58 protein-coding genes (1 of these 58 cut by a window edge) are annotated in these 55,636 nt (G+C 71.7%); 37 read left to right on the forward strand and 21 right to left on the reverse strand.

All coding sequences use genetic code 11. The annotated features are described in order from the left end of the window. Positions 1-61: 61 nt before the first annotated feature. From ABZ624_RS34085 to ABZ624_RS34095, 3 genes are all read left to right on the forward strand, one after another. Positions 62-859, forward strand: a complete 798-nt coding sequence (locus ABZ624_RS34085; protein ID WP_360098107.1) for a hypothetical protein — start codon at positions 62-64, stop codon at positions 857-859. Continuing rightward, the gene (gene mycP / locus ABZ624_RS34090; RefSeq protein WP_360097926.1) at positions 856-2,043 is read left to right on the forward strand and encodes a type VII secretion-associated serine protease mycosin; all 1,188 of its coding nucleotides are present in this window, start codon (positions 856-858) and stop codon (positions 2,041-2,043) included. Before ABZ624_RS34085 ends, mycP begins: the two co-directional genes overlap by 4 nt. Before the next feature lie 414 nt (positions 2,044-2,457). Next, complete coding sequence (locus ABZ624_RS34095; RefSeq protein WP_360097929.1) at positions 2,458-3,237, forward strand: SseB family protein; 780 nt, start codon at positions 2,458-2,460, stop codon at positions 3,235-3,237. 1 nt (position 3,238) lies between these two features. On the opposite strand, the gene ABZ624_RS34100 is transcribed toward ABZ624_RS34095, so the two are convergent. Then, positions 3,239-3,595 (reverse strand): DUF1844 domain-containing protein, encoded by a 357-nt coding sequence (locus ABZ624_RS34100; RefSeq protein WP_360097932.1) that lies wholly within the window; start codon positions 3,593-3,595, stop codon positions 3,239-3,241. Positions 3,596-3,950: 355 nt separating this feature from the next. Between ABZ624_RS34100 and infC the strand changes: the two genes are divergently transcribed. From infC to ABZ624_RS34150, 10 genes are all read left to right on the forward strand, one after another. Continuing rightward, entirely contained in the window at positions 3,951-4,664 is a 714-nt protein-coding gene (gene infC, locus ABZ624_RS34105) for a translation initiation factor IF-3 (protein WP_360097935.1), read from the forward strand. 111 nt (positions 4,665-4,775) lie between these two features. After that, a complete protein-coding gene (gene rpmI, locus ABZ624_RS34110; RefSeq protein ID WP_360097938.1) occupies positions 4,776-4,970 on the forward strand; it encodes a 50S ribosomal protein L35 in 195 nt (64 codons plus the stop codon). Positions 4,971-5,068: 98 nt separating this feature from the next. Then, positions 5,069-5,452, forward strand: coding sequence for a 50S ribosomal protein L20 (rplT, locus tag ABZ624_RS34115; RefSeq protein ID WP_016642495.1), 384 nt, complete (start codon positions 5,069-5,071; stop codon positions 5,450-5,452). Positions 5,453-5,628: 176 nt separating this feature from the next. Next, on the forward strand, positions 5,629-6,489 hold the full coding sequence (locus tag ABZ624_RS34120; protein ID WP_360097941.1) for an RNA methyltransferase: 861 nt from the start codon (positions 5,629-5,631) through the stop codon (positions 6,487-6,489). Between the two features lie 50 nt (positions 6,490-6,539). Next, a complete protein-coding gene (locus ABZ624_RS34125; RefSeq protein ID WP_360097944.1) occupies positions 6,540-7,673 on the forward strand; it encodes an ATP-binding protein in 1,134 nt (377 codons plus the stop codon). A 166-nt stretch (positions 7,674-7,839) separates the two neighbouring features. Beyond that, entirely contained in the window at positions 7,840-8,961 is a 1,122-nt protein-coding gene (pheS, locus tag ABZ624_RS34130) for a phenylalanine--tRNA ligase subunit alpha (RefSeq protein WP_360097947.1), read from the forward strand. Beyond that, positions 8,961-11,483, forward strand: coding sequence for a phenylalanine--tRNA ligase subunit beta (gene pheT / locus ABZ624_RS34135; protein ID WP_360097950.1), 2,523 nt, complete (start codon positions 8,961-8,963; stop codon positions 11,481-11,483). The genes pheS and pheT overlap by 1 nt, the downstream gene beginning before the upstream one ends. Positions 11,484-11,740: 257 nt before the next feature. After that, positions 11,741-12,838, forward strand: a complete 1,098-nt coding sequence (locus ABZ624_RS34140; RefSeq protein WP_360097953.1) for a PP2C family protein-serine/threonine phosphatase — start codon at positions 11,741-11,743, stop codon at positions 12,836-12,838. Positions 12,839-13,049: 211 nt separating this feature from the next. Then, positions 13,050-14,390, forward strand: coding sequence for a transcriptional regulator (locus tag ABZ624_RS34145; RefSeq protein WP_360097956.1), 1,341 nt, complete (start codon positions 13,050-13,052; stop codon positions 14,388-14,390). Positions 14,391-14,455: 65 nt separating this feature from the next. Continuing rightward, complete coding sequence (locus ABZ624_RS34150; protein ID WP_360097959.1) at positions 14,456-14,992, forward strand: NUDIX hydrolase; 537 nt, start codon at positions 14,456-14,458, stop codon at positions 14,990-14,992. On the opposite strand, the gene ABZ624_RS34155 is transcribed toward ABZ624_RS34150, so the two are convergent. Together ABZ624_RS34155 and ABZ624_RS34160 are read right to left on the reverse strand one after the other, a co-directional pair. Next, complete coding sequence (locus ABZ624_RS34155; RefSeq protein WP_360097962.1) at positions 14,989-15,246, reverse strand: hypothetical protein; 258 nt, start codon at positions 15,244-15,246, stop codon at positions 14,989-14,991. The genes ABZ624_RS34150 and ABZ624_RS34155 overlap by 4 nt on opposite strands. Positions 15,247-15,439: 193 nt before the next feature. Continuing rightward, on the reverse strand, positions 15,440-16,312 hold the full coding sequence (locus ABZ624_RS34160; protein ID WP_360097965.1) for a 3-hydroxybutyryl-CoA dehydrogenase: 873 nt from the start codon (positions 16,310-16,312) through the stop codon (positions 15,440-15,442). Positions 16,313-16,487: 175 nt separating this feature from the next. Between ABZ624_RS34160 and ABZ624_RS34165 the strand changes: the two genes are divergently transcribed. After that, a complete protein-coding gene (locus ABZ624_RS34165; RefSeq protein WP_360097968.1) occupies positions 16,488-17,714 on the forward strand; it encodes a family 10 glycosylhydrolase in 1,227 nt (408 codons plus the stop codon). On the opposite strand, the gene ABZ624_RS34170 is transcribed toward ABZ624_RS34165, so the two are convergent. Both ABZ624_RS34170 and ABZ624_RS34175 read right to left on the reverse strand, forming a co-directional pair. Further along, positions 17,684-17,911: a DUF1918 domain-containing protein gene (locus ABZ624_RS34170; protein ID WP_360097971.1), complete on the reverse strand. Its 228-nt coding sequence runs from the start codon at positions 17,909-17,911 to the stop codon at positions 17,684-17,686. The two genes, ABZ624_RS34165 and ABZ624_RS34170, sit on opposite strands and share 31 nt — an antisense overlap. A 19-nt stretch (positions 17,912-17,930) precedes the next feature. Next, positions 17,931-18,842, reverse strand: a complete 912-nt coding sequence (locus ABZ624_RS34175; protein WP_360097974.1) for a DMT family transporter — start codon at positions 18,840-18,842, stop codon at positions 17,931-17,933. Here ABZ624_RS34175 and ABZ624_RS34180 point away from each other — a divergent pair. The 3 genes from ABZ624_RS34180 to ABZ624_RS34190 all read left to right on the forward strand — a co-directional run bounded on the left by ABZ624_RS34180 (position 18,841) and on the right by ABZ624_RS34190 (position 21,474). Further along, positions 18,841-20,322, forward strand: a complete 1,482-nt coding sequence (locus tag ABZ624_RS34180; protein ID WP_360097977.1) for a PLP-dependent aminotransferase family protein — start codon at positions 18,841-18,843, stop codon at positions 20,320-20,322. The genes ABZ624_RS34175 and ABZ624_RS34180 overlap by 2 nt on opposite strands. Before the next feature lie 10 nt (positions 20,323-20,332). After that, on the forward strand, positions 20,333-20,770 hold the full coding sequence (locus tag ABZ624_RS34185; RefSeq protein ID WP_360097980.1) for a GNAT family N-acetyltransferase: 438 nt from the start codon (positions 20,333-20,335) through the stop codon (positions 20,768-20,770). Between the two features lie 110 nt (positions 20,771-20,880). After that, positions 20,881-21,474 (forward strand): histidine phosphatase family protein, encoded by a 594-nt coding sequence (locus ABZ624_RS34190; RefSeq protein WP_360097983.1) that lies wholly within the window; start codon positions 20,881-20,883, stop codon positions 21,472-21,474. On the opposite strand, the gene ABZ624_RS34195 is transcribed toward ABZ624_RS34190, so the two are convergent. Together ABZ624_RS34195 and ABZ624_RS34200 are read right to left on the reverse strand one after the other, a co-directional pair. Beyond that, on the reverse strand, positions 21,456-21,902 hold the full coding sequence (locus tag ABZ624_RS34195) for a DUF6314 family protein (RefSeq protein ID WP_360097986.1): 447 nt from the start codon (positions 21,900-21,902) through the stop codon (positions 21,456-21,458). The genes ABZ624_RS34190 and ABZ624_RS34195 overlap by 19 nt on opposite strands. 109 nt (positions 21,903-22,011) lie before the next feature. Next, on the reverse strand, positions 22,012-23,244 hold the full coding sequence (locus tag ABZ624_RS34200; protein ID WP_360097989.1) for a cysteine desulfurase: 1,233 nt from the start codon (positions 23,242-23,244) through the stop codon (positions 22,012-22,014). A gap of 94 nt (positions 23,245-23,338) precedes the next feature. Here ABZ624_RS34200 and ABZ624_RS34205 point away from each other — a divergent pair, with 94 nt between their 5' ends. The 9 genes from ABZ624_RS34205 (at position 23,339) to ABZ624_RS34245 (ending at position 30,783) form a co-directional block, all read left to right on the forward strand. Beyond that, on the forward strand, positions 23,339-23,941 hold the full coding sequence (locus ABZ624_RS34205) for an ABATE domain-containing protein (RefSeq protein WP_360097992.1): 603 nt from the start codon (positions 23,339-23,341) through the stop codon (positions 23,939-23,941). Between the two features lie 125 nt (positions 23,942-24,066). Continuing rightward, entirely contained in the window at positions 24,067-24,438 is a 372-nt protein-coding gene (locus tag ABZ624_RS34210; protein WP_360097995.1) for a GtrA family protein, read from the forward strand. 56 nt (positions 24,439-24,494) lie between these two features. Further along, positions 24,495-25,523: an N-acetyl-gamma-glutamyl-phosphate reductase gene (argC, locus tag ABZ624_RS34215; RefSeq protein ID WP_360097998.1), complete on the forward strand. Its 1,029-nt coding sequence runs from the start codon at positions 24,495-24,497 to the stop codon at positions 25,521-25,523. Beyond that, positions 25,520-26,671, forward strand: a complete 1,152-nt coding sequence (gene argJ, locus ABZ624_RS34220; RefSeq protein WP_360098001.1) for a bifunctional glutamate N-acetyltransferase/amino-acid acetyltransferase ArgJ — start codon at positions 25,520-25,522, stop codon at positions 26,669-26,671. Before argC ends, argJ begins: the two co-directional genes overlap by 4 nt. Continuing rightward, positions 26,668-27,582, forward strand: a complete 915-nt coding sequence (argB, locus tag ABZ624_RS34225; protein ID WP_360098004.1) for an acetylglutamate kinase — start codon at positions 26,668-26,670, stop codon at positions 27,580-27,582. Before argJ ends, argB begins: the two co-directional genes overlap by 4 nt. Continuing rightward, positions 27,579-28,784, forward strand: coding sequence for an acetylornithine transaminase (locus tag ABZ624_RS34230; protein ID WP_360098007.1), 1,206 nt, complete (start codon positions 27,579-27,581; stop codon positions 28,782-28,784). The genes argB and ABZ624_RS34230 overlap by 4 nt, the downstream gene beginning before the upstream one ends. Positions 28,785-28,791: 7 nt before the next feature. Further along, positions 28,792-29,337: an arginine repressor gene (locus tag ABZ624_RS34235; protein WP_360098010.1), complete on the forward strand. Its 546-nt coding sequence runs from the start codon at positions 28,792-28,794 to the stop codon at positions 29,335-29,337. Between the two features lie 110 nt (positions 29,338-29,447). Further along, positions 29,448-30,035, forward strand: a complete 588-nt coding sequence (locus ABZ624_RS34240; RefSeq protein ID WP_360098013.1) for a sigma-70 family RNA polymerase sigma factor — start codon at positions 29,448-29,450, stop codon at positions 30,033-30,035. Continuing rightward, entirely contained in the window at positions 30,025-30,783 is a 759-nt protein-coding gene (locus ABZ624_RS34245; protein WP_360098016.1) for a hypothetical protein, read from the forward strand. Before ABZ624_RS34240 ends, ABZ624_RS34245 begins: the two co-directional genes overlap by 11 nt. Before the next feature lie 17 nt (positions 30,784-30,800). Here ABZ624_RS34245 and ABZ624_RS34250 read toward each other — a convergent pair whose 3' ends face one another. The 8 genes from ABZ624_RS34250 to ABZ624_RS34285 all read right to left on the reverse strand — a co-directional run bounded on the left by ABZ624_RS34250 (position 30,801) and on the right by ABZ624_RS34285 (position 38,701). Continuing rightward, positions 30,801-31,673 (reverse strand): serine/threonine-protein kinase, encoded by an 873-nt coding sequence (locus ABZ624_RS34250; RefSeq protein WP_360098019.1) that lies wholly within the window; start codon positions 31,671-31,673, stop codon positions 30,801-30,803. Beyond that, positions 31,670-33,484, reverse strand: coding sequence for an ABC transporter ATP-binding protein (locus ABZ624_RS34255; protein ID WP_360098022.1), 1,815 nt, complete (start codon positions 33,482-33,484; stop codon positions 31,670-31,672). Before ABZ624_RS34255 ends, ABZ624_RS34250 begins: the two co-directional genes overlap by 4 nt. Positions 33,485-33,558: 74 nt before the next feature. After that, complete coding sequence (locus ABZ624_RS34260) at positions 33,559-33,729, reverse strand: hypothetical protein (protein WP_360098025.1); 171 nt, start codon at positions 33,727-33,729, stop codon at positions 33,559-33,561. Between the two features lie 95 nt (positions 33,730-33,824). Next, complete coding sequence (locus ABZ624_RS34265; protein ID WP_360098028.1) at positions 33,825-34,628, reverse strand: FAD:protein FMN transferase; 804 nt, start codon at positions 34,626-34,628, stop codon at positions 33,825-33,827. Further along, positions 34,621-35,400: an FMN-binding protein gene (locus ABZ624_RS34270; RefSeq protein WP_360098031.1), complete on the reverse strand. Its 780-nt coding sequence runs from the start codon at positions 35,398-35,400 to the stop codon at positions 34,621-34,623. Before ABZ624_RS34270 ends, ABZ624_RS34265 begins: the two co-directional genes overlap by 8 nt. A gap of 17 nt (positions 35,401-35,417) precedes the next feature. Further along, positions 35,418-36,800 (reverse strand): ferredoxin reductase family protein, encoded by a 1,383-nt coding sequence (locus ABZ624_RS34275; protein ID WP_360098034.1) that lies wholly within the window; start codon positions 36,798-36,800, stop codon positions 35,418-35,420. Between the two features lie 73 nt (positions 36,801-36,873). Continuing rightward, a complete protein-coding gene (locus tag ABZ624_RS34280) occupies positions 36,874-37,338 on the reverse strand; it encodes an FMN-binding protein (protein WP_360098037.1) in 465 nt (154 codons plus the stop codon). Between the two features lie 10 nt (positions 37,339-37,348). Next, the gene (locus ABZ624_RS34285) at positions 37,349-38,701 is read right to left on the reverse strand and encodes a ferredoxin reductase family protein (RefSeq protein WP_360098040.1); all 1,353 of its coding nucleotides are present in this window, start codon (positions 38,699-38,701) and stop codon (positions 37,349-37,351) included. 225 nt (positions 38,702-38,926) lie between these two features. Here ABZ624_RS34285 and ABZ624_RS34290 point away from each other — a divergent pair, with 225 nt between their 5' ends. Together ABZ624_RS34290 and ABZ624_RS34295 are read left to right on the forward strand one after the other, a co-directional pair. Beyond that, a complete protein-coding gene (locus tag ABZ624_RS34290; protein WP_360098043.1) occupies positions 38,927-39,667 on the forward strand; it encodes a response regulator transcription factor in 741 nt (246 codons plus the stop codon). Continuing rightward, complete coding sequence (locus tag ABZ624_RS34295) at positions 39,664-41,145, forward strand: HAMP domain-containing sensor histidine kinase (protein ID WP_360098046.1); 1,482 nt, start codon at positions 39,664-39,666, stop codon at positions 41,143-41,145. Before ABZ624_RS34290 ends, ABZ624_RS34295 begins: the two co-directional genes overlap by 4 nt. Here the strand turns inward: ABZ624_RS34295 and ABZ624_RS34300 are convergent. Beyond that, positions 41,132-41,836, reverse strand: a complete 705-nt coding sequence (locus ABZ624_RS34300) for a L,D-transpeptidase family protein (protein WP_360098049.1) — start codon at positions 41,834-41,836, stop codon at positions 41,132-41,134. The genes ABZ624_RS34295 and ABZ624_RS34300 overlap by 14 nt on opposite strands. A 3-nt stretch (positions 41,837-41,839) precedes the next feature. Further along, positions 41,840-42,427, reverse strand: a complete 588-nt coding sequence (locus tag ABZ624_RS34305) for a pyridoxamine 5'-phosphate oxidase family protein (protein WP_360098052.1) — start codon at positions 42,425-42,427, stop codon at positions 41,840-41,842. A gap of 144 nt (positions 42,428-42,571) precedes the next feature. Between ABZ624_RS34305 and ABZ624_RS34310 the strand changes: the two genes are divergently transcribed. The 6 genes from ABZ624_RS34310 (at position 42,572) to ABZ624_RS34335 (ending at position 49,467) form a co-directional block, all read left to right on the forward strand. Further along, a complete protein-coding gene (locus ABZ624_RS34310; protein WP_360098055.1) occupies positions 42,572-43,765 on the forward strand; it encodes an argininosuccinate synthase in 1,194 nt (397 codons plus the stop codon). A gap of 37 nt (positions 43,766-43,802) precedes the next feature. After that, positions 43,803-45,233, forward strand: coding sequence for an argininosuccinate lyase (gene argH / locus ABZ624_RS34315; protein ID WP_360098058.1), 1,431 nt, complete (start codon positions 43,803-43,805; stop codon positions 45,231-45,233). A 214-nt stretch (positions 45,234-45,447) separates the two neighbouring features. Then, positions 45,448-46,275: an alpha/beta fold hydrolase gene (locus ABZ624_RS34320; protein ID WP_360098061.1), complete on the forward strand. Its 828-nt coding sequence runs from the start codon at positions 45,448-45,450 to the stop codon at positions 46,273-46,275. 65 nt (positions 46,276-46,340) lie between these two features. Beyond that, positions 46,341-47,312 carry an aldo/keto reductase gene (locus ABZ624_RS34325; RefSeq protein WP_360098064.1) on the forward strand — a complete coding sequence of 324 codons (972 nt, stop codon included), beginning with the start codon at positions 46,341-46,343 and terminating at the stop codon, positions 47,310-47,312. An 83-nt stretch (positions 47,313-47,395) separates the two neighbouring features. Further along, positions 47,396-47,947: a helix-turn-helix domain-containing protein gene (locus ABZ624_RS34330; protein WP_360098067.1), complete on the forward strand. Its 552-nt coding sequence runs from the start codon at positions 47,396-47,398 to the stop codon at positions 47,945-47,947. Next, positions 47,944-49,467 carry an MFS transporter gene (locus tag ABZ624_RS34335; RefSeq protein ID WP_360098069.1) on the forward strand — a complete coding sequence of 508 codons (1,524 nt, stop codon included), beginning with the start codon at positions 47,944-47,946 and terminating at the stop codon, positions 49,465-49,467. Before ABZ624_RS34330 ends, ABZ624_RS34335 begins: the two co-directional genes overlap by 4 nt. A gap of 25 nt (positions 49,468-49,492) precedes the next feature. Here the strand turns inward: ABZ624_RS34335 and ABZ624_RS34340 are convergent, their stop codons facing one another. Both ABZ624_RS34340 and ABZ624_RS34345 read right to left on the reverse strand, forming a co-directional pair. Further along, positions 49,493-51,106, reverse strand: a complete 1,614-nt coding sequence (locus ABZ624_RS34340) for a multicopper oxidase family protein (protein ID WP_360098072.1) — start codon at positions 51,104-51,106, stop codon at positions 49,493-49,495. 123 nt (positions 51,107-51,229) lie between these two features. Next, on the reverse strand, positions 51,230-51,850 hold the full coding sequence (locus ABZ624_RS34345) for a lysophospholipid acyltransferase family protein (protein WP_360098075.1): 621 nt from the start codon (positions 51,848-51,850) through the stop codon (positions 51,230-51,232). A gap of 705 nt (positions 51,851-52,555) precedes the next feature. Between ABZ624_RS34345 and ABZ624_RS34350 the strand changes: the two genes are divergently transcribed. The 3 genes from ABZ624_RS34350 to ABZ624_RS34360 all read left to right on the forward strand — a co-directional run bounded on the left by ABZ624_RS34350 (position 52,556) and on the right by ABZ624_RS34360 (position 54,870). After that, positions 52,556-53,731, forward strand: coding sequence for a glycerophosphodiester phosphodiesterase (locus ABZ624_RS34350; RefSeq protein WP_360098078.1), 1,176 nt, complete (start codon positions 52,556-52,558; stop codon positions 53,729-53,731). An 89-nt stretch (positions 53,732-53,820) separates the two neighbouring features. Next, complete coding sequence (locus ABZ624_RS34355; protein ID WP_360098081.1) at positions 53,821-54,327, forward strand: sigma-70 family RNA polymerase sigma factor; 507 nt, start codon at positions 53,821-53,823, stop codon at positions 54,325-54,327. A 45-nt stretch (positions 54,328-54,372) separates the two neighbouring features. Beyond that, positions 54,373-54,870: a GNAT family N-acetyltransferase gene (locus ABZ624_RS34360; RefSeq protein ID WP_360098109.1), complete on the forward strand. Its 498-nt coding sequence runs from the start codon at positions 54,373-54,375 to the stop codon at positions 54,868-54,870. On the opposite strand, the gene ABZ624_RS34365 is transcribed toward ABZ624_RS34360, so the two are convergent. Together ABZ624_RS34365 and ABZ624_RS34370 are read right to left on the reverse strand one after the other, a co-directional pair. Next, entirely contained in the window at positions 54,860-55,279 is a 420-nt protein-coding gene (locus tag ABZ624_RS34365) for a hypothetical protein (RefSeq protein WP_360098084.1), read from the reverse strand. The two genes, ABZ624_RS34360 and ABZ624_RS34365, sit on opposite strands and share 11 nt — an antisense overlap. 1 nt (position 55,280) lies before the next feature. After that, positions 55,281-55,636, reverse strand: the 3' portion of a protein-coding gene (locus ABZ624_RS34370; protein WP_360098087.1) for a hypothetical protein. 4 nt of this gene lie beyond the right edge of the window; the window shows 356 of its 360 coding nt (coding positions 5-360); the start codon falls outside the window, past its right edge; it ends in the stop codon at positions 55,281-55,283.

Consider the following 55,636-nt stretch of genomic DNA (forward strand, 5'->3'; position numbering starts at 1 on the left):
GGGCCCGGCCGGGCCCGACCCGGCGCTGGCCTGGAGCGCGCCTGCGGGCGCGCGGCCCGTCGTGTCGTTCGCGGAGCCCGAGGCGTTCGGCGAGCCCACCCGCCACCGGGTGGGCTCCCGCACCGTCGCCGCTGCCACCTGTCTCGTGCTCGGCCTCGGTCTCATCGGCGGTGCCGTGACCGGGAGTTGGCTCACCGACGACGACGGGGACAACGCCCCCGGCGACCACTTCGCCACCGCCGGGACGCTCTGGCACAACGTGCCCGTGGACCAGCTCTTCCCGCCCACCGTCCAGGGCACGGGCGCCGGACCCGGCGGCGCCGACCGCACCTGGACCAGGATCGCCGTGGCCCCGGACGGCGGCTGCGCCCACGCCTTCGACCCGCTGCTGCAGAAGGCCCTCGCCCCCGTCGGCTGCCAGCGGCTGCTGCGCGCCACCTACACCGACGCCACCCAGAGCTACGTCACCACCGTCGGCCTGCTGTTCACCAAGGCCGACCCCGCCGCCATGTCCGCGCTGGCCCACCGTTTCCGCACCGAGCGCCTGGACCGGCGCGCCGATCTGATGCCCCGTCCGTACCCGGCCGAGGGCACCCCCGCGGCCGGCTTCGGCCCCAAGCAGCGCGCCTCCTGGACCATCTCCGTCCTCACCGACGCCCCCGTCGTCGCCTACGCCGTCTCCGGCTGGGCCGACGGCCGCGGCGTCGACGCCCCGCAGCCCGCCGCCGACGCCCTCAGCGCCGGTGCGACCACCGCACCGGCTCAGGCCGGTCTCGGCAACGAGGCCCAGGGCCTGGCCGACCGCATCGAGCGGCGCCTGCGCCAGAGCATCGGAACGGCCACGGAGACACCTTCATGAGGCGTTCGATATGCGGCCACCGCCGCCCGGACCGCACGGGAGCGGCGGTGAGCCTGCTGCTCGCCGCCGCCTTCGCCCTGCTGCCGTCCACCGCCGCCCACGCCGACGGCATCCGCGCCCAGCAGTGGGCCCTGTCGGCGCTGAACCTGGACGAGGCCTGGCGCACCACCAAGGGCCGCGGCGTCACCGTCGCCGTCCTGGACACCGGCGTCGAGGCCGGCCACCCCGATCTCGCCGGCAACGTCCTGCCCGCCAAGGACATGATCGGCTTCGGCGCCCGGCAGGGCGACCGCACCTGGGCCCGGCACGGCACGGCCATGGCCGGCATCATCGCCGGGCACGGCCACGGGCCGGGCGGCACCGCCGGTGTCATGGGCGTCGCCCCCGAGGCGAAGATCCTGCCCGTGCGCGTGATCCTGGAGGACGGCGACCCCGCCCGCGCCAAGGCCCGTACCAGCCGTGGCAACGCCCTCGCCGACGGCATCCGCTGGGCCGCCGACCACGGTGCCGACGTCATCAACCTCTCCCTCGGCGACGACTCGAACTCCGCGCACCCCGAGCCGAGCGAGGACGAGGCCGTGCAGTACGCCCTGAAGAAGGGCGTGGTGGTCGTCGCCTCCGCGGGCAACGGCGGTGACAAGGGCGATCACGTCTCCTACCCGGCGGCCTACCCCGGTGTCATCGCCGCGACCGCCGTCGACCGCTTCGGCACCCGCGCCTCCTTCTCGACCCGCCGCTGGTACGCGGCGGTCAGCGCGCCCGGCGTCAACGTGGTCATCGCCGACCCCGACCACAAGTACTACGAGGGCTGGGGCACCTCGGCCGCCTCCGCCTTCGTCTCCGGCGCCGCGGCCCTGATCAAGGCCGCCCACCCGGACCTGAGCCCGGCCCAGATCAAGACGCTCCTGGAGGACACCGCCCAGGACGCGCCGGTCGGCGGCCGGGACGACTCCCGCGGCTTCGGCATGATCGACCCGGCGGCGGCGCTGAGGGCCGCCGGGAGGCTGAAGCCGCGGAGCCTGAGCGCGGCGTCGTACGGTGAGAAGTACTTCGGCGCCGGCCCGGACACCTCCAGGGCCACCTCCTCGGCCTCCGACTGGGCGGGCCCGCTGGCCGGCGGCGCCGGCGGGGTCCTGCTGGTGGCGGGCGGGGTGCTGTGGCGGGGCCGCAGACAGACGGCCTGAGGGCGTCCGCGGACCGCACGGCCGAAGACCGCAGCAGGCTCGCGGGCACCCGCGGCGCTATGGCCACGCCCCGGCGAACGCGCGGTGGCCGAAGTCCGTGAGCCGCAGACAGCGGCGTCGGTCGACTCAGGTGCTGCCAGAACGGGGCAGGGCGCGACCCGCGCGGGACCGGCCTCACGCGCAGCCGGCGCGGGACCGGCCTTCCGCGCAGCCCGCGCGGGAGCGGGCGCGGCTCGGCGTCGAGGGTGCGGCCCCGTTCCGCGCCGGGGGAGGACGGGGCCGCCGCCGACGATACGGCCGTCCTGCCCGCGTGCGCCCGCGCCGTCACCTGGGACGGGGATCAGGGGAACGCTGCGATTTCCGGTGAAGACTGCCGTGCAGCGGGCCGGTGAGGTGCCTATAGGGTCGGTGACCGTGGCGAACAAGAACATTCCCGACCCCGGTTTCTCCGACGACGACGGCTCCGCCGACCCCCGGCTGAGCGCCGCGCTCGCCGCCTGGGCCGAGGACCGTAGCGCCCTCGGGCCGGTGCTCGAGGCGCTGAAAGGCGCCCGGCTGCTCGTCCCCGTCGTCGCCGTGCTGGGCGAGGTCGAGGAGGACCATGAAGGGGGCCGCGAAGCGTCGAACAAGGGTGGTGGTGGGCGACGAGTGGGCGGGCTGCGCCGCGAGAAGACCAGCGACATGGCCGTACCCACCCTGAAGGCCGGCCACCGCACCGCCCTGCCCGCGTTCACCTCCACCGACTCCCTCGCCCGCTGGGACCCCGAGGCCCGCCCGGTCGCCGTGCCCCTGCACCAGGCGCTGCAGGCCGCAGCCCACGAGAAGGCCGACACGGTCGTGCTGGACCTCGCCGGGCCGGTGCCGTTCGAGCTGACCGGACCGGCGCTGCTCGCCCTCGCCGAGGGCCGCACCAGCACCGACCCGCTCGCCGACCCGGCCGTGATCGACGCCGTCCGCACGGCCGTCGCGGCGGAACCCGCCGTGCTGCGCGCCCACCTCGGCCCCGGACAGGCCGACGGCACCCTCGCCCTCGTCCTGGACCCGGCCGCGGCGCCCGCCGAGGCGGCCCGTGCGGTCGCCGGGCGCCTCGCCGCCGACGAAACGCTGAGGGCCCGCCTGGTGCGCGGCCTCGACCTGGCACTGCTGCCGGCCGGGACCACGCCTCCGGGCGAGCCCCTGTATGTGAAGGAGTAGGTCAGCTGTAGACGGGGCCGGTGTACTTCTCGCCCGGCCCCTGGCCCGGGTCGTCCGGGACGACCGACGCCTCGCGGAACGCCAGCTGCAGTGACTTCAGGCCGTCGCGCAGCGGGGCCGCGTGGAAGGAGCTGATCTCGGTCGTGCTCGCGTCCAGCAGACCGGCGAGCGCGGTGATCAGCTTGCGGGCCTCGTCCAGGTCCTTGTACTTATCGCCCTCCTCGCTCAGCCCGAGCTTCACGGCGGCGGCGCTCATCAGGTTGACGGCGACCGTCACGATCACCTCGACGGCGGGGACCTCGGCGATGTCCCGGGTCATCGCGTCGAAGTCGGGGTTCTCAGGAGGGGTCTCACTCATGCCCCACACGATAGGCGGTGCTCCGGCGAGGTCTTCGATTAGCCCTTCCCCGGCGGTCCTGCTAACCTTGTGTAACGACCGGCTGGACAGCCCTGCCAACCGCAGAGTGTCCGGCCCACAAGTGGAGGCTCCGATCTCCCACCCGACCGTCCTCCGGGACGGCGGGTCACCCGGTCAGGCGGCCACCATCGTTCCGTACGGACGATGGAGTCGCCCGAAGTGCGCCCCGCGGTCACCGCGGCGGTGCTCCGGTAGTCATTGGAGCCCCGCCTGTGATCGTCCGGGGCATTTTTTGTGCGTCGGCGCGGTTAGGTCTTACGAACAAAGACGTTACGCGGCTGTCCGCCAGACCGCCGTGTGGTGCTACCGAGGAGGATCCATCAGCGCCGAGCCCCGCATCAACGACCGGATTCGCGTTCCCGAGGTGCGACTTGTCGGTCCCAGTGGCGAGCAGGTGGGCATCGTCCCGCTGGCGAAGGCACTGGAGCTTGCGCAGGAGTACGACCTGGACCTGGTCGAGGTCGCGGCGAACGCCCGTCCGCCCGTGTGCAAGCTCATGGACTACGGGAAGTTCAAGTACGAGTCGGCCATGAAGGCCCGTGAGGCGCGCAAGAACCAGGCGCACACGGTCATCAAGGAGATGAAGCTCCGGCCGAAGATCGACCCGCACGACTATGACACCAAGAAGGGTCACGTCGTCCGGTTCCTCAAGCAGGGCGACAAGGTCAAGATCACGATCATGTTCCGTGGTCGCGAGCAGTCCCGGCCCGAGCTGGGCTACCGACTGCTGCAGCGCCTCGCGGAGGACGTCCAGGACCTCGGTTTCGTCGAGTCGAACCCGAAGCAGGACGGCCGCAACATGATCATGGTCCTCGGTCCGCACAAGAAGAAGACCGAGGCCATGGCCGAGGCCCGTCAGGCGCAGGAGGCCCGCAAGGCCGAGGCGAAGGCGAACCCCGGTAAGTCGCAGAACGCCGCGGACCCGGACGCTGTGAACGCCGAGGCGCACGACGAGGTCCACGACGAGGTCCACGACGAGGCCCCTGCCGAGGCTTCCGCCGAGGCGTGATCCCGGGGGACTCACGTCCCCGAGGATGTAACCGATACAAGAGCGACGCTCCACCGTGCCCGGTTTCACGACCGGGCACCGGAGCGCCACCGACGAGGAGAGAACGGCGCTATGCCGAAGAACAAGTCGCACAGCGGTGCCAGCAAGCGCTTCAAGGTCACCGGCTCCGGCAAGGTGCTCCGCGAGCGCGCCGGCAAGCGCCACCTGCTCGAGAGGAAGTCGTCCCGCATCACGCGTCGCCTCACCGGCAACGCCGAGATGGCCCCGGGCGACGCCGCGAAGATCAAGAAGCTTCTCGGCAAGTGACGCGACGGCGCTCCTGAGCGCCGAGCGTCTGGACCGGGACCGAATCGATTCCGGGTCGTGTGAGTACCCCCCACGACCCCGCTACAAGGAGTTAACAAGTGGCACGCGTCAAGCGGGCAGTCAACGCCCACAAGAAGCGCCGGGCGATCCTCGAGCAGGCCTCCGGCTACCGCGGTCAGCGCTCTCGCCTGTACCGCAAGGCCAAGGAGCAGGTCACCCACTCGCTGGTCTACAACTACAACGACCGCAAGAAGCGCAAGGGCGACTTCCGTCAGCTGTGGATCCAGCGCATCAACGCCGCTGCCCGCGCCAACGGCATCACCTACAACCGCTTCATCCAGGGTCTGAAGGCCGCGAACATCGAGGTCGACCGCAAGATCCTGGCCGAGCTGGCCGTGAACGACGCGAACGCGTTCGCCGCGCTCGTCGAGGTCGCGCAGAAGGCGCTGCCGAGCGACGTCAACGCTCCGAAGGCTGCGTGACGCCGCGCTGGCTCTGAGCCGACGTTCACTGCAGGACCCGCAGGCTTTATGGCTTGCGGGTCCTGTTGTTGAGGTCCTGGGTGCCGGCACAGCCCCCACGCCCCCTGGGCCGGCTGCAGTCCCGCAGCCCAGGAAGTGCCGCACACACCGAGATTCTCCTGAAGGTGAAGAAGAGGATGCCCCCCGCCACCCCCGAGCTGATCTCCCCCCGGTCCGCCCGAGTCAGCGCAGCGCGGCGCCTCGCCAAGCGGAACTTCCGGGGCAAGGACCGGCTGTTTCTCGCGGAGGGGCCGCAGGCCGTCAGGGAGGCGGCCGGGCACCGGGCCGACGGCGCCCCCACCCTCGTCGAGCTGTTCGCCACGGTCGAGGCCGCGGAGCGGTACGCCGACATCATCGGCTCGGCCCGCGACGCCGGCGCCCGTGTGCACCTGGCCTCCGAGGAGGTCATCGCCGACATCTCGACCACCGTCACCCCGCAGGGCCTGGTCGGGGTCTGCCGGTTCCTGGACACGCCGTTCGAGGAGATCCTCGCCGCCCGGCCGAAGCTGGTCGCCGTGCTCGCCCATGTGCGCGACCCCGGCAACGCCGGCACCGTGCTGCGCTGCGCCGATGCCGCCGGCGCCGAGGCCGTGATCCTCACCGACGCCTCCGTCGACCTGTACAACCCCAAGGCCGTACGCGCCTCCGTGGGCTCCCACTTCCATCTGCCCGTCGCCGTGGGTGTCCCCGTCGAGCGGGCCGTGGCCGGGCTGAAGGGCGCCGGCGTACGGATCCTCGCCGCCGACGGCGCCGGAACCGACGATCTCGACGCCGAACTCGACAAGGGCAGCATGGGCGGCCCCACCGCCTGGGTGTTCGGCAACGAGGCCTGGGGACTCCCGGAGGAGACCCGCGCGCTCGCCGACGCCGTCGTCCGCGTCCCCATCCACGGAAGGGCCGAGAGCCTGAACCTCGCCACGGCCGCCGCCGTATGTCTCTACGCGTCAGCCCGTGCACAGCGCGCCTCCGGAGGGTGCCGCTCCGTCACCGACAGCTAGTAGGGTGACCAGCTCGGGGCCCTGCGCCGTCTGAGAGGTGGGCTACGGGGATGAGTGTGGCCGGCACGAGCACAGCGCCGGGAGGACGGGACGCGCAGCGCACAGCTGTGCCCCGGCAGGGCGATCCCGAGGGCCTCGACCCCGACCAGCTGCCCGACGGCCTCGTCGTCGCCGACGAGCACGGCCGCGTGGTCTGCTTCAACGCCGCCGCCGCCCGCATCACCGCCCGGCGGGCCGCCGACGCCCTCGGCCGGCCCCTGGAGAAGGCGCTGCCGCTGGAGGATCTGGAAGGCCGCCGCTGGTGGCAGCTCATCGACCCCTACGGCGGGCTCGCGATCCGGACGCGGCAGCCGGAGCGCAATCTGCTGCTGCCCGGGGGGCGTGAGGTGCTGGTCTCCGCCCGGTATGTGCGCGACGAGCCCCTCGGGCCCGTCCAGCGGGTCGTCGTCTCCCTGCGGGACACCGAGGCCCGCCGCCGCACCGAGCGCAGCCACGCCGAGCTGATCGCGACGGTCGCCCATGAACTGCGCTCGCCCCTGACCTCCGTGAAGGGCTTCACCGCCACGCTCCTCGCCAAGTGGGAACGCTTCACCGACGACCAGAAGCGGCTGATGCTGGAGACCGTCGACGCCGACGCCGACCGCGTCACCCGGCTCATCGCCGAGCTGCTCGACATCTCGCGGATCGACTCCGGGCGCCTGGAGGTGCGCCGGCAGCCCGTCGACATCGGGGCCGCCGTCTCCCGGCACATCCAGGCATACGTGGCCGCCGGCCAGCCCGCCGGCCGCTTCCTGCTGCGCATCGAACAGCCGCTGCCCGCCCTGTGGGCCGACCCCGACAAGGTCGACCAGGTGCTCAGCAACCTCATCGAAAATGCCGTGCGGCACGGCGAGGGAACCGTCACCATTGACGTCACGCCCTGCGCATCACCACGCGAGGGCGAGGAAACCGGCACGTCGGTCACCGTGAGCGACGAGGGTCCCGGCATCCCGGAGGAGTCCATGAACCGCGTCTTCACCCGCTTCTGGCGGGGCAGCAAACGCGGAGGCACGGGCCTCGGGCTGTACATCGTCAAGGGCATCGTCGAGGCCCACGGCGGCACGATCACGGTCGGCCGCGCCACCCGCGGCGGCGCCGAGTTCCGGTTTACCTTGCCCGTGAGCGCACCGGCGTACCTCGCCTGAGAACGCCTGAGCAGCCCGCGGGCGCATTCGTCTGCCTCCACCCCGTTAGACTCGGCCTTTGGCACCTTTGTGTCCTTCACGCGGCCCTCGCGAGTCGGTGACGGGACGATCCGCCTGGGGGCACCTCCCAGCGTCAGCTGGGGGACAATCGGAAGCACGGGAAGAGATGTCGGCACCGAATAAGTCGTACGACCCTGTAGAGGTCGAGGCGTTGAAACCTGAAGAGATCGAGCGCATGCGGGACGAGGCGCTCGCCGCCTTCGCCGCCGCGGACTCCCTCGACGCGCTCCACGAGGCCAAGGTCGCCCACACCGGCCCCACCTCCCCGCTGGCCCTCGCCAACCGCGAGATCGGCGCCCTGCCGCCGCACGCCAAGGCCGAGGCCGGCAAGCGCGTCGGCATGGCCCGCGGCGCCGTGAACAAGGCCCTCGCCGCCCGCCAGACCGAGCTGGAGGCCGAGCGGGACGCCCGCGTGCTGGTGGAGGAGGACGCCGACGTCACGCTGCCGTACGAGCGCGTACCGGCCGGCGCCCGCCACCCGCTGACCACGCTCTCGGACCGCATCGAGGACATCTTCGTGGCCATGGGCTACGAGGTCGCCGAGGGCCCGCAGGTCGAGGCGGAGTGGTTCAACTTCGACGCCCTCAACATCGGCCCGGACCACCCGGCCCGCGGTGAGGCCGACACCTTCTTCGTCCAGGGCCCGGACGGCGGCGCCGAGTCCGGTGTCGTGCTGCGCACCCACACCTCCCCGGTGCAGATCCGCTCCCTGCTCGAGCGTGAGCTGCCGGTCTACGTGATCTGTCCCGGCCGCGTGTACCGCACGGACGAGCTGGACGCCACGCACACGCCCGTCTTCCACCAGGTCGAGCTGCTCGCCGTGGACGAGGGCCTGACCATGGCCGACCTCAAGGGCACCCTGGACCACATGGTCCAGTCCCTGTTCGGCGAGGGCATGAAGACCCGGCTACGGCCGAACTTCTTCCCCTTCACCGAGCCGAGCGCCGAGATGGACATGCTCTGCTACGTCTGCAAGGGCGAGTCCGTCGGCAACCCCGACCGTCCCTGCCGCACCTGCTCCAGCGAGGGCTGGATCGAGCTCGGCGGCTGCGGCATGGTCAACCCGCGGGTGCTCACCGCCTGCGGCGTCGACCCGGAGAAGTACAGCGGCTTCGCCTTCGGGTTCGGCATCGAGCGGATGCTGATGTTCCGCCACAACGTCGAGGACATGCGAGACATGGTCGAGGGTGACGTCCGGTTCACCCGGCCGTTCGGGATGGAGATCTGATGCGGGTCCCGCTTTCTTGGCTGCGGGAGTACGTCGACCTGCCGGCGACGGAAACCGGCCGCGACGTCCAGGAGAAGCTCGTCTCGGCCGGTCTGGAGGTCGAGACCGTCGAACAGCTCGGCGCCGACCTCAAGGGCCCGCTGGTCGTCGGCCAGGTGCTGACCATCGAGGAGCTGGACGGGTTCAAGAAGCCGATCCGCTTCTGCACCGTCGACGTCGGCCAGGCCAACGGCACCGGCGAGCCCCAGGAGATCGTCTGCGGCGCCCGTAACTTCGCGGTCGGCGACAAGGTCGTGGTCGTCCTTCCCGGCGCCACCCTTCCCGGCGGCTTCTCCATCGCCGCCCGCAAGACCTACGGCAAGACGTCCCACGGCATGATCTGCTCCGGCGACGAGCTCGGCATGGGCGACGACGGCAGCCACGGCATCATCGTGCTGCCGCCGGAGACCGAGGTCGGCAAGAACGCCATCGAGCTGCTGGAGCTGGTCGACGAGGTGCTGGACATCGCCGTCACCGCCAACCGCGGCGACTGCCTGTCCATCCGCGGTGTCGCCCGCGAGACCGCCATCGCCTACGGCCTGCCGCTGCGCGACCCGGCGCTGATCGACGTACCGGCCCCGAACGCCTTCGGCTACCCGGTCCAGGTCTCCGAGCCGTTCGGCTGCGACCGCTTCACCGCCCGCACGGTCACCGGCCTGCACCCCGAGGCCCGCTCCCCGATCTGGCTGCAGCGCCGGCTGCAGAAGGTCGGCATGCGCCCGATCTCGCTCGCCGTCGACGTCACCAACTACGTGATGATGGAGCTGGGCCAGCCGCTGCACGCCTACGACCGGTCCCTGGTCCAGGGCACCATCGGCGTGCGCCGGGCCCAGGAGGGCGAGAAGCTCGTCACCCTCGACGGCGTCGAGCGCACGCTGCACGCCGAGGACCTGGTCATCACCGACGACCGCGGCCCCATCGGCCTGGCCGGCGTGATGGGCGGCGCCAACACGGAGATCGCCGACCACGAGGCCACCGAGGACGGCGTCAACGGCACCACCGACGTGGTCATCGAGGCGGCCCACTTCGACGCCGTCTCCATCGCCCGTACGGCACGCCGCCACAAGCTGCTGTCCGAGGCGTCCCGCCGCTTCGAGCGCGGCGTCGACCCGCAGGCCGCCGCGGCCGCCGCGCAGCGCACCGTGGACCTGCTGGTGCTGCTCGCGGGCGGCACGGCCGAGGCCGGTGTCACCGAGGTCATCGCGCCCTCGGCCCCGCACACCATCACCGTCCCGGCCGACCACCCGGACAAGGTGGCGGGTGTGGTGTACGGCCGTGAGACGGTCGTCCGCCGCCTGCAGGAGGTCGGCTGCGACGTGTACGGGCAGGACGAGCTGATCGTCACCGTCCCGTCCTGGCGGCCCGACCTCGCGGACCCGAACGACCTGGCCGAAGAGGTCATCCGCCTGGAGGGCTACGAGAACCTGCCCTCCACGCTGCCCAAGCTCCCTTCGGGCCGCGGTCTGACCCACCGCCAGCGGCTGCACCGCCGGGTCGGCCGCGCGCTGGCCGGAGCGGGCTACGTCGAGGCGCCGAACTACCCCTTCGTCAGCGAGCAGGTCTTCGACCAGCTCGGCCTGGAGTCCGACGACCCGGCCCGCCGCGTCGTCAGGCTGGTCAACCCGCTCAGCGACGAGGAGCCCGCACTGCGCACGACGCTGCTGCCGGGTCTGCTGGGTGCCCTGCGGCGCAATGACGGCCGGGGATCTCACGATCTGGCCCTGTTCGAGACCGGGCTGGTGTTCCACCCCGCCCAGGAGCAGCGTGTCGCCGGGCATCTGCCCGCCGACCGGCGCCCCACCGACGACGAGATCGCCGCGCTGAACGCCGCGCTGCCCGAGCAGCCGCGGCACGTCGCCGTGGTCCTCACCGGCGCCCGCGAGCAGGCCGGCTGGTGGGGCAAGGGCCGCCCGGCCGGGTGGGCCGACGCGGTCGAGGCGGCGCGGGTGGTCGCCCGCGAGGCCGGCGCCGAGCTGGTCGTGCGCAAGGGCCGGTACGGCCCCTGGCACCCCGGCCGCTGCGCCGACCTGGTGGTCCGTGCCGACGGTACGGAGAAGGTCGTGGGCCACGCGGGAGAACTGCACCCGCGGGTTCTCAAGGCCCTGGGTCTGCCCGAGCGCACCTGTGCGATGGAGCTCGACCTGGACGCCCTGGAAGCGGTGGCTGACGGTGTCCCGCAGGCGCCGGGCATCTCCACGTTCCCGGTCGCCACCCAGGATGTCGCCCTCGTGGTCGACCTGCCCGTGCCGGCCGCGGAGGTCGAGGCGGCGCTGCGGGAAGGTGCGGGGGAACTTCTTGAGTCCATCCGGCTGTTCGACGTGTACGAGAACGCCGAGCAGCTGGGGGACGGGAGGAAGTCGCTGGCGTATGCGTTGCGCTTCCGCGCGGGTGACCGGACGCTGACCGTGGATGAGGCTTCGGCTGCTCGGGATGCTGCGGTTGCCCTTGCGGGCGAGCGGACCGGGGCGGTTCTGAGGAGCTAGTGCGCCCAAGGGGCGGGGAGCTGCTCCTGTTCGGCGGCCTCGGGCGATTCGTGGCTTGTCGCGCAGTTCCCCGCGCCCCTGGGCCGGCTGCCCCTCCGTCAGCCGCATAAATGCAGGTTGGCTCGGGGATTCTCACTCGTTCGGGTGGGAATGGGAGGTGATCTGGTCCTTCCGGAGCCCTGGCGTGGACAGAATCGGACCGGCCTTTCGGGGTCGGTTTGTCTGCTCTGTCAGGGCCCACTTGGGGGACCAGAGGCATGAACCGCATCAAGGCACGGGCGCCCACCGCGCGTGGAGTCGCACTGACCATGGCCTGGGGAGCCGTGGCGGTCGGCTACAAGTGGGGCTGTCCGATCGCCCGGCAGGAGGGGTTCGGAGCGCGCGTCGTCACCAGCGCGGTGTTCTTCGCCGTCGGTGCCGGGCTGATGTTCCATGTCCGCCGCACGCTGCTGCGTGAGTTGCGGCAGGCCCGCCGGGTGGCCCGGGCCGCGCAGAGCGTCGTCCTGCGTCCGCTGCCGCCCCGCCTCGACGGGCTGGTTCTCGCCGCCGCGCAGCTGTCCGCGGAGCGGGGCGCGTGCGTCGGCGGTGACCTGTACGAGGCGATCGCCACCGAGCACGGGGTGCGGGTGGTGATGGGGGACGTACGAGGGCACGGTCTGACCGCCCTCGGTACCGTCGCCGCCGTCCTCGGCAGCTTCCGCGAGGCGGCCCACGACGAGCCCGACCTCGGCGGCGTCCTGCGTCGGCTGGAGCGCGCCCTCGCCCGGCACCTGCGCGAACGCGCCCGCGCCGAACACCCCGCGCACGGCGGCCCGGACCCCGACCACCCGGTCGCCGAGGAGTTCGTCACCCTGCTGCTCCTGGAGATCGACGAGGAGGGTGCACTGCTCGCCCTCAACTGCGGTCATCCGTGGCCGTATCGGATCAGCGATGCGCGGGTCGAGCCGTTGAGCCGGGCGGACCCCCTTCCGCCGCTGGGCCCCTTCCCGCTTCCGGTCGAGCTGGAGACCCACTCCTGTGGCCCTTTGCTTCCCTGCGAGTCCTTGGTCCTCTTCACGGACGGTGTGGAGGACGCGCGGGACAGCCGGGGGCGGTTCTTCTCGCTGTCGGGGACACTGCGTGAGGCCGTACGGGACGCCCCCGTCTCGCCCCAGACGATCCTGCGCGCTCTCTTCACGGCGCTCTTGCACCACACGGGCGGCAAACCATCGGACGACATAGCTCTGCTGGTCCTGCGGAACGACCGCACGAGGGGCAAGCTGTCCTGCCCGGGGGCGCGGGACAGTGACACATGCGGCTCCGGGGCGGGGGCGCGACAGGCGCCCACGGACCCGCAGCCGACAACGCACCGCTAGCCGCCCCCCATAGCCGCCCCCATAGCCGCGCGACCGGCCAAGCCACCGCTTTTTCGAGGGGGAGCCGGCGGCTTGGCCGGATCCCCAGTCAACCCGGCGGAACACGCTGAGCGACACCGCGTGTACAGCGCGGATGCGAGCACTCCGTTCACACCCCGTGTGAAGGCGGAGCCACTACGCTGACCGCACCAGGCCACTCGGGGGGCATCCCATGCAGCCCAACACTCTGCTCGACGCGATCCTGGACGAGGCGGGGATCTCGCACGCCGGTCTCGCCGCCCATGTCAACCAGGCGGGCCGGAGACGGGGCCTCGCGCTCCGGTACGAACACACCGCCGTGGCGCGCTGGTTGAAGGGCCAGCGGCCGCGCGGCCAGGTGCCCGACCTGATCTGCGAAGTGCTGGCCGCGCGCCTGCACCGGCCGGTCACCCTGGACGACATCGGCCTCGGAGTGCCGGGTGAGCCGAGCGCACCGCACGCCGGTTCGCTGGGCGGGTTCGTCGAGCGCGCCACCGCCCTGTGGCGTTCCGACGAACAACAGCGGCCGCATGTACTGGGCGCTCCCGCCGTCACCGGAACCCCGGCCGTCATGCCGGTGTGGGAGTGGGAGAACCCGCCCGAGGACGTCGATGTCTCGCGCGGCGGCCGGCACCGGGTCACCGCGGCCGACATCGAGACGCTGCGGGCGGCGCGGACGCACTACGAGCAGATGTACCGCAAGACCGGCGGCGTCGCGACCCGGACGCGGATCGTCGGCTTTCTGAACGCGGAGGCGGCGCCGCTGCTGCGCGGCAGCTACACCGACGCCACCGGGCGCCAACTGCACCGGGCCACCGGCGGGTTGGTGGCCATCGCGGGCATCTGCGCCTACGACTCCGACGCGCACGGACTCGCCCAGCGCTACTTCCACCAGGCCCTCAGACTCGCGAAGGCCAGCGGAGACCGGGGACTCGGCGCCTATGTCATAGCGCTGCTGGTCAACCAGTCGCTGTTCATGCGGGAGTACCGGCAGGCCGTCGCCTTCGCCGAGGCCGCCCTGCGGGCCGCCGGCAAGCACATCACCCCGGCGCTGGCCTCGGACCTGTACGCGATGCAGGCCAAGGCGTACGCCCACCTCGGCGACTCCGGCAGCGCCCTGTCCTGCATCCGGCGCGCGGAGCAGGCCGCCGACCGGATCCGGCGCGGTCATGAGCCCGACGAGACGGGGTACGTCCAGCCGGGCCTGGTCAATGTGCAGGTGGCCGAGGCGCTGCTGAGCCTCGGTGAGCTGGCCGCCGCCCGGGAGCATGCCGCGGCGGCGGTCGACAACCCCGCCCACGACCGGGGGCGGGTGCACCGGCTCGCCATGCTCAGCACCATCGAGCTGCGCCAGGGCAACGCCGACAAGGCGGTGGCCACCGCCGTGCAGATGGCCGAGCAGGCCCGCGGGATGGAGTCCCAGCGGCTGCGCGACCGACTCCGCGCGGTACGCGAACACCTGGTGCGCTGTGGCTCGGCCGGGACCGCCGAGGCCGCCGAACTCATCGACGGGGCACTGCGCGTACCGCTGTAGGCCCACTGTAGGTGCACAGTCCCTGCTGCGATATTGCCACTTACTCGGCGGAAGGTGGCAGAACCGTGCAGTGGACGAAACAGAACGAACAAACTGTGTATGCGAACCGCTGGTTCAGCGTCAATCTCGCAGATGTCGAGCTGCCGGACGGCCGGCACCTCGACCACTTCCTGATCCGGCTGCGGCCCGTGGCCGTGGCGACGGTGGTCAACGACGCCAACGAGGTGCTGCTGCTGTGGCGGCACCGGTTCATCACCGACAGCTGGGGCTGGGAACTGGCCGCGGGTGTCGTGGAGGACGGCGAGGACATCGCGAGCGCCGCTGCCAGGGAACTGGAGGAGGAGACCGGCTGGCGGCCGGGGCCCCTGCACCACCTCATGAGCGTGGAGCCGTCCAACGGCCTCACCGACGCCCGGCACCACATCTACTGGTCCGACCGGGGCGAGTACCTCGGGCATCCCGTGGACGACTTCGAGTCGGACCGCCGGGAATGGGTTCCCCTCAAACTCGTCCCCGACCTGATCGCCCGTGGGGAGGTCCCGGCCGCCAACATGGCGGCCGCGTTACTCCTGCTGTACCACCTCAGGCGCGCCGAGGGCTAGCGGGCCAGTGCCTGCCAGACCGTCACGACGAGCGCTCCGAGCGCGGTGAGCGCGGCGAGTGAGGGCAGCGGCCAGCGTGCGTGTTCCAGCGAGACCATGCGGGAGTTCAGCTCGTCCAGGTCCTTGGCGGTCTCCTCGGTGCGATGACTGAGCAGCGCAAGTCCTCCCTCGACTCGGGCGTAGGCCACGTCGAGGCGGCGCCGTAACTCTGCGAGTTCTCCGTGGACCACGGGATGCTCCGGATCGGCGGTCACGGGTCGCTCCTTCCGGTAGTCGGTATGGATGGTTCCGCATCCCTTGCATGCGCATGGCGAGTCAACTCGCCTGGTGGGCACGTGGGGAGCGTGTGCGACGGGCATATGCGTGCCCGGCGCGCACACGGTGTGTGAAACGGATGGGCCCGGCACCGAATTCGGTGCCGGGCCCATAGGGCGTAGCTCTGTGTGATCAGCCGTAGGTGTAGAAGCCCGAGCCGGTCTTCCGGCCCAGCCGGCCCGCCTCGACCATGCGCTGGAGCAGCGGCGGAGCGGCGTACAGCGGCTCCTTGTACTCGGCGTACATCGAGTTGGCGATGGAGACGATGGTGTCCAGGCCGATCAGATCGGACAGTTTCAGCGGGCCCATCGGGTGGGCGCAGCCCATCTCCATGCCGTTGTCGATGTCCTCACGGCTGGCGATGCCCGACTCGAACATCCGGATCGCGGAGAGCAGGTAGGGCACGAGCAGCGCGTTCACCACGAAGCCCGAGCGGTCCTGGGCGCGGATGGCGTGCTTGCCGAGCGCCTTCTCGGCGAAGACCTGGGCGCGGCTGAGGGTGCCCTCGGAGGTCGTGAGCGCCGGGATCAGTTCGACCAGCTGCTGCACCGGGGCCGGGTTGAAGAAGTGGATGCCGACGACGTGGTCGGGGCGGGAGGTGGCGACCGCCAGCTTCACCAGCGGGATCGAGGAGGTGTTGGAGGCGAGGATCGCGTCCGGCCGGGTCACCACCTGGTCGAGCACCTGGAAGATCTCCGTCTTCACCTGCTCGTTCTCCACGACGGCCTCGATCACGAGGTCGCGGTCGGCGAACTCGCCCAGGTCCGTGGTGAAGCTGAGGCGCGCCAGGGTGGCGTCCCGCTCCTCCTCGGTGATCTTGCCGCGCTCGGCGGCCTTGGTCAGAGAGTTGAGCAGCCGGGTACGGCCGATCTCCAGGGCCTCGCCGGTGGTCTCGGCGACCTTCACCTCCAGCCCCGCGCGGGCGCACACCTCGGCGATGCCCGCGCCCATCTGGCCGCAGCCCACGACTCCGACCCGCGCAATGTCTCCCGATGGGAAGCCCACTACATCGTCCCCTTCGCTGGTGTTCCGGCTCTCGCTGGCAGACCTCCGGGTTCGGCGCCTGCTCCGATCGTGCACGTTACCGCCAAGTATCGATGATCGATCGCTCGGGTGGGTGCATCCTGGGGCGCGGAACGATCCGTGACGGAGCGGATCCGTAGCGTACGGGGGTGTGCGGATGAGGCGGCCGGCACGGCGGGCTTTCCTCCTGGCGTCGCTGTCCTCGCTGGTCACGGCGCCGTTGGCGGTCGCGGCACCGGCTCGTCGGCACCGCTCGGCCCCCGAGATGCGGGGCGTGTGGATCGCGACGGTGTCCAACCGGGACTGGCCCTCCCGGCCCGGCCTCACCGCGGCCGCGCAGCGCGGCGAGCTGACCGCCCATCTCGACAGGGCGGCCCGCGACCGGCTCAACACGGTGATCCTGCAGGTACGGCCCACCGCCGACGCCCTGTGGCCGTCACCGTACGAGCCCTGGTCCGCCTACCTCACCGGCACCCAGGGCGGCGACCCCGGCTGGGACCCGCTGGGCACCGCGGTGCGGGAGGCGCACGCCCGGGGGCTGGAGCTGCACGCCTGGTTCAATCCGTACCGGATCGCCCACCACGCCGATCCCGGCCGGCTCGCCGCCTCGCACCCGGCCCGTGAGCACCCCGACTGGGTGGTGCGGTACGGCGGGAAGCTGTACTACAACCCCGGCCTGCCGGAGGTCCGCGCCTTCGTCCAGCAGGCGATGCTCGACGCCGTCGCCACGTACCCGGTCGACGCCGTCCACTTCGACGACTACTTCTACCCCTACCCGGTCGCAGGCCAGACCTTCGACGACGATGACGCCTACGACCGGTACGGCGACGAGTTCTCCAGTCGGGCCGCCTGGCGGCGGGACAACGTCGACACGCTGGTGAAGGAGATGGCCGCGGGCATCCAACGGGTCCGGCCCGGCACCCGGTTCGGGATCAGCCCGTTCGGGGTCTGGCGCAACGCCTCGACCGACCCGCGCGGCTCGGACACCCGGGCGGGCGTGCAGACGTACGACGACCTGTACGCGGACACCCGTACCTGGGTGCGCGAGCAGTGGATCGACTACATCGCCCCGCAGCTCTACTGGAACATCGGCTTCGCCGACGCGGACTACGCGAAACTGGCCGACTGGTGGGCGTCGGTCGCGCAGGGCACCGGCACACACCTCTACCTCGGCGAGGCCCTGTACAAGACCGGGGCCGCCGGGCAGCCCTCGGCCTGGCAGGACCCGGTCGAGCTGTCCCGGCACCTCACCCTCGCCGCTCGCTACCCGCAGGTGCGCGGGCATGTGTTCTTCGCCGCCAAGGACGTGGCGGCAGACCCGGTCGGGGCGATGTCACGCGTGATCGCCGACCACTACGGGCGATCGGCGAAGCCGCCCCGTTGATCCATCGCCTGCTCGTCCCGGTGCTTGACCTGGCAGTCGGGTCCGGGGGACATGATCGCCTCGTGCCCGTCCTCGAACCGGACGCGGTACGGCGGGTTGCCCTCCGAACCCAGCACTTCGACTACTTCAGTGACCTGGTCGTGTTGGCCGACCACCCTGCCGTGCTGGACAAGACGGTCGCCCTTGGATGCACGCATCTGCAGGCCCTCCTCATGATCACGACCGCTGTGTGACGGCGATGCACACGAGCACGGCGACGGCGGTCACCGGGGCGGCCGCCGTGAAGTGCTCACCCAGCAGCAGCGCCGACCACACCAGTGTGAGCAGGGGCTGAGCCAACTGCAACTGGCTGGCCCGCGGGATGCCGATGGCCGCCATGCCGCGATACCAGACGACCAGACCGAGGAACTGCGAGCCGAGCGCCACCCACAGCAGACCGGCGATGCCGTGCCCGGTCAGGTGCACGGACTCGTACGACAGCGCCACCGCGGCGGCGGGCACGCTCAGCGGCAGGCACAGCACCAGCGCCCAGCCGATCACCTGCCAGCCCGGCATGACCCGGGCCAGCCGGCCGCCCTCGGTGTAGCCGGCCGCGCACACCAGCAGGGCCGCGAAGAGAAAGCCGTCGGCGGCCGTGAGCGCGCCGCCGCTCTGCGCCACGGTGAAGGCGACCACGGCCGCGGCCCCCGCCAGCGCGGCCAGCCAGAACCGGCGCGAGGGCCGGCTGCCGGTGCGCAGGGCGGAGAACACGGCGGTGGTCAAGGGCAGCAGGCCCACCACGACGGCGGCGTGCGCGGTCGTGGAGGTCTGCAGGGCGAGCGTGGTCAGCATCGGGAAGCCGAGCACCACCCCGGCGGCGACCACGGCGAGACCCGGCAGATGCCGGCGCTCGGGCAGCCGGACCCGGAGGGCGAGGAGACAACCGCCCGCGACGAGCGCGGCGAGGACGCTGCGCACGGCCACAAGAGACCAGGGGCCGAAGCTCTCCAGGCCCCAGGCGGTGGCCGGGAAGGTCAGCGAGAAGGAGGCGACGCCGAGCGCGGCGAGGCCGGTGCCGAGGCCGCGCCGCTCGCGGGGAGCGGTGACCGCTATCGAGCTCCGGACAGTAGCGCTACTCTGTGTACTCATGAACCAGCGTAGCAGTGTCAGTGAACTGGCAGAAGAGCTTCGACGGGACCTCGACCGCTACTCGCCAGGTGGAAAGCTGCCGTCGAGTCGGGCGCTGGTCGAGCGGTTCCGCGTGAGTCCGGTGACCGTCTCGCGCGCCCTCGCCCAGCTGGCCGCCGAGGGGCTGGTCGTCACCCGGCCCGGAGCCGGCGCGTTCCGGGCCGGTCCGCGCACCGCGGAAACGCCCGCCGGGGACACCTCCTGGCAGGAGGTCGCGCTGAGCGCCGACGGCGCCGCCGAGCTCGTACCGCGCACGGTCGACGCCTCCGGGGTCACCGTGTCACTGGCCGCGCCGCCGCCCGGCGTGCTGGAGTTCAACGGCGGCTATCCGCATCCCTCCCTGCAGCCGGAGCGGGCCATGGCGGCGGCCCTGGCCCGGGCCGGGCGGCGGCCGGGCGCCTGGGGAAGGCCGCCGCTGGAGGGACTGCCGGAACTGCGGGAGTGGTTCGCGCGCGGCATCGGCGGCGCCGTCACGGCCGCCGAGGTGCTGATCGCGGCCGGCGGCCAGTCCGCCCTGGCCACCGCCCTGCGCGCGCTCGCCCAGCCCGGCGCCCCGGTCCTCGTCGAGTCACCCACCTACCCCGGCATGCTGGCCCTCGCCCGCGCCGCCGGACTGCGCCCCGTCCCGGTACCCGTGGACCCCGACGGCGTACGCCCCGACCTGCTCGCCGACGCCTTCCGGGCCAGCGGCGCCCGGGTGTTCGTCTGCCAGCCGCTGTTCCAGAACCCGACCGGTGCCGTCCTGGCCCCGGCCCGGCGCGCCGAGGTGCTGCGCATCGCCCGCGAGGCCGGCGCGTTCGTCGTCGAGGACGACTTCGTCCGGCGTCTGGTGCACGCCGACGCGGGCCCGCTGCCCCGCCCGCTGGCCGCCGACGACCCGGACGGGGTGGTCGTGCACGTCGGCTCGCTCACCAAGGCCACCTCGCCCAGCTTCCGGGTGAGCGCACTGGCCGCGCGCGGGCCGGTGCTGGAACGGCTGCGCGCCATCCAGGTCGTGGACAGCTTCTTCGTCCCCCGGCCGCTGCAGGAAGCGGCCCTGGAACTGGTCGGCTCCCCGGCCTGGCCCCGCCATCTGCGGTCCCTGTCCGCCGAGTTGAAGACCCGCCGCGACGCCATGACGGCCGCACTCGCGGCGCACCTGCCCGAGGTCGCCCTGCCGCACATCCCGTCCGGCGGCTACCACCTCTGGCTCCGGCTCCCCGACGGCACCGACGAGTCCGCCCTCACCTCGGCCGCGCTCCGCGCCGGCGTCGCCCTCACTCCCGGCCGCCCCTACTTCAGCGCCGAACCCCCCGCCGCCCACCTCCGCCTGAGCTTCGCGGCGGTCGCCGGGACCGGCGAGATCACCGAAGGGGTACGGCGCCTGCGGACGGCCTGCGACGAGGTGTTCCAGGGCGCGGTGCGGACGAATCCGGTCGACGCCCGTGCCCTCGGCCTGTGAGGATCCCGGTATGAGTGACGCACCCGCCCTCCCCGACGGCTATGAGTTCTCCGCCGACACCGCCCGCGTCGACGTCGACCGCGTCCACGGATGGCTGTCGGCCGACGCCTACTGGGCGATCGGCCGGACCCGCGAGAAGCACGAGCGGGCCATGGCGTCCTCGCTGAACTTCGGGGTGTACGACCGGGCCTCGGGGGAGCAGGTGGCCTACGCGCGCGTGGTGACCGACCAGGCGCTGTTCGCCTGGCTCGCCGATGTGTACGTGGACCGCTCGGTGCGCGGCAAGGGCCTCGGCACCGCCCTCGTCGGCCGTATCCGCGACCACCTGGGCCCGTACGGCCTGCGCCGCATGCTGCTCGCCACACAGGACGCCCAAGGGGTGTACGAGAAGGTGGGCTTCCGGCCGCTGGACCGCCCCGACCAGTGGATGGTCCACCCCTTCCAGTAGGGGTCCGTTCCTTCGCCTGGGCAGCCCGTTGCGGTGAGCTGCCGTACACCCACCGTAACTTCCCGGCGACAGCCCTTGACCTGCACTCACCCTGGGCTCACCATCACCGCATGCCACTGAGGGTGACGTTCGTCGCCGCCGCACGCAGCGCCCCGCTCCTCGCGGAGCGCTTCGAGGACGACCGGCCGCTGGACCAGGCCGGCTGGGACGAGGTCCAGCGCGCCGCCGGGGACCTGCTGCCGCTGGCGGCGGCCGAGCTGCGCTACTGCTCGCCGACCCCGCGCAGCCGGGCCACCGGCGACGCGCTCGGGTATGCCCCGCTGGTCCAACTGGCCCTGCGGGAGTGCGACATGGGCCGCTGGCGCGGGATGACCCTGGGCGAGGCGATGGCCCGGGAGCCGGAGGCGGTGGACGCCTGGCTCGCCGATCCGCGCGCCACCCCGCACGGCGGCGAGTCCCTGCTGGCCTTCATCTCCCGGGTCGGCGGCTGGCTGGACACCCGGCCGGCGGACGACGCCGGCCGGATCGTCGCCGTGGCCGAGCCCGCCGTGATCCGCGCGGCCCTGGTCTACGCCCTGAAGGCGCCGCCCGCGACCTACTGGAACATCGACGTGCGCCCGCTGTCCGCGTCCACCGTCACCGGCGGCGCGGGCCGCTGGAACCTCCGCCTGGACACTGTCCGCGCTCAGCCCTCGCGCACATAGTCCGTGGTCAGCACCAGATCCTTCGCCGGACCGCCGACCCGCCACACCGTGCGCCAGTGGTCGGCGTCCTGGACGGTGAACTCACCCCGGTAGAGGTCGGCCGCGCACGGGTGGTCGGCGACATACCGGCCCGTGGTCAGGTCCAGCCGGTGGAAGGGCCGCCCGTCCGCGAACCGCACGTCGGCCGTGCCCGGCGTGGGCCCCGGCAGGAACCGCAGCGTCCGGGTCGCCGGGCGCGTCACGCCCTGCCAGGTGAAGGTGCCGGACTCCTCGTGCAGCAGGCCCGGGCCGGTCAGCGGGGTGAAGTGGACGACACCCTCGAAGCGGCCCTCGTCCCCGCCCGCAAGATCCCGCACGCCCCGCTCGACGCGCCAGCGGCCGGTGAGGTGCGCCAGCACGTCGGCCACCGGCCAGAACCCGTCGTTCACCTCAGTGCCTTTCCGTTCCCCGCCCCCTTCGGACGCGATCGAGCTTAAAGCGTGACCGTGTGGCGGTGCAGGTGCCGGATCGTCGCCCGCAGCACCAGGGCGGCGCAGGTCAACTGCCGAAGTACTCCTGGGCCGCCCGGACCCCCTCCACCAGCGCGTCCACCTCGTCCAGGGTGTTGTAGACGTAGAAGCTCGCCCGGGTGGTCGCCGGGATGCCGTACCGCCTGACGATCGGCCGGGCGCAGTGGTGGCCCACGCGGACCGCCACGCCCCGCTCGTCCAGCACCTGACCCACGTCGTGCGGGTGGATGCCGTCGACGGTGAAGGAGACCGCCGAGCCACGGTCGGTGAGGTCGCGCGGGCCGACGATCCGCACGCCGGGGACCTCGCCGAGCAGCTCCAGGGCGCGGGCGGTGAGGGTGTCCTCGTACGCCGCCACCTCCGCCATGCCCAGCCGCTCCAGGTACTCCACCGCCGCCGCGAGCCCCACCGCCTGCGAGGTCATCGGCACGCCCGCCTCGAAGCGCTGCGGCGGCGGCAGGAAGGTGGTGCGGTCCATCTCGACGAGCTCGATCATCGAGCCGCCGGTGAGGAACGGCGGCAGGCCGGCGAGCAGGTCCGCGCGTCCCCACAGCACGCCGACGCCGTTCGGGCCGAGCATCTTGTGCCCGGAGAAGGCGAGGAAGTCCGCGCCCAGGTCCGTCACGTCGACCGGGCGGTGCGGCACCGACTGGGCGCCGTCCACGACCACCAGGGTGCCGAACGCATGGGCGCGGTCGGCGAGTTCGCGGACCGGGTTGAGCGTGCCGAGCACATTGGACTGGTGGGTGAGGGCGAGCACCTTGGTGTGCTCGTCCAGCAGCTCGTCGGCCCGGGACAGGTCGAGCCGGCCGTCGTCGGTGAGCCCGAACCAGTCGAGCCGGGCCCCGGTCCGCTCGGCGAGCTGCTGCCAGGGGACCAGGTTCGCGTGGTGCTCCATCTCGGTCACCACGATCCGGTCGCCGGGGCCGAGCCGGCCCGCGTTGCCGAGCGCGTAGGCGACGAGGTTGATGCCCTCGGTGGTGTTCCGGGTGAAGACCACCTCGTCGGCGGCGGCGCCGATGAACCGGGCGACCGTCCGCCGGGACTGCTCGTACGCCTCCGTCGCCTCGCCCGCGAGCTGGTGCGCGCCGCGGTGCACGGCCGCGTTGCGGTTCAGGTAGAAGTCCCGCTCGGCGTCGAGGACCTGCAGCGGTTTCTGGGTGGTGGCCCCGGAGTCCAGGTAGACGAGCGGGGCGCCGCTGTCCAGGGTCCGCTCCAGGATCGGGAAGTCCTTGCGCAGCGCGTGCACGTCGAAGGCCACGACGGCTCACCTCTCAGGGTCTGTCTCACGGTTTCGGCGGGTGTTCTCCGTGAGGCACGCTAAGCCTTCCTCACGGAGAAGCGCAAGGATTATCATGAGGGCCGTGGATCACGAGGCCCCCGTCCATCTGCGCCAGCTCCCGGTTCCGGGCGAGGACCGGTATGTCTCGCTGGCGCTGGTCAACACACGCTTCACCGTCAGCCACGGCGAGGTCGACCTGCTCGACGACACCGAGGCAGCGCATCTCTGGCTGGTCCGGCACGAGCTGCTGCCCGACCGGGTGGACCTGAACGGCAGACAGTCCGGGCGGCTGCGCGCCCTGCGCGAGGCGATGCGCGCCCTCTTCGAGGCCCGCGGCACCGTGGGCGATCCACCGGCCGGCGCCCTCGATGCCCTCAACGCCGCCCTCGCCGCCGCGCCCGCCACCCCCCGGCTCGCCTGGACCCCCGACGGCCCCCGGCGCGCCGACCTCCCCGACACCGGAAACCCGGCCGCCGCCGCGCTCTCGCTGCTCGCCGAGGATGCCGCCGACCTGCTCACCGGCGCGGACGCCGGCCAGCTCACCGAGTGTGCCGCCCAGGGCTGCGCCCGCTGGTTCCTGCGCTCCCACGGCGCCCGCCGCTGGTGCACGACCAAGTGCGGCAACCGGGTCCGGGCCGCCCGCGCCTATGCGGCCCGCAAGGCGGGTTCACCGTAACTCCTGGAATCTGTGCGGCCCGGAGTGATCCGGGAGGACACCGGCCGCATCTACCACGAGGTGAAGGGTCGTCCGCACTTTCCGGTGAAGGCGACCGACGTGGAACGGACGAAAGACCTCACTCCTTGAAGCGACAGATCCTCACCTTCGCCCTGGTCGGCGTCATCAACACCGCCGCCTATTACTGTCTCTACCTGGTGTTCCTCACGTGGCTGCCCTACCTGGCCGCGCATGTTCTCGCTTTTGCGCTCAGCATGGTCGGATCCTTCTTCCTGAACGCCCGCTTCACCTACCGGACGCGGCCCACCTGGCGGAAGTTCCTGCTGTTCCCCCTGACCAATGTGACCAACTTCCTCATCACCACGGTCGGCGTGTATGTGATCGTCGACGTCCTGCACGCCGGCAGCCGTTTCGCCCCGCTGCTCGCCTCCGCCGCGGCGATCCCGGTCACCTTCGTCGTCTCCCGCTGGGTGATGCTCCCCAGGCCGATCGCATAGTCGTTGCATAAAAGTGCAGCGCTACGTATAGTCATGCCATCACGAGGAGGATGGACATGGCGGTACGTGCGGCGGTGGCCGGAGCGAGCGGATACGCGGGCGGAGAGCTCCTGCGCCTGCTCCTCGCACACCCCGAGGTCGAGATCGGTGCCCTGACCGGGAACTCCAACGCCGGCCAGCGGCTCGGCGCGCTCCAGCCCCATCTGCTGCCGCTGGCCGACCGTGTGCTCGCCCCGACCACGGCCGAGGCGCTCGCCGGGCACGATGTGGTCTTCCTCGCGCTGCCGCACGGACAGTCCGCCGCCGTCGCCGAGCAGCTCGGCCCGGACGTCCTCGTGGTCGACATGGGCGCCGACTTCCGGCTGAGGGACCCGGCCGACTGGGAGACCTTCTACGGCTCCGAGCACGCCGGTACCTGGCCCTACGGCCTCCCCGAACTTCCGGGTGCCCGCGCCGCGCTGGAGGGGTCCAAGCGCATCGCGGTGCCCGGTTGCTACCCCACCGCCGTGTCCCTGGCCCTGTTCCCGGCCTACGCCGCAGGACTGGCCGAGCCCGAGGCGGTGATCGTCGCCGCGTCCGGCACCTCCGGCGCGGGCAAGGCACCCAAGCCGCATCTGCTCGGCAGCGAGGTCATGGGCTCCATGTCGCCGTACGGCGTCGGCGGCGGCCACCGGCACACCCCCGAGATGATCCAGAACCTCAGCGGGGTCGCCGGCCGGTCCGTGAAGGTCTCCTTCACGCCGATGCTCGCGCCGATGCCGCGCGGAATCCTCGCCACGTGCAGCGCGTCCGCTGTCGACGGGGTGACGGAGGAGTCCCTGCGGGCCGCCTACGAGAAGGCCTACGCCGACGAGCCCTTCGTCCATCTGCTCCCCGGGGGCCGGTGGCCCGCGACAGCGTCCGTCCACGGTTCCAACGCCGTTCAGGTCCAGGTCGCGTACGACGAGTCCGTGGGCCGCATCATCGCGATCAGCGCCATCGACAACCTGACCAAGGGCACCGCGGGCGGTGCCGTCCAGAGCATGAACATCGCCCTGGGTCTCCCTGAGACGACGGGGCTTTCCACGATCGGAGTCGCACCGTGAGCGTCACGGCAGCCAAGGGATTCACGGCGGCGGGCATCGCCGCCGGGATCAAGGAGAACGGCAACCCCGACCTGGCCCTCGTGGTCAACAACGGGCCCCGCCGTGCCGCCGCGGGCGTCTTCACCTCCAACCGTGTGAAGGCCGCGCCGGTGCTGTGGTCCGAGCAGGTCATGAAGGGCGGCCAGGTCTCCGCCGTCGTCCTCAACTCCGGTGGCGCCAACGCCTGTACGGGCCCGAAGGGCTTCCAGGACACCCACGCCACCGCCGAGAAGGCAGCCGAGGCGCTCGGCCGGGGCGCCATCGAGGTCGCCGTCTGCTCCACCGGCCTCATCGGCGTCCTGCTGCCCATGGACAAGCTGCTCCCCGGTGTGGAGACGGCCGCCGCCCAGCTGTCCGAGTACGGCGGTGAGAAGGCCGCCATCGCCATCAAGACCACCGACACCGTCCACAAGACCTCAGTGGTCACCAAGGACGGCTGGACGGTCGGCGGCATGGCGAAGGGCGCGGGCATGCTCGCCCCCGGCCTCGCCACCATGCTCGTCGTCCTCACCACCGACGCCGACCTGGACAACGAGACCCTGGACAAGGCCCTGCGCGCCGCCACCAGGGTCACCTTCGACCGGGTCGACTCCGACGGCTGCATGTCCACCAACGACACCGTCCTGCTGCTCGCCTCCGGCGCCTCGGGCATCACCCCCGAGTACGAGGAGTTCGCCGCAGCCGTGACGCAGGTCTGCGACGACCTCGGCCGGCAGCTCATCGGTGACGCCGAGGGCGCCAGCAAGGACATCAAGGTCGAGGTGGTCAACGCGGCCAGCGAGGCGGACGCCGTCGAGGTGGGCCGCTCCATCGCCCGCAACAACCTCCTCAAGTGCGCGATCCACGGCGAGGACCCCAACTGGGGCCGCGTGCTCTCCGCGATCGGCACCACGCAGGCCGCCTTCGAACCGGACCAGCTCAACGTCGCCATCAACGGAGTGTGGGTCTGCAAGAACGGTTCCGTCGGTGAGGACCGCGAGAAGGTCGACATGCGGTACCGCGAGGTGCACATCGTCGCCGACCTGGCCGCCGGTACCGAGACCGCGACCATCTGGACCAACGACCTCACCGCCGACTACGTCCACGAGAACAGCGCCTACTCCTCATGACCACGACGCGCAAGCACACGGCACTGCCCAAGGCCCAGATCCTGATCGAGGCGCTGCCCTGGCTGACCCGGCACCACGGCAAGATCGTCGTCATCAAGTTCGGCGGCAACGCCATGGTGAACGAGGAACTGAAGGCCGCCTTCGCCCAGGACGTCGTCTTCCTCAGGCACGCCGGCCTCAAGCCGGTCGTCGTCCACGGCGGCGGCCCGCAGATCAGCGCGGCCCTCGACCGGCACGGCATCGTCAGCGAGTTCAAGGCGGGCCTGCGCGTCACCACCGAGGACGCCATGGACGTCGTACGGATGGTGCTCGCGGGCCAGGTGCAGCGCGAGCTGGTCGGTCTGCTCAACCAGCACGGGCCGTTCGCCATCGGCCTGACCGGCGAGGACGCGCACACCATCACCGCCATCAAGCACCAGCCGGAGATCGACGGCGCACTGGTCGACATCGGACGGGTCGGCGAGATCACCGCGATCGACACGGGCGCCATCGAGGCGCTGCTCGCCGACGGCCGTATCCCGGTCGTCTCCTCGATCGCCCGCAGTCAGGACGACGGACATGTCTACAACGTCAATGCTGATACGGCGGCTGCGGCACTCGCTGCGGCACTGGGCGCCGAAACCCTCATGGTCCTCACCGACGTCGAGGGCCTCTACGAGGACTGGCCGAACTCCGACGAGGTGATCAGCCGTCTCACCGCTTCCCAACTGGAGAAGCTGCTGCCGGAGTTGAGCTCCGGCATGGTGCCGAAGATGGAGGGCTGTCTGCACGCCGTGCGCAACGGCGTGCACACCGCCCGGGTCATCGACGGCCGGGTCCAGCACTCGATCCTGCTGGAGATCTTCACCGACGAAGGCATCGGCACGATGGTCGTGCCCGACGACATTCCGGTCGAACAGGGGGAGTCATGAGTAACCAGGAGCTGACCCAGCGCTGGCAGGGCGCGCTCATGAACAACTACGGCACCCCGCGGCTGCCTCTCGTGCGCGGCGAGGGCGTGAAGGTGTGGGACGCCGAGGGCCGGGAGTACCACGACTTCGTCGGGGGCATCGCGACCAACGCCCTCGGCCACGCCCACCCGGCGATCGTCGAGGCCGTCAGCAGGCAGATCGGGCAGCTCGGCCACATCTCCAACTTCTTCATGGCCGAGCCCACCGTCGCCCTCGCCGAACGGCTTCTCCAGCTCTTCGGCCGGGAGGGCCGGGTCTTCTTCTGCAACTCCGGCGCCGAGGCCAACGAGGCCGCCTTCAAGATCGGCCGGCTCACCGGGCGCACCCACATGGTCGCCACCAGCGGCGGCTTCCACGGCCGTACGACGGGCGCGCTCGCGCTCACCGGCCAGCCCGCCAAGCAGGATCCCTTCCGGCCGCTGCCCGGCGACGTCACCCATGTCCCCTACGGCGACGCCCAGGCGCTCGCCGCCGCGGTCACCGAGGAGACGGCGCTGGTCATCATCGAGCCGATCCAGGGCGAGAACGGTGTCGTGGTCCCGCCGGCCGGCTACCTCAAGGCCGCCCGCGCCATCACCGCGGCCACCGGCGCCCTGCTGGTCCTGGACGAGGTGCAGACCGGCATCGGCCGTACCGGCACCTGGTTCGAGTACCAGGCCCACGAGGGTGTGCTGCCCGATGTCGTCACCCTCGCCAAGCAGCTCGGCGGCGGACTGCCGCTCGGCGCCACCGTGGCCTTCGGCCGGGCCGCCGAACTGCTCCACCCCGGCCACCACGGCACCACCTTCGGCGGCAACCCGGTCGCCTGTGCCGCCGGACTCGCCGTGCTCGACACCGTGGCGAACGACGGACTGCTGGAGAACGTCAAGCGGCAGAGCGAGAAGCTGCGCGAGGGAATCGAGGGACTGGGCCACCCGTTGATCGATTATGTGCGGGGTGCGGGCCTGCTCCTGGGTATCGTGCTCACCGGGCCGCGCGCGCAGCAGGTGCAGCAGACGGCCCAGGAGGCCGGGTTCCTGGTGAACGCGCCCGCCCCCGACGTCGTACGGCTCATGCCGCCGCTGAACCTCTCCGACGCCGAGGCGGGTGCCTTCCTCCAGGCGCTGCCCGGAATCCTCGACGCAGCGAACCCAGTGAATGGGGACGGACGATCCGGAGAATAGGACGACGATGAGCCAGGCGCAGGATCACGAGCAGGCGGCGGGTGCCGGACCGGCCGTCCCGCAGACCCGTACCGCGCGGCACCGCCGGATCGTGGACATCCTCAACCGGCAGCCGGTGCGTTCGCAGAGCCAGCTGGCGAAGCTGCTCGCCGACGACGGGCTGAGCGTCACCCAGGCGACGCTCTCCCGGGACCTCGACGAGCTGAACGCGGTGAAGATCCGCAACACCGACGGCGAGCTGATCTACGCGGTGCCGAGCGAGGGCGGGTTCCGCACCCCGCGCGCGCCGCTCGGGGAGTCGGCGAAGGAGGAGCGGATGCGGCGCCTGTCCCAGGAGCTGCTGATCTCCGCGGAGGCCTCCGCCAACCTCGTGGTCCTGCGCACCCCGCCGGGTGCCGCGCAGTTCCTGGCCTCGGCCATCGACCAGGCCGAACTGCACGACATCCTGGGCACGATCGCCGGCGACGACACGCTGCTGCTGATCAGCCGGGAGCCGACCGGGGGACAGGCCCTGGCGGACCATCTGCTGCGGCTGGCGCAGAACGGTCACTGACCCCGCATGCGGCGGCCTGCCGGGCGGAGCAGAATGGGAATGTGATCTTCCGCGGCGGGCGGGCGACCTTGCGGGCAATCCCGTGGAGGCCCTCGACCGTATACAGAAGTGTGTCGGGATTCCGGTTTCCCGTGAGCCGCCTCCCGGACGAGGCTCTGCTGTCCGGGCTGGCCACCGGTGATCCGGAACTCGCCGAAGTCTTCGTGCGAAGGTTCCAGCACCGGGTGTTCGGAGTCGCCATGGCGGTCACGCGTGATCAGCAAGTCGCTGAGGACGTCGCCCAGCTGACGTTCGAGCGGGCGTGGCAGCATGCCCAGATCTACGACTCCCGGCGGGGCTCGGTCGCCACCTGGCTGACGACCATCGCGCACAACCTGGCCGTCGACGCCGTCCGCGCACGCCGGACCGAGCCGATGGCGTCGGAGGAACTCGACGCCCTCCTCGATGCCGTCACCGAGACCCCCGAGCAGTGGGCCCTGGCCGACGAGGCCTCCTCCCAGCTCCGGGCCGCCTTGGCGCGGCTGCCGCGGGGACAGGCCCGGGCGCTGGTGATGGCGGGCATCTACGGGCTGACGGCCCAGCAGATCGCCGACCGGGAGGGGATCCCGCTGGGCACCGCCAAGACGCGGGTCAGGGCCGCGATGGCGAAACTGCGCACCACCCTCGTGTCTTCGCAACGAGGCGACCATGTCCAGTGACCGTAGCTGCGACACGCTGCGCGAGATCGGCGCCGAGCTCGCACTGGGTGTGCTGTGCGGCAGCGAGCGGGCCGAGGCGGTCGCCCACCTGGACCGGTGCGCGCACTGCCGGGAGCACGTCCGGCAACTCACCCTGATCGGCGACCGGCTGATCGGCCTGTTGCCGGACAGCGACCCGCCGCCCGGCTTCGAGGGCCGGGTAGCGCGCAGTCTGGTCCAGCAGGCGACCGGGCCGGAGGGCGCGCGCGCGTCCAGTCGCATGCCCCGGCCACTCCGCGGCCATGTGCGCCGGGCCCGGCTGCGGCTCGCGGCGGTCGCCACCACGCTCGCGGTCGCCATCGGGTTCGCCGGCTGGGCGCTCGGCACCGCGGTGCAGGAGGTCACGGCGGCCGCACCCGCCACCATTTCCGAGCCCATGCTGGTGGGCGACATGATCGCGGCCAGCGGCCGGTCGGTCGGCGAGTTCTACGCCCACCCGGGCAGCCCCGCCTGGATCTTCATGTCCGTCGATCTCTCCGGGGCCCACGCCGCCTACAGTGGAACGGTCACCTGTCTTCTCGAGCGTTCGGACGGCAGCCTGCTCCGCATCGGGGACTTCCCCGTGCGCGGCGGCCGCGGCGACTGGGGCATCGGGGCTCACGGCGACCTGTCGGCCGTCTCCCGCGCCCGGCTGACGTCGCCGGACGGCACCGTCTTCGCCACAGCCGATCTGCAAAAGGGCCAGGTGGTCGAGCCGGCGGAGGCCTGAGACGCAGCCGGTCCGGCTCACGGACGGCGCGTCAGGGGCAGCGCCGACTCCAGGGCTGCGGCGAGTTCGGCGACCGTGGGCCGGGACGCCGGGTCGATCCGCAGGCAGCTGTCGACGGCGGCGGCGAGCGCGGGCGGCAGCCGCCGCCGGGAGGCGATCGGCGGGGCGGTCCGCTCCGCCTGCGGGCACCGGCTGTCCGGGCCGCCGGGGGTGTCGTCCTGCGCCGCGGCCCCGTTCCGGGACCCGGTCTCCCCGTGGCCGAACGGCACGTCACCGCACGCCACCTCGAACAGCGTGACGCCGATGCCCCATACGTCGGCGGCGGCCGTGAGCACACCGCCGCGGGCCTGCTCCGGGGCCAGGTAGCAGAGCGTGCCCAGTCCGGCGGGCGCCGGCCCGGGCGGCCGCGCGACGCTCAGGTCCAGCACCTTCGCATGGCCGCGCTCCACCACCACGTTGGACGGCTTGAGGTCCAGGTGCAGCAGACCCCGGCCGTGCAGATAGTGGACCGCGGAACACAACTGCCCGCCGAGCAGCGCCACGTCCGCCGCGGCCGGCCGGCGCCGCAACCGGCCCACGAGGTACGACAGCGTCTCGCCGGTCAGCGTCTCCAGGACCACGAGCGGTTCCGGCGACGCGAAGCTGTCATAGCACCGGACCAGGTGCGGATGGCTGAACTCCCGCAGCCAACGGCCCTCCCGCAACAGCCGCTCGCGCACCCGCTCCTCCTCCCGGCGGTCCGGACGCAGCGCCTTGATCACGCACCGGCAGGCCCGTTCCTCGCTCCAGGCGTCGTAGACGTCGAGCCAGCCGGTGCGGGTCAGATGGGCCAGGATCTCGTACCCGGGAGCCGGTTTCGTGCCCGGCGGGAGGGGGGCGGGGCCGCTCATGACAGCACCGCGCCCGCGCTCAGCCGGTGCAGCCGGGCATACGTGCCGCCGCGCCCCAGCAGATCGTCGTGGGCGCCGTGCTCGACGATGCGCCCGTGGTCGAGCACCACGATGCGCGTGGCGTCCCGGACAGTGAGCAGGTTGTGGGAGATGACCACGGTCGTCCGCCCGGCCATCAGCCGGCGCAGCGGGTCCATGATCCGCCGGCCCGACCGGACGTCGAGCCCGGTGGTCGGCTCGTCCAGGAGCAGCACGGGAGCGTCCCTGAGCATCGCCCGGGCGATCGCCAGCCGCTGGCACTGCCCGCCGGACAGCGTCCGGCCGCGCTGGCCGACCGGGGTGTCGTACCCCTCGGGGAGCAGCTCGACGAACTCGTGGGCGTCCGCCGCACGCGCCGCCGCGAGGATCTCCTCGTCCGTGGCCTCCGGCCGGCCGTAGGCGATGTTCTCCCGCACGGTGCCGTGGAAGACCAGCGTCTCCTGGAGCACCACGGCGACGTTCTCCCGCACGTCGGCCAGACGCAGGTCCCGCAGGTCGACGCCGTCCAGGCGGACCGCTCCCCGGTCGGGGTCGTAGAAGCGCAGCTGGAGCTTGGCGAGCGTCGACTTGCCGGCTCCGCTGGCCCCGACCAGCGCCAGGGTCTCCCCGGGCGCCACATGGAAGGACACGTCCGACAGCGCCCACGAGGAGGCGCCGGGATAGCGGAACCAGACTCCGTCGAACTCCACCGCGCCCCGCGCGCGGCCGATCCGGCGGGCGCCCGGGGCCTCGACCACTTGCGGCCGCTGGTCCAGCAGCTCGACGATCCGTTCGGCCGAGGCGGAAGCCGCGTAGAAGGTGTTGCCGAGGCGGGACAGGCCGCGGACCGGGGTGTAGAGCTTGCCGATCAGCGCCAGGAAGACCAGCAGCCCGCCCAGCGTGAGCTGTCCCTGCGCCAGCTTCCACGTGCCGAGGCCCATCACCGCGAGGCCGCCGACCACCTCGATGATCTCGACGAGGGGCCGGTAGACGCCCCGGATCCGCGCCGACACCATCGCCGCCCTGAACCTGCCGACGCTCTCCCGCTCGAACCGGCTCTCCTCCCACCCCTGCCGGTTGTACGCCTGGACCAGGGCGACGTTGCCGAGCGCCTCTTCGGCGACGGCGCTGAGCGAGCCGCTGCGCCGCCTGCGCTCCCGTGACGCCGTCTTGATCAGCCGCGAGAAGTGCCGGGCGGCGGCCCAGAACAGTGGCACGATGGCCAGGGCGAGCAGCGTGAGGTCCCACCGCAGGTAGAACAGCAGGCTCAGGAAGACACCCAGCTGGATCACGTAGTAGAGGGCATCCGCCACGCCCGAGAGCAGAAACGTCTCGACCGCGTCGACGTCCCCCGTGATGCGGGAGAGCACGTCCCCGAGCCGCCGGCGTTCGAAGAAGCCGAGCGAGAGCCCTTGGACGTGCCGGAACACATCGGCGCGGAGCGAGAGCAGAAAACGTTCGCCGACCCAGGTGGACGTCACGCCGTCGGCGAAGTCCAGGATGCCGGAGCACACCATGAGCCCCAGATAGGCCGGCGCGATCCAGAGCAGCGGCCGCAGGTCGCGGGGGACGAGGACATCGTCCACGACGACCTTGAAGATCCAGATCTCCGCGCCCTCGACCAGCGGACCGGCCAGGCTGAAGAAGAGAACGGGGACCAGCCAGCGGCGGCCGCCCCTGGTGTAGGGCCAGAACCGCCGGAACACCTCACGCGGCGGGACAGGGGGTGCCGCCGCGACGACGGAGTCGGAGACCTCACCCGCCGCCAGCAGACGCCGCAGGACGTGCACCATGGGATGCGTTCTTCGGGACCGCCGAAGCGGACCGGGTCATTCGCTGTCCCGGTCCGCTCAGCTTTCCTGTGGGATCAGTAGCCGCCGTGGCCGCCGTGGCCGTGGTCGCCGCCGTGGTCACCGTGGTCGCCGTGGTCGCCGTGGTCGCCGTGGTCGTGGCCGTGGCCGCTGCCGTTGTCGTGCCCGCTGCCGCCGTGGTCGCCGTGGTCGCGCCTGGCCGGCATGAGCTTGCTGAAGATAGCCATTGCGTTCCTCCCGAAACTTGTTTCACAGGGGGTACGTCTCAGGGCGCGATTCGGATGGCTTCGCAGGAAAAAAGTTGCCCGGGAAAACGTCGGCGTCAGCCCAGACGCGCCGCCAACCCCCCGGTGCAGCGCACCTCGTCGCCCGCCGTGATCAGCAGGCCCTCCACGTCCGGCAGGGACTCCAGCCACCCCAGCCCCGCCCGCGACCCCATCGCGAACGCCGCCGTGGCCCAGCAGTCCACCCAGGTCAGCCGGGGCCCCACCACCGTCACCGACACCAGGTCCGTGACCGCGGGCCTGCCCGTCCGCGGGTCCACGATGTGTGCGCCCCGCTCGGCCGTGCCCGACGTCGCCACCGACAGTTCGTCCGCGCCCGCTGCCGAGATCACCGCCGCGAGACCGCCCGGACGCAACGGGTCGGACACGCCCACGCGCCACGGCCGGTGCGGCTCCGGCGAACCCAGCATCTGCACGTCCCCGCCTCCGTTCACGCTGACCCCGCGCACCCCGGCCACCTCCGCCAGCAGCCGCGCGGCCCGCTCCGCCGCCCAGCCCTTGACGATCCCGGTGGGATCCAGGGCACCCCGGTACCGGGGGCTGAACCAGCGCTCGCTCGTGTGTTCCGCCTCGGCCGCGAGGTCCAGCACCTCGGCGACCTCCGGCGCGCACTCCGCCACGGTCAGCTCGCCCCGGGCCAGCCGCGAGATCTCGCTGTCCTCCCGGTAGGTGCTGAAGACCGCGTCCGCCCGGTGCAGCCCGGCGACCGCTTCGGCCAGCGCCTCCCGTACCGCACGCGGATCCCCGCCGCGGACGTCGAAGGAGAAGACGGTCCCCATGACCTCCTCCGCATGACGCACCGCGGCGGGAGTCCCGGCCGGCCCGGTCACCGTGTCAGCCACCGGCCTGGTCCAGCGCGGACTGCAGCGACTGTTTGTAGCCGGTGCTGGTGTAGGTCGCGCCGGAGACGGCGTCGATGTCCGCGTTCCCGGCCGCGACGGCCTCCTGGTTGAGCTTCGGGACCGCCATGGCCGTCTTCTGGTCGCTGAGGCCGCCCTTGGGCGCCTGTACCGCCTCCGCCTTGGTGACCTTGCCACCGGCGACGGTGACGCGCACCTGGACGGGACCGTACTGGGTCTGCGCGACCTTCCCGGTGACGGTGCGCGCCTGCGCGGCCCCCGAGGATCCGGCGTGCGCCGCCGGCGCCGACTTCACCTTGTCCAGCGCCGACTGCAGCGACTTCCTGTACCCCGCGCTCGTGTACGTCGCCCCCGACACCGAGTCGATCCGCGCGCTCTGTGCCGCGACGGCCTCCTGGTTGAGCCTGGGCACGGCCATGGCGGTCTTCTGGTCGCTGAGTCCGCCCTTGGGCGCCTGCACCGCCTCGGCCTGGGTGACCTTGCCGCCGGCCACGGTCAGCCGTACCTGCACGGTCCCGTACTGCGTCTGCGCCGCGTCACCGGTCACCGTGCCGGAGCCGGCGGAGGCCTGCGCGTCGCCCGCGGTGCCGCCCTGCGGTGACTGCTGCGCCCCCGCGCCCTGTGACGGTGCCGCGCCCACCGCCGACGCCGAGGCCGGGCCGGACGCCGGCTTCAGCGACAGCAGCAGTACGACACCGGACACGGTGGCGGCCGTGGCCAGGACGACGCGCCGGATCGGGTGGCTCTTCCTCATCGCTTCGCAGCTCCTGCTCACATCTCGAACGACTCGTGGTGGATGCGGCGGGCGGGGACCCCCGCGCCGCGCAGCGCCTCGTACACCGACTGCGCGAACCCGGCCGGGCCGCACATGAACACATCGTGGCGCTCGATGTCCGGGATCTTCCGCTGGAGGTTCTCCGCCGAGATGTCCGGCCGCTCGCCCTCCGGACTGTTCACCGCGTACATCAGCCGGGCGCCCCGTTCGTCGGCGATCTTCGCCAGCTCGTCCCACAGCGCCAGGTCCTGGGTGCTGTTGGCCCGGTAGAGCAGGGTGATGTCACCGGCCGCGCCGGGCAGCGTCTCGAACAGCGCCCGCATCGGCGTGATCCCGACCCCGCCCGCGACCAGCAGAACCTTGCCCCGGCTGCGGCGCTGCGCGGTCATCGCGCCGTACGGGCCCTCCGCCCACACCCGGGTGCCGGGCGTCAGCTCGCGCAGCCGCTCGCTGTGGTCACCGATGGCCTTGACCGTGATCCGCAGCATGTCGGGGCGGGGCGCCGCCGACAGGGAGTACGGGTGCGAGCTGAACCGCATCCCGGGGGCGAGGAACCGCCAGCGGAAGAACTGTCCCGCCTCGGCGCCCATCCGGTGCAGCCTCCGCCCGCCGATCAGCACCGACACGATGCCCGGGGTCTCCTCGATGACCGCCTCCACGCGCATGCGGTGCCGCAGGTTCAGCCGGACCGGGGTGAGGATGCGGTACCAGATCACCAGCGCGGTGACGGTGCCGTACAGGCCGTACCAGAAGGTCTTGGCGGCGGGCTCGACCGCGAAGTCGTTCCCGGTGCTGATCTGGTGCCAGAACGTCAGGAACACCGCCGCGTACGTCATCAGGTGGACGTGGTACCAGGTGTCGTACGGCATCCGGCGGCGGATCCCGCCGATCGACGTCAGCCCGATGAGCACGAACACGCCGGTGCCGACGGCCGCCTTGCCCAGGTCGGGCAGCTGGTTGATGGAGTCGACGGTCTGCTGCACGATGTCGCCGAGCGACTTGCCCGCCTGCAGCGCGTACCCCCACATGGTGAGGAACACGTGCGCCACGATCAGGCAGAGCGTGTAACGGCCGCTCATCGCGTGCCAGCGGGCCACCCGGTCGGAGCCGACCCGGCGCTCCAGCGCCGGTACGCGTGCCATCTGGAGCACGACCAGCGCCATCAGATAGCCGGCCAGCAGGCCGGTGATCCGGCCCGCGTTGAGGATCCTGCTGTTGTCGTCGGCGACGGACGGTGTGTTGTGCCACCAGAGCCACAGCACGGCCGCCGCGCCCGCCCAGACGGCGAGCAGCAGCGGGACGGCCGGGGAGCGGCGCGGGCGGATGCGGCGCATCGTCTGTCGGCGGGCGGCACGTCCGCCTGCGAGCGTGGTGGTCACGGTTCCTCCGTGGGGACTTGACCCTTGGCCCAGAGATACGTGCCGCATGCGCCGGGTGTTCAGGGGCCCCGCCTCACAGCCCCGCCGAGTCCAGCGCGGACTGGAGGGACTGCCGGTAGCCGGTGCTGGTGTACGTGGCGCCCGACACCATGTCGATGTCCGCGCTCTGCGCGGCCAGCGCCTCGCGCCGCAGCTGGGGGAGCGCGTAGCTGTTGATCTCCTGGTCGCGCGGGTTGTCCTGCGGGTACTGCACGGCCGTCACGTCCGTGAGCCTGCCGCTCTTGATCGTCGCCCGTACCCGGACCGGTCCCCAGCGGGTCCGGACGGTGTCACCGGTGACGGTCCTGGTGCCGGAACGGGAACCGGAGCCGGTCGACGGACTCGAACCGCCGGACACGGCAGGTGGCCGGGTGCTCGCCGTCGCCAACGTGGGAGCCGTGTGCGGCTTCAGCGACAGCAGCAGCACCATCCCGGAGACCGTGGCGGCACTCGCCAGGACGATGCGGCGCAGGGGGCGGTTCTTCTTCAGGGCGTGCACTTGACCTGCCTCACAGTTCGAACGACTCGTGGTGGATCCGGCCGTCCGGGACCCCGGCCGCCCGCAGCGCCTCGTACACGTCCCGCGCGAAGCCGTGCGGCCCGCAGATGTAGACGTCGTGGCCGGCGAGGCCCGGGAAGGTCGCGCGCAGCGACTCCGCCGTGATGCCCGGGCGCTCTCCCCGCGGGCCGTTCAGCGCGTACAGCACCCGTCCGCCGCGCCAGCGGGCGATCGCCTCCAGTTCGCCGCCCAGCGCCAGGTCCTCGACACTGCGCGCGCGGTACAGCAGGGTGACCTCGCCGGGCAGCGTCTCGAAGAGCGCACGCAGCGGGGTGACGCCGACGCCGGCCGCGATCAGCAGGGAGCGGTGGCCGGCGGCCCGGTCTGCGGTCAGCGAGCCGTAGGGGCCCTCCGCCCACACCCGGGTGCCGGGCCGCAGCAGCGCGACGGCCGCACTGTGGTCGCCGAGCGCCTTGACCGTGATGCGCAGGAGCTCCGGGCGCGGCGGTGCCGACAGCGAGTACGGCGTCGACGTCCAGGCCATGCCCTTTCCGAGGAACCGCCAGCGGAAGAACTGCCCCGGCCGCGCGCCGAGTTCGTCCAGGTGCCGCCCGCGTACGACGACCGAGTACACACCCGGTGCCTCCTTGTGAACCGAGTCGACACACAACTGGTGGCGCCGGTTGAGCCGGACCGGGGCGAGGATCCGGAACCACAGCACCAGGGCCCCGACCCCCAGGTACAGCGCGTACCAGAGCGCGGTCGCGACCGGCTTGCCGTTGAACTCGTCCCCCAGCGTCAGCTGGTGGAAGAACGCCAGGAAGACGGCCGCGTACGTCAGCAGGTGGACGTAGTACCAGAACTCGTGACTGGTCCGGCGGCGCACCGCCCGGGCCGAGGTGATGCCGACCGCGAAGAGGACCACCGTCCCGGCGGTGGCCTTGAGCATGTCCGGGTAGTCCAGGACGACGGTCATCGTCTCGTGCCAGAGCGAGGCCCCGTCCTGGGCCGCGTATCCGGCGAGGATCAGCACGATGTGGGCGACGAGCAGGCAGACCGTGTACCGGCCGGCCATCGCGTGCCACCGGGCCACCCGGTCCGAGCCGATCCGCCTCTCCAGCAGCGGCACCCGGGCCATCAGGCCGACGAGCACCGCGCAGGCGTACCCGCACAGCAGCCCGGCGATCCGCCCGGCGCCGGTCAGCCAGCCGGCCGTACCGACCACGGACCCGGTGTCCGCCCACCAGAGCGCGACCACGGCCGCCGCCCCGGCCCACAGCACGGCCAGCACGGGCCCGGCGGGGGAGCGGCGTGCGGTCACGGGCACGGGCGGGGCCGCATGCCGCGCATCCACGGTGGTCATCAGTGGCTGTCCCTTCGTCGGTCGTACCGGGCTCGTCGGCCGTACCGGCCACTGTGCGGGGCGAAGCTCTGAGCCACCTCTGAGCGAGCCTGTGACCAGGGACTTCGAGAGGAGACTCAGAGGCTGTCCTCAGCCCGCGTTCAGCTGACGGGGGGCGCACTCAGAGAAAACTCACAGAGCGGGCGGTACGTCCCACCCGGCACCTGGGCGATGCTGGTAAGCGCGATGAACACCACCCGTTCCGGCCGCCCGGCCCTCACCCGACCCGACGGCACCCCGCTGCGCGTCCTCGTCGTCGACGACGACCCCGACCTCGCGGAGGTGCTCACCGGCGCCCTGCGCTACGAGGGCTGGGAGGTCCGCGCGGCCGGCGACGGCGCCTCGGCCCTGACCACCGCCCGCGAGCTGCTGCCCGACGCCGTCGTCCTGGACGTGATGCTCCCGGACACCGACGGCTTCGCCGTGCTGCGCCGCCTGCACGAGGTGAAGCCGGACGTCTGTGTCCTCTTCCTCACGGCACGGGACGCGGTCGAGGACCGCATCGCGGGCATCACCGCGGGCGGCGACGACTACGTCACCAAGCCCTTCAGCCTGGAGGAGGTCGTCGCCCGGCTGCGCGGCCTGCTGCGCCGGGCGGGCATGGCCCGGCAGCAGGAAGAGGGGCCGCGGCTGATCGTGGGCGACCTCGTGATGGACGAGGAGGCCCGCGAGGTCACCCGGGCCGGCGGACTGGTCGAACTCTCACCCACGGAGTTCGAACTCCTCCGCTTCCTCATGCGCAACCCGCGCCGAGTGCTGAGCAAGGCGCAGATACTCGACCGGGTGTGGTCGTACGACTTCGGGGGCCGCGCCCATGTCGTGGAGCTGTACATCTCCTACCTGCGCAAGAAGGTCGACGCGGGCCGCGAGCCCATGATCCACACGGTGCGCGGAGCGGGCTACGTCCTGAAGCCGGTGACCATATGAGGTCCGTACGGCACCCGCGGCTGCCCCGCCTCCGCACCCTGCGCGCACGGCTGACCTTCGGCCTGGTGGTGCTGCTGGCGGTGAGCTGTGCGGCCGTGGGCCTGGCGGCGGTCGTCGAGCTGAACGGCTTCCTCACCCAGCGCCTGGACGAACAGCTCACCCAGGTCGGCACCCGGTTCCCGGAGAGCCTGGAGCGGGGCGGCAGACCGCCGGACGACCATGACGGGGACGAACACGGCGACACCCGCAGGATGGCGACCGGCACGTTCGGCGCGCGCCTGCTGAACGGCACGGTCACCAACAAGGGCCTCATCCGGGTCGGCGACCCGTCCGCCGACCTGAGCGTCGACCTGACGGCACAGGACAGCGCACGCCTGGCCCGGTTGCCGGCCGACGGCCGGCCCCGCACCGTCGAGCTCTCCGCCCTGGACGACTACCGGGTCGTCGCCTCCGCCGGCCGGGACGGGGACGTGCTGATCGTCGGCCTGCCGCTGGAGCCGGTCCAGGCAACGGTCCACCGCCTGGAACTGGTCGCCGGGGTCGTCTTCGGCCTCGCGCTCGTGGTGACCGGCGTGGCCGGCGCCTTCTGGGTGCGCTGGTCGCTGCGCCCGCTCAGCCGGGTCGCCGCCACCGCCACCCGGGTCAGTGAGCTCCCGCTGGCCAGCGGTGAGGTGGCGCTGCCGGCGCGCGCTCCGGACACCGACCCGGACAGCGAGGTCGGCCGGGTCGCCGGGGCCTTCAACCGCATGCTCGGCCATGTCGAGGACGCGCTGACCAAGCGGCACGCGAGCGAGGAGCGGCTGCGCCGCTTCGCCGCCGACGCCAGCCACGAGCTGCGCACCCCGGTCGCCTCGGTCCGCGGCCACGCCGAACTGGCCCTCCTGCATCCGGGCCCGGTACCACCGGAGGTGACCCGCGCCCTGCGGCGCATCACGGCCGAGTCCGCCCGTATGGGCGAGATGGTCGACGACCTGCTCCTGCTGGCCCGCCTCGACGCGGGCCGCCCGCTGGAGCGCAGCCCGGTCGATCTGACCCACCTCGTCCTGGACGCGGTCACGGACGCCCGCGCCACCGGCCCCGGCCACCGCTGGACCCTGGACCTCCCGGAGGAACCGGTGACGGTGGAGGGAGACGCCCACCGACTCCACCAGGTGCTGGCCAACCTGTTGGCCAACGCGCGTGTGCACACGCCCGTCGGCACCAAGGTCACGGTCACCCTGGAGACCACCACCGACTCGGCCCTCCTGTCCGTCCACGACGACGGCCCCGGCGTCCCCGAGGGCATCCAGCCCGACGTCTTCGAACGCTTCACCCGAGCGGAACACCGCCGCCGAGCGGACGCCCCCGGCGCCGGAGCGGGCCTGGGCCTGTCGATCGTGACGGCGGTGACGGAGGCGCACGGGGGCAGTGTGGACCTGGAGAGCACACCGGGCGCCACGACGTTCCGGGTGCGTTTGCCGGCCTTCAGTACCGGGTGAGAGCCGTCACCCCGTCCATGGTCCCGATGGCCATGTGCGGCCCCTTCCCGGGCTCGGCCCACCGCAGGATCCGCTGCATCGCGTCTTCCGGCACCGACACGCAACCGGCCGTCGCCCCAAGCCCGTTGACATGCAGGAAGATACCGGCGCCACGCCCCCGCACCGGCTGGTCGTAGTTGAACCCGACGGCCAGCGCGTACGCGTACTGCGTCGTGTAGGAGATCAGGTGCTCCGACTCGGAGGCCCGGCAGTCGCCCGGCAGCGGATCCACCCACCGGTTGTACGACGCCGAGTCATTGTCCTGGCACCACCACGAGCTCTCCTTCACCGCCCGGTACTCGACGCTCGTCCCGCTCGGCGGCGCCTTGATCCCGAAGCCGAACGGAAGGCCGTAGAGCCCGGTCGGCGTGGTGTTCGTGCCCTGCACGCGTGAGCCGCCGTCGACGAGCCCGTTCTCCCCGAACCGCGCCGGTGCCGTACCGGCCCGCACCCACTGCCCGTCCTTCAGGTCCCACCAGGTGAGCGTGCCCGAGGTGGAGCCGGCGCTGTCCGCCTGCGCGATGATCAGCTGGCTGCCGCCGCCGGTGTCCGCCATCCGCGTGGGCAGCGGCTCGGACCCGGTGCCCGGGGCGGAGCCGAGCAGGGCGAGCGAGGACGCGGACACGAGGGCCAGCACGACACCGGGACGCATGGCTCAGACGGTAGACGGCGGAAGCGGCAACGGCAGCCCGGGTAGTCCGTCCAGGCTCGTCGCGACATGCTCCTTCTTCTCGAAGTACGCGCCCAGCGAAACGTCGTCCTCCCGTGCGAAACGCTTCTCGTGCAGGTCACGGTCGTTCTCGTACGCCATGTAGGGAACGGCGTATCCGCAGGTGTCCCGGACCAGGTCCGCGTGTACGACGATGATCGCGCGCAGTCCGTGCGGGGTCGGGTCGAGGTCCGGGAAGTGGCCGAGCAGCTCCTTGAAGCGAGGGTCGTCCCGGAAGACGGGCTCGCCCCGGCCGTGCACGCGCACGATGTTCGGCGGTCCCTGGAAGGCGCACCACATCAGGGTGATCCGGCCGTTCTCCCTGAGGTGCGCGATGGTCTCCGCGTTGGACCCGGCGAAGTCCAGGTAGGCCACGGTCAGTTCGTCGATGACGGCGAAGGAGCCCTTGAGGCCCTTGGGCGAGAGGTTGACCGTGCCGTCGCCGGAGAGCGGGGCGGTCGCGGTGAAGAAGAGGGGTTGCTCCTCGATGAACGTCCGGAGCCTGCCGTCGATGCGCTCATAGGTCTTTCCCATGGCTAACGATTATTGACGCAACTCCTTCGTCTGTCTAAGGAATTCACCTCCGGCCTTCGCGCCGGTACAGGAACTCGGATTGACGAATCATGCAGAGCTCTGCATACTCATGCATGACAGCATGTGCAGTGTGAGGAGAAACCCGTGACCGAGCGCGTCGTACTCGCCTATTCGGGCGGTCTGGACACCTCCGTCGCCATCGGCTGGATCGCCGAGGAGACGGGCGCCGAGGTCATCGCCGTCGCGGTGGACGTCGGCCAGGGCGGCGAGGACCTCGACGTCATCCGCAAGCGCGCCCTCGCCTGCGGTGCCGTCGAGGCCGAGGTCGCCGACGCCAAGGACGAGTTCGCCGACGAGTACTGCCTACCGGCGATCAAGGCCAACGCCCTCTACATGGACCGCTACCCGCTGGTCTCGGCGCTGTCCCGGCCCACGATCGTCAAGCACCTGGTCGCCGCCGCGAAGAAGCACGGCGCCACGACCGTGGCCCACGGCTGCACCGGCAAGGGCAACGACCAGGTCCGCTTCGAGGCCGGCATCGTCGCCCTCGCCCCCGGCCTGAAGTGCATCGCCCCGGTCCGCGACTACGCGATGACCCGGGACAAGGCGATCGCCTTCTGCGAGGCCAGGCAGCTCCCGATCGCCACCACCAAGAAGTCCCCGTACTCCATCGACCAGAACGTCTTCGGACGCGCCGTCGAGACGGGCTTCCTGGAGGACATCTGGAACGCCCCGATCGAGGACATCTACGAGTACACCGCCGACCCGGCGGCCCCGCGCGAGCCCGACGAGGTGATCATCACCTTCAAGGAGGGCGTCCCGGTCGCCGTCGACGGCAGGTCCGTCACCGTCCTGCAGGCCATCCAGCAGCTCAACGAGCGCGCCGGTGCCCAGGGCGTCGGCCGGATCGACATGGTCGAGGACCGCCTCGTCGGCATCAAGTCCCGCGAGGTGTACGAGGCTCCGGGCGCGATCGCCCTGATCACCGCCCACCAGGAGCTGGAGAACGTCACCGTCGAGCGTGAACTCGCCCGCTACAAGCGGCAGGTCGAGCAGCGCTGGGGCGAACTCGTCTACGACGGCCAGTGGTTCTCGCCGCTCAAGCGCGCCTTGGACGGTTTCGTCAACGAGGCCAACCAGCACGTGACCGGCGATGTCCGCATGACCCTGCACGGCGGCCGCGCGGTCGTCACCGGCCGCCGCTCCGAGTCGTCCCTGTACGACTTCAACCTCGCCACCTACGACACCGGCGACACCTTCGACCAGGCCGCCGCCAAGGGCTTCATCGACATCTACAGCCTGTCGTCGAAGATCGCCGCCCGGCGAGACCTCGCGTGAGTCCGCACATCCACCACTCTCATCAGGAGCAGCGCAAGTGAGCAGTAACAGCGGTGACGTACGGCTCTGGGGCGCCCGTTTCGCCGACGGTCCCGCCGAGGCCCTGGCGAAGCTGTCCGCGTCCGTCCACTTCGACTGGCGGCTCGCGCCGTACGACATCGCCGGCTCGCGTGCCCACGCGCGCGTCCTGCACAAGGCGGGGCTGCTCACCGATGACGAGCTGACCGGCATGATCGCGGGTCTCGACCGGCTCGAGGCGGACGTCGCGTCCGGTGCCTTCGTGGGCACCATCGCCGACGAGGACGTGCACACCGCCCTGGAGCGCGGCCTCCTGGAGCGCCTCGGCCCCGACCTCGGCGGCAAACTGCGCGCCGGCCGGTCGAGGAACGACCAGGTGGCGACCCTCTTCCGGATGTACCTCAGGGATCACGCCCGTACGATCGGCGCCCTGATCGCCGACCTCCAGGACGCCCTGATCGGACTCGCCGAGGCCCACCCGGACGTCGCGATGCCCGGCCGCACCCACCTCCAGCACGCCCAGCCGGTCCTCTTCGCCCACCATGTCCTCGCCCACGTCCAGTCGCTGTCCCGGGACGCGGAGCGGCTGCGCCAGTGGGACGACCGTACGGCGGTCTCCCCGTACGGCTCCGGCGCCCTCGCCGGCTCCTCCCTGGGCCTGGACCCTGAGGCGGTCGCGCGGGACCTCGGCTTCGAGCACGGCAGTGTCGGCAACTCCATCGACGGCACGGCCTCCCGTGACTTCGTCGCCGAGTTCGTCTTCATCACCGCGATGATCGGCGTGAACCTCTCCCGGATCGCCGAGGAGATCATCATCTGGAACACGAAGGAGTTCTCCTTCGTGACCCTGCACGACGCGTTCTCCACGGGCTCGTCGATCATGCCGCAGAAGAAGAACCCGGACATCGCAGAGCTGGCACGCGGCAAGTCCGGCCGCCTGATCGGCAACCTGACCGGGCTGATGGCGACCCTGAAGGCCCTGCCCCTCGCCTACAACCGCGACCTCCAGGAGGACAAGGAGCCGGTCTTCGACTCCGTCGACCAGCTGGAGATCCTGCTCCCGGCGTTCACCGGCATGATCGCCACCCTCACCGTCCACCGCGAGCGCATGGAGGAGCTGGCCCCGGCCGGCTTCTCGCTCGCGACCGACATCGCCGAGTGGCTGGTCAAGCAGGGCGTGCCGTTCCGTGTGGCGCACGAGGTCGCCGGCGAGTGCGTGAAGGTCGCCGAGGCCGAGGGCAAGGAACTGGACGATCTCACGGACGAACAGTTCGCGAAGATCTCCGCCCACCTCACCCCGGAGGTCCGGACCGTCCTCAACGTCCAGGGCGCCCTGGCATCCCGCAACGGCCGGGGCGGCACGGCCCCCAGCGCGGTCGCCGTACAGCTGGCCGAGGTCAAGGCGGACGTGGCGGCCCAGCACGAGTGGGCGACGGCCAAGCAGGTCTGAGAAGCCCGCGATCGACCGAAGGGCCCGGACATCCCGTCCGGGCCCTTCGTGCTGCCGTGACTGCTCGACATGTGCTGTCCGAACCGCTCGATAACGGATGGGATTCAGCCAGTGGCCGAAACCTTGACGGCCGCGTACTCGGAGGTAACCATTCCGCTTACCGGTCGGCATTGCCGAACACTGGTCGATCACAGCCAAGCATGAAAGGGACGTCATGCGCGCCAGACGTACACGACGGACAGCCCGCCTCCTCGCCGTCACCGCGGTGGCCGCCCTCTGCGCCCTCGGCCTCACGGCCCCCGCGAGCGCCGCCGACACCCCGCCCCCCGGCGCCGACGACTGGTCCTGCAAGACCGACTCGGCCCACCCGAATCCCGTGGTCCTGGTCAACGGCACCTTCAAGACCTCGTACGAGAACTGGCTGACCCTCTCGCCCGCGCTCGCCCACGCCGGTTACTGCGTCTTCTCCTTCGAGTACGGCGACCTGGAGACCGCCCCGATCCCGGACTCGGCAGCCGAGCTGCGCGACTTCGTGAACGCCGTGCTCGGCGCGACCGGCGCCAAGAAGGTCGACATCGTCGGCCACAGCCAGGGCGGCATGATGCCCCGCTACTACGTCAAGTTCCTCGGCGGCGCGACCAAGGTCGACGACGTCGTCGGCATCGTGCCCTCCAACCACGGCACCAGCAACCCGCTCGCCCTCGCGGCCGGCGCCACCGTGTGCCCCTCGTGTGTCGACCAGACGGCCGGCTCGGACTTCCTCCAGAAGCTCAACGCCGATCCGGAGGCGCCCGTCGGCCCCGACTACACGGTCATCACCACCCGGCACGACGAGGTCGTGCTGCCGTACACCAGCGCCTTCCTCAACGGCCCGGACGCGTACGTGACCAACGTGCTGCTCCAGGACCGCTGCCCGCTCGACACCACCGAGCACGACCAGGCGCCCAAGTCCCCGCTGGTCGAGCAGTGGGTGCTCAATGCTCTGGGGCGGAAGGGACCGGCCGACCCCGCCTTCGTCCCGCGCTGCGTCAGCACGGGCTGAACCCCACGGGGCTGAGTAGATTGGTGCGGGATACCCGCCCTCAGCCGATCGCGCAGGGAGCCCCTATGCCGTTCAGCCGCCTGGCCGCCACGACCACGCCCACCGCGCACCTCGGACTCGGTCTCGCCGCCGTCGGCCGTCCGGGCTACCTCAACCTCGGCCGGGAGGATGACCTCCCGGCCGAGCGCACCGTGGACGTCCTGCGCGAACGCACCCACGAACTCCTCGACGCCGCATACGCCCAGGGCGTCCGCTACTTCGACGTCGCGCGTTCCTACGGCCGCTCGGAAGAGTTTCTCGCCGACTGGCTGAACGCCCGCCCCCATGTGACCGACGTGGTCATCGGCAGCAAGTGGGGCTACACCTACACGGCAGGCTGGTCGGCGGACGCCGAGACGCACGAGGTCAAGGACCACAGCCTTGCCACGTACGAGCGGCAGCGCGCCGAGACCGACGCGCTGCTCGGCGACCGGCTCGACCTCTACCAGATCCACTCGGTGACCCCGGACAGCCCGGCCCTCACCGACAAGGACCTGCACGCCCGGCTCGCCGAGGCCGCCGCCCAGGGGCTGACCATCGGCTTCTCCACCAGCGGCCCCGCCCAGGCCGACGCCGTCCGCGCCGCGCTCGCCGTGACCGTCGGCGGCGAGCCCCTCTTCCGTACCGTCCAGTCGACGTACAACGTACTGGAGACCTCGGCGGCCCCCGCACTCGCCGAGGCGCACGACGCCGGGCTCACGGTGATCGTGAAGGAGGGCATGGCCAACGGCCGGCTGGCCGCGCCGCACGCGCCGGAGGCGCTGCGGGCCGTCGCCGAGGAGACCTCCCTCGGCTGTGACGCCGTGGCCCTCGCCTGGATCCTGTGCCGGCCCTGGGTGGGTGTGGTCCTGTCCGGCGCCGCGACCGTCACCCAGCTCGCCTCCAACCTCCACGCTCCCGCCGTCGACCTCGGCACGGACCAGCTGACGCGTCTCGCCGCGCTCGCCGAGGACCCGCACGCCTACTGGGAGCGGCGCGGACAGCTGCCCTGGCACTGACGGTCACCCGCTCTGACCAGCAGCAATGAGTCACTCATGCCCAGCGTGAGACATGAATGTCTCACATGGGCTACCCTTGTCTCATGGCCCTCGATCGTGACCAGGTGCTGCGCAGCGCCGCCGCCCTGCTGACCCGTAAATCCACCGCGACCATGGACGAGGTCGCCAAGGCCGCCGGTATCAGCCGGGCCACGCTGCACCGCCACTTCGCCGGGCGCGACGCGCTCGTCCGGGCGCTGGAGGCGCTCGGCATCGAGGAGTGCGAGGCGGCGGTGGACCGGGCCCGGCTCGACGAGGGGCCGGCGGCGGAGGCCGTACGCAGGCTGGTGCGGGAGATCCAGCCTGCCGCGGGACTGCTCGCCTTCCTGTACGGCGAGAGCCAGCTCTGGGAGGGCGACCGGCAGAACGACGGCTGGCAGCGGCTGGACGCCCGGATCGGGGCGGTTTTCCAGCGAGGGCAGCGGAGCGGAGAATTCCGGATCGACCTCTCTCCCGTCTGGCTCACCGAGGCGCTGTACGGACTGACCGCCTCGTGCGCCTGGGCCACCCTGGACGGCCGTGTGGCCTCCCGGGACTTTCCGACCATGGTCGCCGAGCTGCTGCTCGGCGGCGCTCTACGAAGAGAGGAATCATGACCAGCACCCTGCAGCCGGCCACGACCACGGAGGCGGTGCAGCGTCCGGGCCGCTGGCTCGCGCTCTCCGTCCTCGTCCTGGCCGTGCTGCTGGTGGCCGTCGACGCCACCGTCCTCGGTCTGGCAACCCCGTACATCAGCGAAGACCTCAACCCCTCCGGCACCCAGCTCCTCTGGATCGGTGACGTCTACTCCTTCGTCATCGCCGGTCTGCTCGTCTCCATGGGCAGCCTCGGCGACCGCATCGGCCGCAAGCGGATCCTGCTCGTCGGTGCCACGGCGTTCGGCGCGCTGTCCGTCCTGAACGCCTACGCGACGACTCCCGAACTGATGATCCTGGCGCGGGCCCTGCTCGGTGTCGCGGGCGCCACGCTGATGCCCGCGACCCTCGCCCTGATCCGCAACATCTTCCACGACCCGCGCGAGCGCAGCCTCGCCGTCGGCATCTGGGGCGCGACCGCCTCCGCCGGCACGGCCGTCGGCCCGATCACCGGCGGCTTCCTCCTCGGACACTTCTGGTGGGGCTCGGTCTTCCTCATCAACCTGCCCGTGATGGCCGTCCTGGTCCTGGTCGGCATCCGCACCCTGCCCGAGTCCCGCAACCCCGACCCCGGGCCCTGGGACCTGAGCAGCGTCGTCCTGTCGCTGATCGGCATGATCGGCATCGTGTACGCCGTGAAGGAGGCCGCGACCCACGGCTTCACCTGGCCCACACTCGCCGCCGGCCTGCTGGGCGCCGCCGCGCTCCACGGCTTCGTGCACCGCCAGCTCACCATGCCCGCCCCGCTGCTGGACATGCGTCTGTTCCGGCGCCGCGGCTTCAGCGGAGCGGTCCTCGCCGACCTGCTGACCGTGCTCGGCCTGTCCGGCCTGGTGTTCTTCCTCTCCCAGTACCTGCAACTCGTCCAGGGCAGGCGCCCGTTCGAGGCGGGTCTGGCCGAACTGCCCGCCGCCGTCGGCGCGGTGGCGGCCGGCCTGGTCGCGGGCCGCGTGGCCCGCCGTTTCTCGGTACGGGCGGTGGTCTCGGGCGGTCTGGCGGCCGTCGGCCTGGCCCTGGCCGCGCTGACGGCGCTCGGCCAGTCCACCGGATACCCGGTCCTCGGCGCCGCCCTCCTGGTCGTCGGGATCGGCGCGGGCTTCTCCTTCACGGTCACCGCGGACGTCATCCTCTCCAGCGTCCCCAAGGACCAGGCAGGCGCCGCCTCGGCGGTCTCCGAGACGGCGTACGAGCTGGGCGCGGCTCTCGGCATCGCCCTGCTGGGTTCCATCGTGACGGGCGTCTACCGCGACTTCACCGGACCCACGGGCACCCCCGCCGCGGCCCACGAGTCGCTGGGCGCGGCGGTGGAGGCATCGGCCCGCATGCCGGCGCACACGGCGGAAGCCATGCTGGCGGCAGCACGAGAATCCTTCGTCCACGGCCTGACCTTGGCCTCAGGCGTGGGGGCAGTGGTCCTGCTGCTGACGTCGATCGCTGCGTGGTTCATGCTGAAGAACCAGAAACTGGAAAGCGCAGGATGAGAGCGGCCCCCCAGCGCCCCTGATGTCAGCGGAGATAGCCCAGCACCGTCATCATCCCGCTCTCCGAGTGGTACTGGTTGTGACAGTGCAGCATCCACAGCCCGGGATTGTCGGCGTCGAACTCGATGACCAGCTTGCGATGCGGCAGCACGATCGAGGTGTCCTTACGGGCCCCCACCGCATCCAGTCCCGTGAGCGCGAACGTGTGGCCGTGCAGATGCACGGGGTGGAACATGTCGGTGGCGTTGATGAGGGTGAGCCGGACCCGCTCGCCGGCCCGGACGGGATGCCGCTGCCGCACGTCGTAGGGTTTGTGGTCGAACCCCCAGTCGTACTTCTCCATGCTGCCGGTGAGCCGGATACGCATCTCGCGGTCGGGGTCGCGGTCGGCGAGGGCGACGGAGCCGGCGGGCTTGAGCCGGCGGGCGGGGACGACCTTGCCGTCGAGTTCGTCCGGCTGGACGTCCGGCGCCGGAAGGTTCTTTCCCTTGTCGGTGCGCAGGACGGCGAGCGCCTTTCCCTGTTTGCCCTCGGCGAGGGCGACGAGGGGGAAGACGCCGTCCTTGGCGGTGATCAGGACGTCGTACCGCTCCGCCATGCCGATGAGCAGGGCGTCGGTCTCCTTGTGCTCCACGGGATAGCCGTCGGTGTGGGTGACGGTCATCCTGTGGTCGCCGAGCGCGACCCGGAAGGCGGTCTCCGAGCCCGCGTTGATGAGCCGCAGCCGGACCCGGTCGCCGGGGCGGCAGCGGAAGACCGAGGGATGCGTGCCCATGCGCCCGTTGGCCAGGTAGAGGGGATAGGCGACGCTGCCGCCCTCGCCGTTCAGCATGCGGCTGTGGGAGTCGTGCAGCACCCGGGAGGGGCCCGCCGCGCGCGTCCGGGACGAGGATCCGCGGGGACCCGGGGTGCCGTGTCCGGGACCCATGGCCATACCCGTCATCGCGGCATCGCTCCCGCCGGGCTTGAGCTGGGCGAGCACCTGTTCGGGGGTGGAGCCGTCCACCCCGTCCACCCAGTCGTCCAGCACGACGACCCATTCCTTGTCGTAGGCGAGGTGCTCTTTGGGATCGTCGACGATGAACGGCGCGTACAGGGCACGGTCGGGCTGCAGGCCGACGTGCGAGTGGAACAGATACGTGCCCGGGTGGGCGGCGACGAAGCGGTAGGTGAAGTCCGCCCGGGAGGCAATGGCGTTCTGGGTCAGGTCCGGAGTGCCGTCCATGTCGCAGCGCAGACGCACCCCGTGGGAGTGCAGCGTGGTCGTGACGGGAAGGCGGTTGGCGAGGGTGAGGTCCAGGACGTCACCGGCGGTGACACGCACCAGCGGACCCGGGAGCGCGTCGTTGTACGACCAGCTCCGGACGGACTTCCCGCCGAGGTCCAGCGTCGACTCGGCAGCGGTGAACCTGAACGTGCGTACGGGTCCGGCCCCGCGCTTCCGCTCGGCGGCAAGAACCTCCGGATCCGAGGGATTGACGTACCCCCTGGGCCCCGGGGGCACGAACCTGCCCGCGCCGTCCCCGTGTTCGGGGCGGGAGGGGGGTGCGGAGCCGGAACCGGAGCAGGCTGCCAGGAGTCCCGCCCCGGCGGTGGCGATCGGAGCACGGAGCAGGGTACGCCGCGAAGGTTTCTGCATGTCTGAATAAGACATGTTGTGCGCTCATATGGCCCGGTAAATGCGGCGGAATGGCTGAAGTGTCGGAGCAGATTCCACCGGCAGGCGGACGGGCCGGGCCCGCCGGCCGGTCCACCTGAAGGTCTAGGCGGCCTTCGCCTTCGTGGCGTACATGTCCACGTACTCCTGCCCGGACAGCCGCATGACCTCGGCCATCACGGAGTCGGTCACGGCCCGCAGCACATAGCGGTCCCGGTCCATCCCCTCGTACCGCGAGAACTCCATGGCCTCGCCGAAGCGGACGGTGACCCGGCCGGGCCGCGGGATGCCCTTGCCTCCCGGCTGCAGCTTGTCCGTGCCGATCATCGCGAACGGGACCACCGGTGCACCGGTCATCAGGGTCAGCCGCGCGATCCCGGTGCGCCCCCGGTACAGCCGGCCGTCGGGCGAGCGGGTGCCCTCGGGATAGATCCCGAAGATCTTCCCCTCCTCCAGGATCCGCCGCCCGGTCATCAGCGCGGCCACGCCGCCGTTGGCCCCGTCCCGGTCCACCGGGATCATGCCGACGCCGGTGAAGAACCAGGCCATCAGACGGCCCTTGACGCCCTTGCCGGTGACGTACTCGTCCTTGCCGATGAAGTGCACCTGACGCTTGGTGACCACCGGCAGCACGATCGAGTCGATGAACGTGAGGTGGTTGCCGGCCAGGATGACCGGGCCGTCCCCCGGGATGTTCTCCACGCCCTCCACCTGTGGGCGGAACATCAGGCGCATGATCGGTCCGAGCACTGCCTTGATGAGGGCGAAGCGGGACAACGGGTCCTCCGATGCCGAGGGGATCGATATGAGTCTGTGCAGGTGAGGACATTACTCGCGGCTCCGGGGCGGGCGCACATCGGGTGCGCCCGGTTCACCGAGGTCTTACGAAGAGTTGACGCGGGTTTACCTGCGGTGACGCCACGGGGACGAGCCGTAACGACCCGGTGACGGTGTGACGGAGATCGCGCGGGACGCCCCTCCATCCGGCGACACGGCCCCGGCCGCCCGTCCGGACGGCCCGTCACCAGCGGCATCGCCCGGCGGCTGCCCCACTCGCCTCCCGGACGGCCGTCGTCACCGGCTTCCCTCGACGCCTGTCGCGCTGCGCCTCCGCCGACGCCTGTCGCGCTGCGCCTCCCGCCGACGCCTGTCGCGCTGCGCCTCCGCCGACGCCTGTCGCGCTGCGCCTCCCGCCGACGCCTGTCGCGCTGCGCCTCCCGCCGACGCCCGTCGCGCTGCGCCTCCCTCGACGCCCGTCGCGCTGCGCCTCCGCCGACGCCCGTCACCCTGCGCCTCCCCCGACGGTCCGTCACCACGCGCCTCCTACAGGACACCCGGCACCACCCGCGTGTTCGGCCCCGGGACTCGCTCCGGTCATGTGCACGCCCCTACGATCGGCCCGCACTCACGATCGGACGGCAGGAGGCCCTGATGGGCAGCGACCAGGCGAACGAGAAGACGCAGGACACCGGGCGGCGGGCGATCCTCGGCGCGGCGGTGTTCGGCGCGAGCGGAGCGGTCCTCGGACTGCCGGGCGTGGCCGAGGCGGCCGGGGCCCGGACGGGCGGGTACGGCGACCGGGGGCTGAAGAGCCTGCCGGTGCCCACGATCATCGGCCACCGCGGCGCGAGCGGCTACCGCCCCGAGCACACCTTCGGCTCCTACGAACTGGCCCTCGACCTGGGCGCCGACGTGGTCGAGGCCGGTGACCTGGTGCCCACCAAGGACGGTCATCTCGTCTGCCGGCACGAGCCGGAGATCGGCGGCACCACGGACGTCGCCTCCCACCCCGAGTTCGCCGACCGCAAGACCACCAAGCTCCTCGACGGTGTCTCCACCACCGGCTGGTTCACCGAGGACTTCACGCTCGCCGAGCTGAAGACCCTGCGCGCCGTCGAGCGCATCCCGGCCAACCGGCCGCACAACACCCTCTACAACGGGCGCTGGGAGATACCCACGTTCGAAGAGGTCCTGAAGTGGCAGGACGAGCAGACCCGCAAGCGCGGCAAGCAGATCTTCATCTACCCCGAGACCAAGCACCCCACGTACTTCCGCAGGCTCGGCCTCGGCCTGGAGGAGCGGGTCGCGAAGCTGCTGCGCAAGTACGGCAAGGACGGCCGGAACTCGCCGGTCATCCTGCAGTCCTTCGAGCCCACCAGCATCCAGAAGCTGAACCGGCTCGTCGACAACCCGCTCGTCGTGCTGCTCTCCTCGGCCGACAGCCGCCCCTACGACTTCGTCGCGACGGGCGACCCGCGCACGGTCGCCGACCTCATCACCCCCAAGGGTCTGCGGGAGATCGCCGGCTACGCGCAGGGCATCGGCCCGACCCTGGACCTGATCATCCCCAAGAACGCCGACGGCACCCTGGGCAAGCCGACCACCCTGGTCTCCGACGCGCACAAGGTGGGCCTGATCCTCCACCCCTACACCATGCGCAACGAGAACCCCTTCCTGCCGGCCGAGTACCGCAAGGGCAACGCGGCCGACGCCTACGGCGACTCCTTCGGTGCGTTCAGGACGTACTTCGAGACCGGCATCGACGGCGTCTTCACCGACAACGCCGACACCGGTGTGCTCGCCCGCGCCGACTTCCTGGCGGGCTGACCTCGTCAACGAACGACGCTTCCCCACCCGTTCGGGTGGCCGTGCGCCGCCCCGGAAACCTGCTCCCGGGGCGGCACGTCGTTCCGCATATGACGTACGACTTGGTGGCCGCCCTGCATCCGCTGCTCACCGCCGAGGCCTCGGCCGAGGCATATGCGGCCGGGGGTGAGCCCGGCGACCTGGAGCAGGCCGTCTGGCTCCGCCTGCTGGAGCGCCTGGAGACCGACGGGCCGCCGCCGGACCCGCAGGGCTGGCTGCGCAAGGCGGTGCGCGCCGAAGCCCGCCGCAGCCGCCGTACCAGCCGCCGGGAACGTCCGTACGGCACCGAGCCGGCCGACGACGCCCGCCCCGGCCCCGAGCAGCACGTCCTCACCGCCGTCCGGCACCGCGCCCTGCGCGACGCGGTGCGCCGCCTGCCCGGCCGCTGCCCCCGGCTCATGGAGGCCCTGCTTTCCCCGAAGGACCTCACATACCGGGAGATCGCGGGGGAGTTGGGTATCTCACAGGGCAGCCTTGGCCCGGAACGCTCCAGATGTCTTGGTTGTCTGCGCCGATTGCTCACCCCGGAGGTTGCTTCCGGCGAAGTGCGGGGATAGGAGTGAGGGACGACAGGTGATCAGGTGAGCGGGAGGCATGCGCACATGGGCATGAGCGTGACCATCTCGGTGGCGACCGAGCAGGACGCGGAGCAGATCTTCAGGCTCCAGTACCTGTGCTTCCAGAGCGAGGCGGCGCTGTACGGCAACTACCGCATCGACCCGCTGGTCCAGACCCTGGACTCCGTCCGCCAGGAGGTCGCCTCCGACTGCGTCTTCGTCGCCCGGCTCGGCGAGGAGGTGGTCGGCTCGGTGCGCGGCAAGGCCACCGAGGACGGCACGGCCGCCATCGGAAAGCTCTGCGTGCACCCGCGCCTCCAGGGCCACGGCATAGGCGCACGTCTGCTGCGCGCGGCTGAAGCGGCACTGGCGGAGGAGCGCGGCGCCACCCGCTTCCGCCTCTTCACCGGCCACCGCAGCGAGGGCAACCTCCGCCTGTACCGCCGCTCGGGCTACGAAACGGTGGGCCGCTCCAAGGGCACGGACGGCGTCGAGATGATCATCCTGGAGAAGCGGGCGGGGACATACGCGGCTACGGCTTGACGGTGTTCCGCGCCTTCCGCAACCAGTACATCGCGGAAAGCGGCAGCAGCACGGGAATGAAGACGTAGCCCATCCCGTACTTCGACCACACGGTCGCGTCGGGGAACGCCGAGGGGTCCACGATCGTCCACGTACCGACGATCAGCACACCCGCGAGCTCGGCGGCGCAGCAGACCAACGCCGCCCGCCGAGCGGTCTCCCCGCCCCGGATCAGCGTGTACGTGATGAACCCGTACACCACGCCCGCCACCGCGGACAGCGCATAGGCGAGCGGCGCCCGGTCGAACTCCGTCGAGATCTCGTACGCGGAACGCGACACCGCGCCGACCACCATCACGCCGTAGAACCAGACGAGCAGCATGCCCGGCCCGCTGATCAACCGGGTCGGCTTCTCCTCCACCGCCGTCATCTCAGCCTCCCCAGATGTCATAGAGCCGCACCTCCAGCACGGCCAGCACCACACCGCCGGCCGCCACCGTCACCGAGCCCCAGCGGGTCCGCTCGGCCAGGGACATGAACCCCGCCGCCGGAACGCACGCGAACGCGCCCAGCAGATACGCCACGAAGATCGTCGTGCCCTGCGCCGGCTTCTCGCCCCGCGCCAGCTGCACGATCCCGACCACCAGCTGGATCACCGCCAGCAGCGACACCACGGCCATGCCGATGAAGTGCCAGTCCTTGGTCGGCTGGTCGCGATGGGCGGCCCAGCCGCACCAGGCGGCGAGAAGCAGCGCGGCGACCCCGGTCGCCAGCGTCAGGGCATTGA

The organism is Streptomyces sp. NPDC007205 (assembly GCF_040634095.1).
Taxonomy (GTDB): Bacteria; Actinomycetota; Actinomycetes; order Streptomycetales; family Streptomycetaceae; genus Streptomyces.

Bases quoted from the DNA above. Each gene is read 5' to 3' on its own strand.
- ABZ624_RS34175 (WP_360097974.1), bottom strand. From the start codon at position 18,842: ATGAGTACACAGAGTAGCGCTACTGTCCGGAGCTCGATAGCGGTCACC.
- ABZ624_RS34330 (WP_360098067.1), top strand. From the start codon at position 47,396: ATGGCCCTCGATCGTGACCAGGTGCTGCGCAGCGCCGCCGCCCTGCTG.
- ABZ624_RS34325 (WP_360098064.1), top strand. From the start codon at position 46,341: ATGCCGTTCAGCCGCCTGGCCGCCACGACCACGCCCACCGCGCACCTC.
- ABZ624_RS34245 (WP_360098016.1), top strand. From the start codon at position 30,025: ATGTCCAGTGACCGTAGCTGCGACACGCTGCGCGAGATCGGCGCCGAG.
- ABZ624_RS34250 (WP_360098019.1), bottom strand. From the start codon at position 31,673: ATGAGCGGCCCCGCCCCCCTCCCGCCGGGCACGAAACCGGCTCCCGGG.
- ABZ624_RS34100 (WP_360097932.1), bottom strand. From the start codon at position 3,595: ATGAGTGAGACCCCTCCTGAGAACCCCGACTTCGACGCGATGACCCGG.
- ABZ624_RS34295 (WP_360098046.1), top strand. From the start codon at position 39,664: ATGAGGTCCGTACGGCACCCGCGGCTGCCCCGCCTCCGCACCCTGCGC.
- rpmI (WP_360097938.1), top strand. From the start codon at position 4,776: ATGCCGAAGAACAAGTCGCACAGCGGTGCCAGCAAGCGCTTCAAGGTC.
- argC (WP_360097998.1), top strand. From the start codon at position 24,495: ATGGCGGTACGTGCGGCGGTGGCCGGAGCGAGCGGATACGCGGGCGGA.
- ABZ624_RS34120 (WP_360097941.1), top strand. From the start codon at position 5,629: ATGCCCCCCGCCACCCCCGAGCTGATCTCCCCCCGGTCCGCCCGAGTC.
- ABZ624_RS34360 (WP_360098109.1), top strand. From the start codon at position 54,373: ATGGGCATGAGCGTGACCATCTCGGTGGCGACCGAGCAGGACGCGGAG.
- ABZ624_RS34185 (WP_360097980.1), top strand. From the start codon at position 20,333: ATGAGTGACGCACCCGCCCTCCCCGACGGCTATGAGTTCTCCGCCGAC.
- pheT (WP_360097950.1), top strand. From the start codon at position 8,961: ATGCGGGTCCCGCTTTCTTGGCTGCGGGAGTACGTCGACCTGCCGGCG.
- ABZ624_RS34255 (WP_360098022.1), bottom strand. From the start codon at position 33,484: ATGGTGCACGTCCTGCGGCGTCTGCTGGCGGCGGGTGAGGTCTCCGAC.
- ABZ624_RS34180 (WP_360097977.1), top strand. From the start codon at position 18,841: ATGAACCAGCGTAGCAGTGTCAGTGAACTGGCAGAAGAGCTTCGACGG.
- ABZ624_RS34365 (WP_360098084.1), bottom strand. From the start codon at position 55,279: ATGACGGCGGTGGAGGAGAAGCCGACCCGGTTGATCAGCGGGCCGGGC.
- ABZ624_RS34305 (WP_360098052.1), bottom strand. From the start codon at position 42,427: ATGGGAAAGACCTATGAGCGCATCGACGGCAGGCTCCGGACGTTCATC.
- ABZ624_RS34285 (WP_360098040.1), bottom strand. From the start codon at position 38,701: ATGACCACCGTGGATGCGCGGCATGCGGCCCCGCCCGTGCCCGTGACC.
- ABZ624_RS34125 (WP_360097944.1), top strand. From the start codon at position 6,540: ATGAGTGTGGCCGGCACGAGCACAGCGCCGGGAGGACGGGACGCGCAG.
- ABZ624_RS34300 (WP_360098049.1), bottom strand. From the start codon at position 41,836: ATGCGTCCCGGTGTCGTGCTGGCCCTCGTGTCCGCGTCCTCGCTCGCC.
- pheS (WP_360097947.1), top strand. From the start codon at position 7,840: ATGTCGGCACCGAATAAGTCGTACGACCCTGTAGAGGTCGAGGCGTTG.
- ABZ624_RS34290 (WP_360098043.1), top strand. From the start codon at position 38,927: ATGAACACCACCCGTTCCGGCCGCCCGGCCCTCACCCGACCCGACGGC.
- ABZ624_RS34205 (WP_360097992.1), top strand. From the start codon at position 23,339: ATGAGGGCCGTGGATCACGAGGCCCCCGTCCATCTGCGCCAGCTCCCG.
- ABZ624_RS34170 (WP_360097971.1), bottom strand. From the start codon at position 17,911: ATGCGTGCATCCAAGGGCGACCGTCTTGTCCAGCACGGCAGGGTGGTC.
- ABZ624_RS34190 (WP_360097983.1), top strand. From the start codon at position 20,881: ATGCCACTGAGGGTGACGTTCGTCGCCGCCGCACGCAGCGCCCCGCTC.
- ABZ624_RS34340 (WP_360098072.1), bottom strand. From the start codon at position 51,106: ATGCAGAAACCTTCGCGGCGTACCCTGCTCCGTGCTCCGATCGCCACC.
- ABZ624_RS34260 (WP_360098025.1), bottom strand. From the start codon at position 33,729: ATGGCTATCTTCAGCAAGCTCATGCCGGCCAGGCGCGACCACGGCGAC.
- ABZ624_RS34335 (WP_360098069.1), top strand. From the start codon at position 47,944: ATGACCAGCACCCTGCAGCCGGCCACGACCACGGAGGCGGTGCAGCGT.
- ABZ624_RS34145 (WP_360097956.1), top strand. From the start codon at position 13,050: ATGCAGCCCAACACTCTGCTCGACGCGATCCTGGACGAGGCGGGGATC.
- ABZ624_RS34165 (WP_360097968.1), top strand. From the start codon at position 16,488: ATGAGGCGGCCGGCACGGCGGGCTTTCCTCCTGGCGTCGCTGTCCTCG.
- ABZ624_RS34320 (WP_360098061.1), top strand. From the start codon at position 45,448: ATGCGCGCCAGACGTACACGACGGACAGCCCGCCTCCTCGCCGTCACC.
- ABZ624_RS34355 (WP_360098081.1), top strand. From the start codon at position 53,821: ATGACGTACGACTTGGTGGCCGCCCTGCATCCGCTGCTCACCGCCGAG.
- ABZ624_RS34230 (WP_360098007.1), top strand. From the start codon at position 27,579: ATGAGTAACCAGGAGCTGACCCAGCGCTGGCAGGGCGCGCTCATGAAC.
- ABZ624_RS34235 (WP_360098010.1), top strand. From the start codon at position 28,792: ATGAGCCAGGCGCAGGATCACGAGCAGGCGGCGGGTGCCGGACCGGCC.
- ABZ624_RS34270 (WP_360098031.1), bottom strand. From the start codon at position 35,400: ATGAGGAAGAGCCACCCGATCCGGCGCGTCGTCCTGGCCACGGCCGCC.
- argB (WP_360098004.1), top strand. From the start codon at position 26,668: ATGACCACGACGCGCAAGCACACGGCACTGCCCAAGGCCCAGATCCTG.
- ABZ624_RS34140 (WP_360097953.1), top strand. From the start codon at position 11,741: ATGAACCGCATCAAGGCACGGGCGCCCACCGCGCGTGGAGTCGCACTG.
- mycP (WP_360097926.1), top strand. From the start codon at position 856: ATGAGGCGTTCGATATGCGGCCACCGCCGCCCGGACCGCACGGGAGCG.
- ABZ624_RS34345 (WP_360098075.1), bottom strand. From the start codon at position 51,850: ATGTTCCGCCCACAGGTGGAGGGCGTGGAGAACATCCCGGGGGACGGC.
- ABZ624_RS34350 (WP_360098078.1), top strand. From the start codon at position 52,556: ATGGGCAGCGACCAGGCGAACGAGAAGACGCAGGACACCGGGCGGCGG.